Source organism: Streptomyces sp. NPDC026417, assembly GCF_055567695.1.
In genome coordinates this window covers 57,374-114,242 of the sequence record NZ_JBVHPY010000012.1, presented here as the reverse complement: position 1 = coordinate 114,242, position 56,869 = coordinate 57,374, and the positions used below count along the sequence as shown (strand labels likewise).

The 56,869-nt window shown below is 73.0% G+C and carries 46 protein-coding genes and 2 pseudogenes (2 of these 48 cut by a window edge); 25 read left to right on the top strand and 23 right to left on the bottom strand.

The features are described 5' to 3' along the window. From ACZ4NT_RS20350 to ACZ4NT_RS20340, 3 genes are all read right to left on the bottom strand, one after another. On the bottom strand, positions 1-301 hold the 5' end (the start) of the coding sequence (locus tag ACZ4NT_RS20350; protein ID WP_467726712.1) for a hypothetical protein. It extends 509 nt beyond the left edge of the window; 301 of the gene's 810 nt are visible here — the first part of the coding sequence; its start codon is at positions 299-301; its stop codon lies off the left edge, out of view. Positions 302-391: 90 nt separating this feature from the next. After that, the gene (locus ACZ4NT_RS20345) at positions 392-607 is read right to left on the bottom strand and encodes a type A2 lantipeptide (protein ID WP_121407520.1); all 216 of its coding nucleotides are present in this window, start codon (positions 605-607) and stop codon (positions 392-394) included. Positions 608-1,098: 491 nt separating this feature from the next. After that, positions 1,099-1,512 carry a PaaI family thioesterase gene (locus tag ACZ4NT_RS20340; RefSeq protein ID WP_121407521.1) on the bottom strand — a complete coding sequence of 138 codons (414 nt, stop codon included), beginning with the start codon at positions 1,510-1,512 and terminating at the stop codon, positions 1,099-1,101. A gap of 119 nt (positions 1,513-1,631) precedes the next feature. Between ACZ4NT_RS20340 and ACZ4NT_RS20335 the strand changes: the two are divergent. Then, positions 1,632-2,967, top strand: a pseudogene (locus tag ACZ4NT_RS20335) (S1 family peptidase). Between the two features lie 169 nt (positions 2,968-3,136). Here ACZ4NT_RS20335 and ACZ4NT_RS20330 read toward each other — a convergent pair. Continuing rightward, positions 3,137-5,278 (bottom strand): SpoIIE family protein phosphatase, encoded by a 2,142-nt coding sequence (locus ACZ4NT_RS20330; RefSeq protein ID WP_467726709.1) that lies wholly within the window; start codon positions 5,276-5,278, stop codon positions 3,137-3,139. A 303-nt stretch (positions 5,279-5,581) separates the two neighbouring features. On the opposite strand from ACZ4NT_RS20330, the gene ACZ4NT_RS20325 reads away from it, so the two are divergent. Both ACZ4NT_RS20325 and ACZ4NT_RS20320 read left to right on the top strand, forming a co-directional pair. After that, positions 5,582-8,023, top strand: a complete 2,442-nt coding sequence (locus tag ACZ4NT_RS20325; protein ID WP_467726707.1) for a SpoIIE family protein phosphatase — start codon at positions 5,582-5,584, stop codon at positions 8,021-8,023. A 34-nt stretch (positions 8,024-8,057) separates the two neighbouring features. Next, a complete protein-coding gene (locus ACZ4NT_RS20320; protein ID WP_467726706.1) occupies positions 8,058-8,561 on the top strand; it encodes a metallophosphoesterase family protein in 504 nt (167 codons plus the stop codon). A gap of 28 nt (positions 8,562-8,589) precedes the next feature. Here the strand turns inward: ACZ4NT_RS20320 and ACZ4NT_RS20315 are convergent, their stop codons facing one another. After that, positions 8,590-10,833: a glycoside hydrolase family 9 protein gene (locus ACZ4NT_RS20315; protein WP_467726704.1), complete on the bottom strand. Its 2,244-nt coding sequence runs from the start codon at positions 10,831-10,833 to the stop codon at positions 8,590-8,592. Between the two features lie 353 nt (positions 10,834-11,186). On the opposite strand from ACZ4NT_RS20315, the gene ACZ4NT_RS20310 reads away from it, so the two are divergent. Both ACZ4NT_RS20310 and ACZ4NT_RS20305 read left to right on the top strand, forming a co-directional pair. Beyond that, positions 11,187-12,407 (top strand): L,D-transpeptidase, encoded by a 1,221-nt coding sequence (locus tag ACZ4NT_RS20310; protein WP_467726703.1) that lies wholly within the window; start codon positions 11,187-11,189, stop codon positions 12,405-12,407. Positions 12,408-13,061: 654 nt separating this feature from the next. Then, the gene (locus ACZ4NT_RS20305; RefSeq protein WP_121409431.1) at positions 13,062-13,460 is read left to right on the top strand and encodes an SHOCT domain-containing protein; all 399 of its coding nucleotides are present in this window, start codon (positions 13,062-13,064) and stop codon (positions 13,458-13,460) included. A 19-nt stretch (positions 13,461-13,479) separates the two neighbouring features. On the opposite strand, the gene ACZ4NT_RS20300 is transcribed toward ACZ4NT_RS20305, so the two are convergent. After that, entirely contained in the window at positions 13,480-13,986 is a 507-nt protein-coding gene (locus tag ACZ4NT_RS20300) for a hypothetical protein (protein ID WP_121409430.1), read from the bottom strand. Positions 13,987-14,169: 183 nt separating this feature from the next. Here ACZ4NT_RS20300 and ACZ4NT_RS20295 point away from each other — a divergent pair, with 183 nt between their 5' ends. After that, positions 14,170-15,465, top strand: a complete 1,296-nt coding sequence (locus tag ACZ4NT_RS20295) for a hypothetical protein (protein ID WP_467726700.1) — start codon at positions 14,170-14,172, stop codon at positions 15,463-15,465. A gap of 319 nt (positions 15,466-15,784) precedes the next feature. Here ACZ4NT_RS20295 and ACZ4NT_RS20290 read toward each other — a convergent pair whose 3' ends face one another. Both ACZ4NT_RS20290 and ACZ4NT_RS20285 read right to left on the bottom strand, forming a co-directional pair. Then, complete coding sequence (locus tag ACZ4NT_RS20290; protein ID WP_121409428.1) at positions 15,785-16,918, bottom strand: XdhC/CoxI family protein; 1,134 nt, start codon at positions 16,916-16,918, stop codon at positions 15,785-15,787. 33 nt (positions 16,919-16,951) lie between these two features. Then, a complete protein-coding gene (locus ACZ4NT_RS20285) occupies positions 16,952-17,131 on the bottom strand; it encodes a hypothetical protein (RefSeq protein ID WP_121409427.1) in 180 nt (59 codons plus the stop codon). 388 nt (positions 17,132-17,519) lie between these two features. On the opposite strand from ACZ4NT_RS20285, the gene ACZ4NT_RS20280 reads away from it, so the two are divergent. Beyond that, positions 17,520-19,502, top strand: a complete 1,983-nt coding sequence (locus ACZ4NT_RS20280; RefSeq protein WP_467726697.1) for a GTP-binding protein — start codon at positions 17,520-17,522, stop codon at positions 19,500-19,502. A gap of 96 nt (positions 19,503-19,598) precedes the next feature. Then, positions 19,599-21,563 carry a cellulase family glycosylhydrolase gene (locus ACZ4NT_RS20275; RefSeq protein ID WP_467726695.1) on the top strand — a complete coding sequence of 655 codons (1,965 nt, stop codon included), beginning with the start codon at positions 19,599-19,601 and terminating at the stop codon, positions 21,561-21,563. On the opposite strand, the gene ACZ4NT_RS20270 is transcribed toward ACZ4NT_RS20275, so the two are convergent. Next, a complete protein-coding gene (locus ACZ4NT_RS20270) occupies positions 21,460-22,719 on the bottom strand; it encodes a YncE family protein (RefSeq protein WP_467726693.1) in 1,260 nt (419 codons plus the stop codon). The genes ACZ4NT_RS20275 and ACZ4NT_RS20270 overlap by 104 nt on opposite strands. A gap of 185 nt (positions 22,720-22,904) precedes the next feature. Here ACZ4NT_RS20270 and ACZ4NT_RS20265 point away from each other — a divergent pair, with 185 nt between their 5' ends. Next, complete coding sequence (locus ACZ4NT_RS20265) at positions 22,905-23,573, top strand: TetR/AcrR family transcriptional regulator (protein ID WP_121409423.1); 669 nt, start codon at positions 22,905-22,907, stop codon at positions 23,571-23,573. A gap of 49 nt (positions 23,574-23,622) precedes the next feature. Here ACZ4NT_RS20265 and ACZ4NT_RS20260 read toward each other — a convergent pair whose 3' ends face one another. Together ACZ4NT_RS20260 and ctaD are read right to left on the bottom strand one after the other, a co-directional pair. Further along, a complete protein-coding gene (locus ACZ4NT_RS20260) occupies positions 23,623-23,982 on the bottom strand; it encodes a hypothetical protein (RefSeq protein ID WP_467726691.1) in 360 nt (119 codons plus the stop codon). Further along, positions 23,979-25,691, bottom strand: a complete 1,713-nt coding sequence (ctaD, locus tag ACZ4NT_RS20255; protein WP_467726689.1) for an aa3-type cytochrome oxidase subunit I — start codon at positions 25,689-25,691, stop codon at positions 23,979-23,981. The genes ACZ4NT_RS20260 and ctaD overlap by 4 nt, the downstream gene beginning before the upstream one ends. Positions 25,692-25,796: 105 nt before the next feature. On the opposite strand from ctaD, the pseudogene ACZ4NT_RS20250 reads away from it, so the two are divergent. Further along, positions 25,797-26,291: pseudogene (locus ACZ4NT_RS20250) on the top strand (RNA polymerase sigma factor); the annotation flags it as partial. 310 nt (positions 26,292-26,601) lie between these two features. Beyond that, on the top strand, positions 26,602-27,597 hold the full coding sequence (locus tag ACZ4NT_RS20245) for a CU044_5270 family protein (protein ID WP_467726687.1): 996 nt from the start codon (positions 26,602-26,604) through the stop codon (positions 27,595-27,597). A 79-nt stretch (positions 27,598-27,676) separates the two neighbouring features. Here ACZ4NT_RS20245 and ACZ4NT_RS20240 read toward each other — a convergent pair whose 3' ends face one another. Then, a complete protein-coding gene (locus ACZ4NT_RS20240; protein WP_467726685.1) occupies positions 27,677-27,916 on the bottom strand; it encodes a hypothetical protein in 240 nt (79 codons plus the stop codon). After that, a complete protein-coding gene (locus tag ACZ4NT_RS20235; RefSeq protein ID WP_121409418.1) occupies positions 27,904-28,269 on the bottom strand; it encodes a nuclear transport factor 2 family protein in 366 nt (121 codons plus the stop codon). Before ACZ4NT_RS20235 ends, ACZ4NT_RS20240 begins: the two co-directional genes overlap by 13 nt. Positions 28,270-28,441: 172 nt before the next feature. Here ACZ4NT_RS20235 and ACZ4NT_RS20230 point away from each other — a divergent pair, with 172 nt between their 5' ends. Together ACZ4NT_RS20230 and ACZ4NT_RS20225 are read left to right on the top strand one after the other, a co-directional pair. Next, positions 28,442-28,732, top strand: a complete 291-nt coding sequence (locus tag ACZ4NT_RS20230; protein WP_121409417.1) for a hypothetical protein — start codon at positions 28,442-28,444, stop codon at positions 28,730-28,732. Between the two features lie 220 nt (positions 28,733-28,952). After that, on the top strand, positions 28,953-30,413 hold the full coding sequence (locus ACZ4NT_RS20225) for an aldehyde dehydrogenase family protein (protein ID WP_121409416.1): 1,461 nt from the start codon (positions 28,953-28,955) through the stop codon (positions 30,411-30,413). Between the two features lie 46 nt (positions 30,414-30,459). On the opposite strand, the gene ACZ4NT_RS20220 is transcribed toward ACZ4NT_RS20225, so the two are convergent. Next, on the bottom strand, positions 30,460-32,214 hold the full coding sequence (locus ACZ4NT_RS20220; protein ID WP_467726684.1) for an ABC transporter ATP-binding protein: 1,755 nt from the start codon (positions 32,212-32,214) through the stop codon (positions 30,460-30,462). Positions 32,215-32,418: 204 nt separating this feature from the next. Here ACZ4NT_RS20220 and ACZ4NT_RS20215 point away from each other — a divergent pair, with 204 nt between their 5' ends. Together ACZ4NT_RS20215 and ACZ4NT_RS20210 are read left to right on the top strand one after the other, a co-directional pair. Further along, entirely contained in the window at positions 32,419-33,504 is a 1,086-nt protein-coding gene (locus tag ACZ4NT_RS20215) for an S-(hydroxymethyl)mycothiol dehydrogenase (RefSeq protein WP_121409414.1), read from the top strand. Next, a complete protein-coding gene (locus ACZ4NT_RS20210; protein ID WP_121409413.1) occupies positions 33,504-34,136 on the top strand; it encodes an MBL fold metallo-hydrolase in 633 nt (210 codons plus the stop codon). Before ACZ4NT_RS20215 ends, ACZ4NT_RS20210 begins: the two co-directional genes overlap by 1 nt. Before the next feature lie 66 nt (positions 34,137-34,202). On the opposite strand, the gene ACZ4NT_RS20205 is transcribed toward ACZ4NT_RS20210, so the two are convergent. After that, entirely contained in the window at positions 34,203-35,576 is a 1,374-nt protein-coding gene (locus ACZ4NT_RS20205; RefSeq protein WP_467726838.1) for an NAD-dependent succinate-semialdehyde dehydrogenase, read from the bottom strand. Between the two features lie 223 nt (positions 35,577-35,799). Next, positions 35,800-37,053, bottom strand: a complete 1,254-nt coding sequence (locus ACZ4NT_RS20200; protein WP_467726682.1) for an aspartate aminotransferase family protein — start codon at positions 37,051-37,053, stop codon at positions 35,800-35,802. 225 nt (positions 37,054-37,278) lie between these two features. Here ACZ4NT_RS20200 and ACZ4NT_RS20195 point away from each other — a divergent pair, with 225 nt between their 5' ends. From ACZ4NT_RS20195 to ACZ4NT_RS20185, 3 genes are all read left to right on the top strand, one after another. Continuing rightward, positions 37,279-39,012 carry a PucR family transcriptional regulator gene (locus ACZ4NT_RS20195; protein ID WP_467726680.1) on the top strand — a complete coding sequence of 578 codons (1,734 nt, stop codon included), beginning with the start codon at positions 37,279-37,281 and terminating at the stop codon, positions 39,010-39,012. 128 nt (positions 39,013-39,140) lie between these two features. Continuing rightward, positions 39,141-40,055 carry an SDR family oxidoreductase gene (locus tag ACZ4NT_RS20190; protein ID WP_121409409.1) on the top strand — a complete coding sequence of 305 codons (915 nt, stop codon included), beginning with the start codon at positions 39,141-39,143 and terminating at the stop codon, positions 40,053-40,055. 63 nt (positions 40,056-40,118) lie between these two features. Further along, a complete protein-coding gene (locus ACZ4NT_RS20185; protein ID WP_467726677.1) occupies positions 40,119-40,916 on the top strand; it encodes an SDR family NAD(P)-dependent oxidoreductase in 798 nt (265 codons plus the stop codon). A 46-nt stretch (positions 40,917-40,962) separates the two neighbouring features. Here ACZ4NT_RS20185 and ACZ4NT_RS20180 read toward each other — a convergent pair whose 3' ends face one another. Further along, positions 40,963-42,363, bottom strand: coding sequence for a pyridoxal phosphate-dependent decarboxylase family protein (locus tag ACZ4NT_RS20180; protein WP_467726675.1), 1,401 nt, complete (start codon positions 42,361-42,363; stop codon positions 40,963-40,965). A gap of 191 nt (positions 42,364-42,554) precedes the next feature. Here ACZ4NT_RS20180 and ACZ4NT_RS20175 point away from each other — a divergent pair, with 191 nt between their 5' ends. Together ACZ4NT_RS20175 and ACZ4NT_RS20170 are read left to right on the top strand one after the other, a co-directional pair. Further along, positions 42,555-43,250, top strand: coding sequence for a L,D-transpeptidase (locus tag ACZ4NT_RS20175; protein ID WP_121409406.1), 696 nt, complete (start codon positions 42,555-42,557; stop codon positions 43,248-43,250). 123 nt (positions 43,251-43,373) lie between these two features. Further along, a complete protein-coding gene (locus tag ACZ4NT_RS20170; protein ID WP_121409405.1) occupies positions 43,374-43,559 on the top strand; it encodes a hypothetical protein in 186 nt (61 codons plus the stop codon). Positions 43,560-43,645: 86 nt separating this feature from the next. On the opposite strand, the gene ACZ4NT_RS20165 is transcribed toward ACZ4NT_RS20170, so the two are convergent. Then, on the bottom strand, positions 43,646-45,022 hold the full coding sequence (locus tag ACZ4NT_RS20165) for a trypsin-like serine protease (RefSeq protein ID WP_121409404.1): 1,377 nt from the start codon (positions 45,020-45,022) through the stop codon (positions 43,646-43,648). 133 nt (positions 45,023-45,155) lie between these two features. Further along, positions 45,156-45,986 (bottom strand): SAM-dependent methyltransferase, encoded by an 831-nt coding sequence (locus ACZ4NT_RS20160; protein ID WP_467726672.1) that lies wholly within the window; start codon positions 45,984-45,986, stop codon positions 45,156-45,158. Between the two features lie 257 nt (positions 45,987-46,243). On the opposite strand from ACZ4NT_RS20160, the gene ACZ4NT_RS20155 reads away from it, so the two are divergent. Then, positions 46,244-46,873 (top strand): HAD family acid phosphatase, encoded by a 630-nt coding sequence (locus tag ACZ4NT_RS20155; protein ID WP_121409402.1) that lies wholly within the window; start codon positions 46,244-46,246, stop codon positions 46,871-46,873. A gap of 87 nt (positions 46,874-46,960) precedes the next feature. Beyond that, entirely contained in the window at positions 46,961-47,347 is a 387-nt protein-coding gene (locus ACZ4NT_RS20150; RefSeq protein WP_121409401.1) for a PPOX class F420-dependent oxidoreductase, read from the top strand. 56 nt (positions 47,348-47,403) lie between these two features. Here ACZ4NT_RS20150 and ACZ4NT_RS20145 read toward each other — a convergent pair whose 3' ends face one another. Next, the gene (locus ACZ4NT_RS20145) at positions 47,404-49,449 is read right to left on the bottom strand and encodes a SpoIIE family protein phosphatase (protein ID WP_467726670.1); all 2,046 of its coding nucleotides are present in this window, start codon (positions 49,447-49,449) and stop codon (positions 47,404-47,406) included. Positions 49,450-49,734: 285 nt separating this feature from the next. Here ACZ4NT_RS20145 and ACZ4NT_RS20140 point away from each other — a divergent pair, with 285 nt between their 5' ends. Together ACZ4NT_RS20140 and ACZ4NT_RS20135 are read left to right on the top strand one after the other, a co-directional pair. Next, positions 49,735-51,084, top strand: a complete 1,350-nt coding sequence (locus ACZ4NT_RS20140; RefSeq protein WP_121409399.1) for a transaminase — start codon at positions 49,735-49,737, stop codon at positions 51,082-51,084. Between the two features lie 42 nt (positions 51,085-51,126). Further along, complete coding sequence (locus tag ACZ4NT_RS20135) at positions 51,127-51,567, top strand: Lrp/AsnC family transcriptional regulator (RefSeq protein ID WP_121409398.1); 441 nt, start codon at positions 51,127-51,129, stop codon at positions 51,565-51,567. 9 nt (positions 51,568-51,576) lie between these two features. On the opposite strand, the gene ACZ4NT_RS20130 is transcribed toward ACZ4NT_RS20135, so the two are convergent. The 3 genes from ACZ4NT_RS20130 to ACZ4NT_RS20120 are packed head-to-tail and all read right to left on the bottom strand — an operon-like array spanning position 51,577 to position 55,087. Further along, complete coding sequence (locus ACZ4NT_RS20130; RefSeq protein ID WP_467726667.1) at positions 51,577-53,130, bottom strand: FAD-dependent oxidoreductase; 1,554 nt, start codon at positions 53,128-53,130, stop codon at positions 51,577-51,579. Then, entirely contained in the window at positions 53,127-53,846 is a 720-nt protein-coding gene (locus ACZ4NT_RS20125; RefSeq protein WP_121409396.1) for a class I SAM-dependent methyltransferase, read from the bottom strand. The genes ACZ4NT_RS20130 and ACZ4NT_RS20125 overlap by 4 nt, the downstream gene beginning before the upstream one ends. Before the next feature lie 44 nt (positions 53,847-53,890). Beyond that, the gene (locus ACZ4NT_RS20120; RefSeq protein WP_121409395.1) at positions 53,891-55,087 is read right to left on the bottom strand and encodes a lycopene cyclase family protein; all 1,197 of its coding nucleotides are present in this window, start codon (positions 55,085-55,087) and stop codon (positions 53,891-53,893) included. A 720-nt stretch (positions 55,088-55,807) separates the two neighbouring features. Between ACZ4NT_RS20120 and ACZ4NT_RS20115 the strand changes: the two genes are divergently transcribed. Next, on the top strand, positions 55,808-56,869 hold the 5' portion of the coding sequence (locus ACZ4NT_RS20115) for a polyprenyl synthetase family protein (RefSeq protein ID WP_467726664.1). The gene runs 252 nt beyond the window's last position; only the first 1,062 of its 1,314 coding nucleotides appear in the window; the start codon lies at positions 55,808-55,810; its stop codon lies beyond the right edge, outside the window.

Here is a 56,869-nt window from a genome sequence, read left to right as displayed (position 1 = left end):
CCGTACGTACTTCGAGGACGGGGGCGTGGGCGGGGAGCCGTCGGCCCTCCTTGGCGAGGATCGCGGTGACCTGGCCCGCGACCGGGCTCTGCAGGAGGTAGCTGCCCTCCCCGTGCGTGAGGACGGCGGGCGCGCCGACCGTGGACGCCACGGTGCCCGTCACGGCCCAGACCGAGGCGGCCGCCATGACGATCACCGTCACGGACAGGACGAGCCAGCCCTGGGGACGGGCGAAACGCACCGGGAGGTCGAGTTCCTCCGGTGACTGCAGTTTGGCGAGGGCCTGTTGGCGGAACTGCACGGGTCTTCCCTCACCTGTCCGAGAGATTCAGGGCGCCCGAGAGCCCCGGAACCGGGGAGTGGTTCCGGGACTCGACGGCACGTGATGCGATCAGAGACCGGCGACCAGGCCGGTGACCGGGGCGGTGTTCAGGCCGGTCACGCCCTCGACGGTGCCGACGACGGTGCCCACGAGGCCGGAGACCGGAGCAACCGAGTCCACGAGGTCCGTGACGGTGCCGACGGCCTGGACGGAGAGGCCGCCCGCAACGTTGTCGAGCTCGGCGTCGGAGATCTCGACGGTCGCAACCTGGGGGGTGGAGTTCATGATGGAACTTCCCTTCGTATGGGTATTCATAAGGGGGGAGCGGCCCCCTCTGGGGACAGATGGTCGGCCGCGACCGCGGGCTTGCGGCACCCGTTTCCGGGAACCACCGTGCGAACCGCGGTGCCACGGATCAAAGCACGGTGGCGCGCGGGGCTTCCAATCAATCCATGCTCCGACCAGGGCACTTGAGCCCCGCGGCGACGCAACCGTGCAGGAGTGGGCACGGTCCGGCAGCGACTTCTTCACAGACTGCGCGGCATCGGTTCACGCGACCCCCGGCCGTCCGGGACCCGAAAGGGACAGTCCGGACCCGACGGCGCGGGGCACGGCGGCCGCATGTGCAGATCCGCCGTGCCCGGTGCCCTCGTTGCGCAGTCGATGTGCAGATTCGCTGAAGCCGGGATTCCGCTCCCGGTTTCGGACGGAGCGTCACCATTCGACTCCGTACGGTGCGGGACGGGGTGCCGCCGCCCGGCTCCGGACGGGCCGGGTCAGCCGAGGAGTGCGTACACCGTGCTCGCCCGCGCCACGACGTCGTCCGACCCCTCGGCCGTCATGACGATGTCGGCGAAGGCGGTCCGGCGGCCCAGTTTGGTGAGGACCGCCGCCACCGACACGTTCGCGTCCGTGACGGCCCGTTGGAAACTCGTGGACTGCTGCACGGTCGTCATCGGAACGAAGCCGCCGCGCGCCGCCGACACCGCGATCACCGTCGCCGTGTCGGCGGCGGCCATCAGCGCCTGACCGGACAGGGAGCCGCCCGTGCGGGCCAGCCGGGCGGACCACGGAAGCCGCAGAACGGCCCGGTCCGCGCCCAACTCCCGTACGGACAAGCCCAGGTCGAGGACCCAGGGGGCGAAGTTGTCGGCGAGGATCCGGTCGGCTTCGGCGAGTGTCAGCGTCATGCGGTGATTCTTCCCCGTGTTGAACGCCCCCGTCGGCTCATCCGTACCAACTGCCAGCCAGGCGCCCCCAGTCAGCTGCCGGACGGCGGCTCGGACCCCGCCCCTCAGGAGGTCGAGAGTTGAGTCACAAACGCATACCCAAGCGCAAGGCCGCGATCGCGGCAGGAAGCGTGGTGGCGCTCGGAGCGGCGGCCCTCGTGCTGCCCAACGCCATGGCATCCCAGACGGACACGCCGGACGCCGCCCCCCCGGACGTTCAAGGCGGCCGACGCCTCCGAGGTGGCCTCGCAGCTCGCCTCCCGACTGGGTGAGGCCTTCGCCGGGTCGTACTACGACGTGGGCAAGCAGCAGATCATCATCAACGTCGTCGGCAACGACAGCGACGTCGTCAACGAGATCCGCAAGGCGGGTGCCGTCCCGAACGAGGTGGACAACAGCACCGCCACGCTCAAGGCCGCGGCCAGAACGCTGCGCACGGACGCGACGATCCCGGGCACCGCCTGGTCCGTCGACCCGAAGACCAACGAGATCCGGGTCACCGCGGACAGCACCGTCACCGGCGCCAAGTGGAACCGGCTGACGTCGACCGTCAAGTCCCTCGGCTCGGACGTGGCCACCGTCAAGAGGTCCTCCGGCACCTTCAAGACCTTCGTGGAGGGCGGCGACGCCATCTTCGGCGGCGGGGCCCGCTGCTCCCTGGGCTTCAACGTCACCGCGGGGGACGGCAGTCCGGCGTTCCTGACGGCGGGGCACTGCGGGGTCGCGGCCGCCGAGTGGTCGGACGCGCAGGACGGTGCCCCGATCGCCACCGTCGACCAGGCCACCTTCCCCGGCGCGGGCGACTTCGCGCTCGTCAAGTACAACGACGCCGCCACCCAGGCCGCCAGCACTGTCGACGTCGGCGACGGCCAGACCGTCGAGATCACCCAGGCGGCCGAGGCGGCCGTCGGCCAGCAGGTCCTCCGCATGGGCAGCACGACGGGCCTGAACGACGGCAGTGTCACCGGACTCGACGCCACCGTGAACTACCCGGAGGGCACGGTCACCGGTCTCATCCAGACCGACGTCTGCGCCGAGCCGGGGGACAGCGGCGGTTCCCTGTTCACCCAGGACGGCAGCGCGATCGGTCTGACCTCGGGCGGCAGCGGCGACTGCACCAACGGCGGTGAGACGTTCTTCCAGCCGGTGACCACCGCGCTGGAGGCGGTCGGCGCGACGCTCGGCGCCGGGGACGCGGGTGCCGGGGACGGCGGCGCCGGAGCGGGCGACGAGGCCGGAGCGGGCGACGAGGCCGGGGCCGGCGACCAGGCCGGCGAGGAGGGCCAGGCCGGCGGCGGCGAGGAAGCGGCCGGCGGCGCCGAGGACGAGCAGGGCGGCGCCGGCGAGGCAGCCGACCCCTCGGACCCGGCCGACGGCGGAGTGGACGACGGCTCCGGACTGACCGGGGGTCACTGACCCCGGCCGACCCCGGCCGGTGACCCACGGGTGAGGAAGCCGCCCCGGTCAGCGGTCCCGCGGGGACACAAGCCCGCCGTACCGGACGCAAAAGCGGTTCGTCCGGGCGGTGGAACGGTCCGGCTCTCCGGCGGGAGGGCCGGACCGCCCCGCGTTCCGGTCCGGCCCGTCAGGCGAGCGACCGCAGAAGCAGCAACGCGACGTCGTCCGGCCGTTCCCGCGCCGTCTCGTTGTGCCGGACGAGGGCGTCGGCCAGCGCGTCCAGCGGCTGGTCCCCGAGCTCGGCGAGCCGCCCGCCCAGCTCGGTCAGGGCGTCCTCGATGTCCACGCCGGGCGACTCCACGAGCCCGTCGGTGTAGAGGGCGAGCACGGAGCCGGCGGGCAGGTCCACCTCGGTCGTCGGGTACGTCGCGGCCGCGTCGACCCCGAGCAGCGGGCCCCCGGCCAGGTCCAGGACCCTGACCCGGCCGTCGGGGGTGCGCAGCAGCGGCGGAGGGTGTCCCGCCCGTGCCATCACCGCCCGCCCGCGAGCCGGGTCGAGGCGCAGGTAGAGACAGCTGGCGAGCAGTTCGGTGCCGAGATCCATCAGCAGCCGGTTCGTGCTCCGCATGACCTCGCCGGGCGGCTGCCCCACGGTCGTGTAGGCCCGTACGGCGGTACGGATCTGTCCCATCAGGCCGGCCGCCGTCACGTTGTGGCCCTGGACGTCCCCCATCACCGCGGCGGCCCGCCTGCCGGTCGGCACCAGGTCGTAGAAGTCCCCGCCGATGTCCATGCCCAGGGTGGCGGGCAGATAGCGGGCCGCCGCCTCGATCCCGGGCAGGGCGGGCAGGGAGTGCGGGAGCAGCGCCGCCTGCAGGCCGTGGGCCAGCTGGTGCTTGGCGTCGTAGAGCAGGGCCCGCTCCAGCGCCTGCGCGACGAGCCCGCCCAGGCTGGTCAGCACGGCCCGCTCGTCGGCCGGGAAGAGGTGGGGCTCCGCGTAGGCCAGCACGCAGGTGCCGACGGGGCGTCCGGAGGCGACCAGCGGCAGATACGCCCACGCGGCCATGCCGTCGGGCGTGGTGTTCCGGGACGGGTAGATGTGCTCGAGCTGCGCCTGGGACTCGAAGAACGCCGGCACCCCGCTGGTGAGCGCCTGGGTCCCGGGGGTGTGCGCGCTCAGCGGCAGCCCGTCGAAGCGTGAGACGACACCGGCCTGCGCGTACCCGTGATGGCCGAGCACGTGCATGCGCCCGCCCCGGGTTCCCAGGACGACCAGTGCCTTGCTGCCGACGGCGGGCGCGATCTCCTCGGCGACCAGCTGGACCACGTCCTGGACGCTCACCGCCTCGGTGAGCGCGCTGGCCAGGCTCAGGATGTGGGAGATGGTGACCAGCCGGGGGCTGCCGTCCGTGCGCCGGGGCTGCACCCGGTTCATCTCGGACACCGCCCGCGCCCGCGCGATGCGGACACTCAGCCCGCTGGTGCTCGGATAGAGGCGGAACGACAGCCACTCGCCGGGCGGGCGCAGCGCCACGAACGACGTGACGTCCTGGCTCATCAGGGCCGCGCGGTAGCGGTCCTCGTAGACGGGGTCGTTGAGCCAGGGCACGGACACCCACGGCTGGGCGCCCATCAGGTCCTTGACGGCGACGCCCAGCAGATCGGCCGTCGCCTGGTTCGCGAAGCTGACACGCCCGTGCAGGTCCAGCGCGCACAGCCCGTACGGCAGCCGCTCCACCATCCGTGCCGCCTCGACCGTGCCGAGGCTGCCGGTCAGCTCGGCCGCCGGTGCGGGCAGATCGGGCTCCGAGGAGACGGGCCGGTTCTGTTTCACCGCCCGTTCCAGCCGCAGCGCGAGCCGGTCGCCGGCCGCGATGAGATGGGACCGCTCCCGGTCGGACAGCTCCGGCGGGTGCGTACCCGGCCAGGTCACGAACATCGCGCCGTAGGCGGTGTTCGGGGTCGCCACGGGGACCGCAGCCAGCGCGAAGGGGTAGGGCAGCACCACGGCGATACGGGGATAGCAGCGCGCCATCTCCTCCTCGCCGCTGACCCAGATCAGCCGCCGTCGCCGCAGGGCGTCGGCGACCGGGATCGGCGCGTTGACGCCCACCCGCTCCCAGGGCGCGGCGAACGCCCGGGGCAGCCCGGCCATCACGGCCATCTCCAGAACCGGTTCGTCGGGAGCGAGGAGGTACACCGCGCCCGAATGGGCCTGCACGTCGTCCATGATCGTGGCCAGCGTGAGGGAGAGCAGCGGCCGGCCGACCGGTGCCCGGGGGGCGGCCGGTGCCTGGCCGGACGCCTGCCAGTCGGACACGCCGACCACCTCCTCGCATGGCCGCGACGGGTCCCAGGGGTCAAGGCTCTCTCGCGCGGACGTATCGCGCACGGCGAGCGGAACCCGTGCCCCGTCCGGCGGACCCGTGACGGCCCTCGGTGGACACCCCGGAGCGGACCGGAGCGGCCGGGAGGCCCGTGTGCGCCCGACGGGAACGCACGCCTGTACGAGGGCGGCGGGCACCGCCGCGCGACGTCGTGTCCGGACGCGGTCCGAACGGCGGTGCCGACCCCGGGTCCGGCGGCTCCGGAACCGTCGCAGGGGCTGCGCGAGCGTCCCGGAAGCGCTGTAATGACGGACGTGGTCAGTGAGGGCGCTGCGGGACGCAGAACGAGATCGTCGCGCGCCGAACTTGCCCTCAAGACGCTCACCGCGGACCTCGACTCCCGCGAACGGCTGCGCCGGATCCTCGAACAGGCGCTCGTCTTCGCAGGCGTCACCCTGGCCGCCGTGTACGTACCGGGCGAGGGCGGCGCCGAGCTGTGCCTGATCGAGTCCGCCGGGGTGCCCCGGACCCTGTACGGGCTGCGCGACAGCTATCCCGTCACCGGCACCACCCCCGCCGCGGACGTGCACCGCTCCGGACGACCCCGCTGGCTGACCCCGGAGGATCTCGGCCGCTGCGCCGACGCCCGCCGGCTGCCGTCCCAGGAGTTCTCCCTGGCCGTCCTCCCGCTGCGCGACGGCGGCTGCCTGGCCGCGGTCAGCGAGCACGAGGGCGGATTCGACAGCGAGGACCGCGAGTGCCTCTCCCTGCTCGCCGACGCCGTCACCTCCCCGGTCCTCGCCCCGGCCGGCGGGTCCGACGACCTGCCCGCCAGCTCCTTCAGCCTGGCCATGGACAGCGGACGCGTCGAGATCGACGACGAGATGCTGGAACTGTTCGGCATCAGCCGCGACGACTTCGACGGCAACGTCGACACCCTGCTGGCCCTGACCGTGCCCGAGGACCTGCCCTCGCTGATGTCGGTCGTGGAGGCCGACCACATGTCCATCGGAGACCGCGAGCTGGAGTTCCGCATCCTCCAGCCCTCCGGCGTACCCAAATGGCTGCGCCTGCGCGGGCGGCTCCTGCCGGGCGGCGACGGCCGGCCGGCCCGCCTGCTCGGCACGGTCGCGGACGCCTCGAAACTGCGCTCCGGGGTCAACGACGTGGCTCGCGTGCAGCGCCTCGCCGCGGCCCTGGCCACCGCCGGCACGGTCCGCGACGTCAGCCACGCCGTGGTGACCGCCCTGCGCAAGCCCCTCCAGGCCGACCGGATCGCCCTCGCCGAACTGGAGGGGGACCGGCTCGTCGTCACCGTCCTGGATCCGCCCGAGCCGGACGCCTGGCCCGAACTGTGGCGCAGCGAATGGCGCTCGGAGTGGCCGGACGCGCCGGTGCGCACCATGCCGACCCTGGCCTCGGCCCTGCGCGAGGGACGCGCCGCGATCTGGCCCGCCGGGACCGCTCTGGAGCCCGCGCTCGCCGACGTCGGGCCCGGTGGCCTCGCCGTCCTGCCGCTGGCCGCCGGCGGACGCATGGGCGGCGCCTGCCTGATCGGCTGGGACGCCCCGCACGACTTCGGCCCCGACGAACGCGCCCTGCTCACGGCCGCGGCGGGACTCGCCGGGCAGGCCCTCATGCGCGCCCACGCCTTCGACGCCGAACACGAACTCGTCGGCATGCTCCAGCGCACCCTGCTGCCCCGCAGACTGCCCCGGCTGCCGGGCGCGGTGGCCGTCGCCCGCTATCTGCCCACCACGGCGGGCCTGGAGGTGGGCGGCGACTGGTACGACGTGATCCCGCTGCCCGACAACCACGTCGCCCTGGTCATCGGCGACGTCCAGGGGCACAACGCCGGCGCCGCCACACTCATGGGCCAGATGCGCACCGCCCTGCGCGCGTACGCCGTCGAGGGGCACCCCCCGGACGTCGTGGTCTCCCTCGCCAACCGCCTCCTCATGGACATGGAGACCGACCTCTTCGCCACCTGCTGCTACGTCGACGTCGACATGGAGGAGGGGTCCGCCTGGTTCGTCCGCGCCGGACACCTGCCACCCGTACTGCGGCACCCCGACGGCGGCACGGAGATCGCCGAGTCCGAGGGCGGTCCGCCGCTCGGCGTCGTCCGGCAGGCCGACTTCCCCATGAGCCCGCTGCGTCTGCAGCCCGGCACCCTGGTGGCCCTGACCACGGACGGCCTGGTCGAGTCCGCCGAGCTCGACATCGAGGACGGCATCGCCCGGCTCGCCGCCCAGCTCGCCGAGTCCGACCCCGAGCACCTCGGACTCGTCGCCGACGCCCTGCTCGCGGACGCCAACCGCAGCGACGACGTGGCCCTGCTCCTGCTGCGCTACGACGGCATGTCGGTGCGCCCGCTGCGGGAGAGCTGGACGGTCTGGCGCGTTCCCGAGGCCGTCCGGCACGCCCGCCGGTTCACCCGGCGCGCCCTGCGCGCGTGGCGCGTCGGCGTCGACGCGGACGCGGTCCTCCTGGTCGTGTCCGAACTGGTCACCAACGCGCTCGTCCACACCGACGGGCCGGTACGGCTCGACCTGATGCTGATCAACAACCGGCTCCGCATCACCGTCGCCGACAACTCGCCGCGCACACCCGTCAAGCCGACGAGCATCGGCTGGGAGGCCACCGGAGGCCGCGGCATGCTCCTCGTCGAGGCCATGTCCGCGTCCTGGGGGACGGTCCCGGTCAGCGGCGGCAAGCAGGTGTGGAGCGAGATCGTCCTGGAGTGAGGCGGCCCCGCCCCCGGGGTGACACCCTGGACGGGTGCGCCTGCTGCTGATGTCCGACACCCACCTGCCCAAGCGGGCCAAGGAACTTCCCGCCCCGCTGCTGGCCGAGATCCCCCGCGCCGACGTGGTGATCCACGCGGGGGACTGGGTGGACGTCGCCACCCTCGACCTGCTGGAGGCCCGCTCGCGGGCACTGGTCGGCGTGTACGGCAACAACGACGGCCCGGAGCTGCGCGCCCGCCTCCCCGAGGTCGCCCGCGTCGAACTGGGCGGCCTGCGCTTCGGAGTCGTCCACGAGACCGGCGCCGCCCAGGGGCGCGAGCGCCGGTGCGCGGACCGCTTCCCCGGACTCGACGTCCTCGTCTTCGGCCACAGCCACATCCCCTGGGACACGACGGCGGGGACCGGGCTGCGCCTGCTCAACCCGGGCTCCCCGACCGACCGCCGCCGTCAGCCGTACTGCACGTACATGACCGCGCAGGTGGCCGACGGGGTCCTGTCGGACGTCGCTCTCCACCGGCTGCCGCCCCGGCGATGACGGGCCGGGGCGGCGGTGCGGACGCTCCCTAACCCTGGTCCGCCACGAACGACGCCATCCAGGCCAGCGCCGCGTTCCAGTTCACCGCCGTCTCGTTGGTCGACCAGGACTGGATGTCGTCGATGTAGCAGAACTGGCCGACGCAGCCCCTGAGCTTCTCCTGCGCATAGGGGTCCTGGAGGCTGGAGTTGGGACCTCCGGCGAGGGTGCCCTTCGGCGGGTTCGGCAGACCGGGGTCGAGCTCGTGCGCGTACCAGCGACTGTGCTGGTTGCGTGCGGCGACCTCGCCGTATCCCGTGACGTACGACTGGTTCAGGGCGTTCCGGCCGAGGAGGTAGTCCATGCTCTGCACCGCGCCGTCGCGGTACCTGCCGCGTCCGGTGATGTCGTACGCCGTGGCGACGACCACCGCATTGTTCAGCACCTGGCTGCTGGAGCCCCAGTCGTACCTGTTGCCCTCGGGGGCGTACGGCATCCCGTACGGCTGGGCGTCCAGCGTGGCCAGGTAGCCGTCGGCCGCCTCGGTCACGGACCGCCTGACCCGGTCGCGGCCGGGCAGCCTGCTCGGCACGGTCGCGAGGTCGAGCCGGGCGGGGACCGCCGTCCTCGACCAGTCGAAGCCGAGGGGGCCGAAGACGTCGGCCGTGTGGAGCGGCGAGCCGAGGACGTGGTCGGCGAACTCCTTGCCACCCGTGGTGAGATACAGCTCGGCCGCCGCCCAGTAGAACTCGTCGCTCGCGTCGGCGTCGTAGTAGGCGCCGCCGCCGGTGCCGTCCGTCTCGGACGGATACACCTCGGGGTGGGCCAGCGCGGCAGCCCAGGCGGTCCGGGCGGCCTTGAGCGCCTCGGCCGCGAATGCGCGGTCGTAGGGCCGGTAGAGGCGGGCCGCCTGCGCGGCCGTGGCGGCGAGGTTCAGCGTGGCCTGCGTGGTGGGCCGGTGCAGTTCGCGCTTCTGCGGGTCCTGGCTCGGCAGCAGCGGCAGTCCCGTCCACTGCTCGTCGTGGATCTTGCCGTGCGCCATGCCTGCGAGCGGCTCACCCGCGGGGACCTGCATCTTCAGCAGGAACTCCAGCTCCCAGCGCGCCTCGTCGAGGATGTCGGGCACCCGGTTGCCGCTCTCGGGGATGTCCAGTGTGCCGTCACCCAGCCCGGCGGGGCTTCCGGTGCGGGCCAGCAGCGAGCGCTCGTACGTGCTGAGCAGCTCCCAGGTGGCGATGCCGCCGTTGATGACGTACTTGCCGTGGTCGCCCGCGTCGTACCAGCCGCCGGTGACGTCGAGCGTGTAGTCGCACAGCCCCGGCTGGCACGGCACGTGTGCGTCGCCCCGGTTGGGCGCGACGTCGACGTGGCCGGCCGGGCGGGCGTAACCGGGTCGCAGCGAGCCGAGGATCTCGATGCCGCTGCGCTGGGTGTAGTAGTACTTCAGCGCGTCGGCGCGCAGGTCCTCGTAGGCGCCCGCGCCGATGTCGAAGGGACGGCTGGTCTCCCCGTCGGCGACCAGGGTGAAGTCGGCGCCCCGCTTGCGGTACGCGCCGAAGTCGATGGACTGGACGTTCTGGCCGGAGGACGCGTCGGTGCCCCGCGGCACCGTACGGCCCCGGGCCACCGTCCGGCCGTCGGCGTTCTTGAGCTGCCAGGGCATCCGTTCGGTGGACTCGGTGACCAGCGTGGCGTTCTTCGGGCCCGCGGGCAGGTAGGCGACCTGGTTGACCCGCACGCGCGGCCCGGTGTCGGGCTCGTAGACCTCCGGCGGGACTCCGCCCAGGAGCGACACGTCGTCCATGCAGAAGTGCCAGGGGTCGGCGCCGCCCCCGAGCTGGAAGCCGACCTGGCCCTGCGTGGTGTCGACCGGGGCGGTGAACGTGTAGGTGTAGGTGTCGCCCGCGACGCTCATCGCCGGAGAGGCCTCGAAGTAGGTGTCGTACGGGGAGACCGACAGTCCCACGACGGCCCGCAGCGGATGCCCCCCGGGCGAACCGGACGCGGCGAAACGGAGCCGGTACGTCTCGCCCTTCACCAGCGTGATGTCGTTCTGGCCGATCGCCGCGTCCCAGCGGTTGGCCGTGCCACCGGGCACGTCCGCGCACAACCGCCCCTCGGACAGCGCCGCCGTGACGTTGTTCGTGGTCCACCACGGAGCACTGGAGGTGTCGAAGGTGCCGTTCTTCACCTGCTCGATCTCGTCGGCTCCGGCTGGTCCGGCGGGCACGGTGACGAGGGCCGCCGCGACGAGTGCCGCCACGGCGAGCAGAGTGGTTCTGCGTCGTTTCACGTCCGGGCTCCTTGGGGGAGTGGGAGGTGCGGATGCCGACGCCCGCGGCCGTACTCGGGGCCCGTGTCGGACCGCGGACGCCCGTGTCGGGCTCAAGTGGCGTGGGAGCGCTCCCAGTTGCCGCTGCGAGGGACTGTAGGGGCGCGGGGGAGTGCGGGACAAGACGGGCGACACGGGTTCGCCGTCCCGGGTGAACGACCGTGCCGGATCCGGACGTTCTCCGGCTGGACGCCCGCTCCGGCGCTCCGGCAGCTCTGAACGGGCGATCGAGGGGTAGGCGGTGGGCGAGCCGGAACCGTACGACGGCGGGCCGGCCGCGCGTCCGCCCGCCGGCACTGCCGATGGAGGTGGTCATGGACCAAGCACCCGCACAGCGAAGGCCCGCCGGAAGGCCGACCCGGCATCGAACGGCCATGTGCGCGGCGGCGTTGGCGACCGCGGGGTCCATGGTCCTCGCCGCGTGCAGCGGGTCGCCGGGCGACGACGACGGCAAGCCGGGTGCGGCTGCGGACCGCCTCCGCATCGCCCCCGCCGCCGACGCCTCGTCCGTGCCGGTGACCCGGAAGGTGACCGTGCGCGCGGGCAGCGGAACGCTCACGTCCGTGAAGGTGCGCGCCCCCGGCCCCGGCGCCCTCGACGGTTCCTACTCCGAGGACAGGAACTCCTGGACGTCGCGTGCCCGGTTGGCGCCCGGCGTGACCTACACCGTCGAGGTGAGGGGAAAGGCGTCCGACGGCCGGAAACTGACCGAGCACCGCACCTTCACCACCGCCGAGCCCCCGAAGGCGCGGACCTTCGTCGGTGAGTACAACGTCGAGCAGGGGTCCACCGTCGGGACCGCGCTGCCCGTGTCGATCGTCTTCAACAAGCCGATCCGCGACAAGGCCGCCGTGGAGCGCCGCCTCCGGGTCACCTCGTCCCCCGCCGCGGCAGGCGCGTGGAGCTGGATGAAGGACCGCAATGGCAAGGACCGGATCGACTACCGCCCCCGGACGTACTGGAAGCCGGGCACCGAGGTCACCCTGCGGATGAACCTCGACGGGGTCGGCGCCGGGGGAGGGCTCTACGGCACCCAGACCCGGAAGATCGGCTTCACCGTCGGCAAGTCGGTCGTCAGCACGGTCGACGTGGCGAAGAAGCGCATGACGGTCACCGAGAACGGCGAGAAACTGCGGTCCCTGCCCGTGTCCACCGGGAAGAAGGGATTCGAGACCTGGGACGGCACGATGGTGGTGCTGAGCAAGGTCCCGTCCATCCGGATGGACTCCTCCACCGTGGGCATATTCGGCCGCGAGGCCTACGACCTCGGCAAGGTCAAGTGGGACGTGCAGCTGACCATTTCGGGCACCTACGCCCACGCGGCGCCGTGGAACGAGGGCAAGTTCGGCCGGGTGAACGGCAGTCACGGCTGCATCGGCATGAGCACCGAGGACGCCGAGTGGTTCTTCCGGCACGTCCACTACGGCGACCCGGTCACCGTCCTCAACTCCAAGGACACCGTTCCCCTCAACAACGGCTACGGGGACTGGAATGTCGACTGGAGCCGATGGCAGGCCGGCAGCGCCCTCAAGTGACCCGCGGGAGCGGCCCGGACCGGACCCGGCCGGGCACCCGGGCCCGGTCCGGCGGCATTCGCGGAAGGCCGCGTCGGGGCCGTTCGGCGGCCCCGCGGTCCGTCCGCGCACCCATCGGAAACGCCTCGGGCATCGCGCCCTGTCGTCGTGGCGCCGCCGATAGGATCTAATGGGCAGCCGCACGCGAGACGGACAGATTCCGAACGGCCTGTTCGACAGCCCCGTCTTCGATCCGTGCGACCCTCGACTCCGGATGGTTTTGGATGCCCGCCTCGCCTCAGCACGACTCCGCCTCTCCCGCGGAGACTCCGGCAGGATCACCGGCTGCGCCGCAGCACCACGGTCTGTTCCTCCAGCCGTGCTACACCGTCGAACTGCCCCCGCTGGACGAGGAGGAAGAGGCTTCCTACCCGGCGCCGTCGCGTCCGGTGAACCGGCAGCGCGGAGCGGCCCGCGGGCGCTGACCGCCGCTCCCGGGGCCGGCCCGTGACCGCCCGTCGGGCCGGTCCGGCCGGCCCCGGGGCGCGCCGGTTCCCGTGTCCACCGCACCGCCGGTCGCCGGAGGCCACAACGAGCGTTGCCCGTTTTGTGGTGATAACAATGTAGGGCGTCCGGCCATTCGGGCCGGCGGCCCAGGGATCGGCGGTATCGAAGATGGACGACTACCCCCTCCTCAACGTCTTCTGGACCATGTTCTGGTTCTTCCTCTGGATCATGTGGCTGTTCCTGCTGTTCAAGGTCATCACGGACATCTTCCGCAGCCATGACCTCAGCGGCTGGGCGAAGGCCGGATGGCTGATCCCGACGCTGCTGCTCCCCTACCTCGGTGTCCTGATCTACGTGATCGTCCGGGGCAAGTCGATGAGCAAGCGCGACGTCCAGGAGGCCCAGGACCGAGAGGCGGCCTTCAAGTCGTACGTCCGTCAAGCCGCCGCGGCCGACGGGAGCGGCGGCTCGGTGGACGAACTCGCCCGGCTCGCGGAGCTCCGGGACAAGGGAGCCCTCACCGAGGAGGAGTTCCAGCGGGCCAAGACGAAGCTGCTGACGACCTGAAGCGCCGGGCCCCGCGGGCTCAGTAGCGCACGGCCGTGCCGACCTCGGTCCGCACCTCCCCGGAGAGCTTGTGGGTACTGCGGGCGGTGGCGTCCCCGCTCCTGCCGGCCGGCACGTCGGCCACCGTCACCACGACGGTGTCCAGCGGGTTCCCGTCCGGGTCCTTGAAGTTGACCTGCACGGCGAAGGACTTCTGGGAGTCCGCGGTGTTGTCGGCCGTCACCGCGACCGTCGTACGCCCCTCGCCGTCCGTCCCGGGGTCGCCGAGCTGCACGTCGTTCTTCACGTCGACACCGCCCTTGATGTCGTCCAGCTTCCGGCCCGCCTCGGCGGTCGCGGACGCCAGGGCCTCGGACGCCTCCGAGGCGAGGGACGACGCCTTCGCCGTCGCCTCGGCGCCGATCGAGGCCGCCTTGCTCACGGCGTCCGAGGGGCTGCCCCCGTCGTCCGAACAACCGGCCGCGCCGCCGGCGACGAGCGCCGTCAGTACCGCCGCCGTCAGGCCCCGCGTCCAGTGACCAGCCATGCCGCCTCCATCGCTCGTTCCGGTCGGTCGTCCGTCCAGTGAACGGCCGTCGCGCCACCGCCGCGTGCCCCGCGGCACGCCTCGCGCGCGGCTTCACCCGTACGGACCCGCCCGGCTCGCCGCGGCCCCGGGCCCGGGGTCTGCTGGCACCGTTCGTTCGCCCGGACCAGCCCAGGGAGAACCATGTCGGACAGCGAGGCTCCGGCCCCCGACGCCGCGTCGGCCGAGCTGGCCAGGCTGCGGGCGCGGGTGGCCGCACTGGAGGTCGACCGGGAGGCGCGTGCGCCCCGGCACCGGGCGCGTTCCTTTCTCGCCGCCCTGCTCATCGTCGTCGGCTGCGTCCTGGCCCCGCTCAGCGTCGTCGCCTCGTGGGCCTCCGAAGAGGTGGGAGACACCGACCGGTACGTGGCCACGGTCGCGCCGCTCGCCTCCGATCCGGACGTCCAGAACGCCGTGGCGAACCGGGTGACGAACGCCGTCATGGACAAGATCGACATCGACGCGCTGCTCGCGGACGTGGCACCCGCCGACCGGCCCCGCCTGGAGAAGGCGCTCGGGAAGCTGGGCGGCGCACTGGACAACGCGGTCCGCGGGTTCGTCCACGACAAGGCGCGGGCGATCGTCGCCTCCGACGCCTTCGCGACCTTCTGGAAGGCCGCCAACCGGGACATCCACAGCGCCGTCGACAAGGCGCTCACCGGAAGCGGCGGCGGTGCCGTGAAGCTCGAGGGCGACAAGGTCACCCTCGACCTCGCCCCCGTCATCGACCGCGTCAAGCAGCGGCTCGTGGACGACGGAATGACCGTCGCCGGGCGGATCCCCGAGATCCACACCGACTTCACGGTGGTCGAGGCCGAGAACCTCGACAAGGTCAAGTCCGGTTTCCGGCTGCTCCAGATCGTCGGCAACTGGCTTCCGGTTCTCGCCGTCCTGCTCATCGCGGCGGGGGTCCTACTGTCCGCGCGCAGGCACCGTGCGCTGGTCGCGGGAGCGCTGGGCGCCGCGCTCGCCACGGCGCTGCTCGGTGTCGTCCTGACGGTCTTCCGGGACTTCTACCTGGACGCCCTGCCCTCCGGCGTCTCGCAGCCGGCCGCCGGATCCGTGTACGACACGATGACGCGTTTCCTGAGGGGAACCGTGCGCACCGTGGTGGTCCTGGGCGTGCTGATCGCCGTGGCGGCCTGGCTGAGCGGCCCCGGCCCGCACGCCGGGCGCGTCCGCGGGGCGTGGCTCTCGGGCATCGCCGCCACGCGCGCCGCGGCGGACCGCACGGGAATGCGCACCGGTCCGGTCGGCCCCTGGCTCCGCCGGCACCGGACGACGGTCACCTGGCTGCTCGTCGCGGTGGCCGCCGTGGTGTTCGTCCTGTGGAGCTACCCCACCGCCTGGGTCGTCGTGGGCATCGCGCTCGTCCTCCTCCTGGCGCTGGCCGTGGTCCACTTCCTGGCCGACGAGCCGGGACCGGCGGACTCCGCCTGACGCGAGCACCACTCGGCCGGCTGCGCGTCCCTCGATGCGGAGGCGTCCGCCACCGGGCGGGGGTGCCCGTCCCTCGGTGTGAGGGCGTCCGCCACCGGTCCCGGTGCCCGTCCCTCGATGCGGAGGCGTCCGGCACCGGGCCGGGGTGCCCCGCGGTCCTGTCGGTGATCGGCGGGCGAGCCCGCCGAGGGGCGGCCGCGGCCGCCGAAGCCCTCCGCCACCGGGCCACCCGTACCTTCAGCCGAAGCCCTCGGCCATCGGGCCGGGCGCCCCGGCGTCCGCGCGTCCGAAAAGACGGCGGCGCGAGCGGTGCCGGCGCTCAGTGGGGCCCCGGTCCGGCCGGGTGGATCGCGCCCGCGGTCGCCGTGAGCGGCCTGCCGCTGCCACCCCACCGCAGCGCGACGATCTCGGCGGCCACCGAAACGGCCACCTCCTCCGGCGTACGGGCCCCGAGGTCGAGCCCCACCGGTGAGCGCAGCCGGGCCAGCTCGGCCTCGCCGAGGCCGGCCTCCCGCAACCGGGCCGTCCGGTCGTCGTGGGTACGGCGGCTGCCCATCGCGCCGATGTACGCGGCCGGGCGGCGCAGCGCTTCCTGCAGCAGCGGTACGTCGAACTTCGGGTCGTGGGTGAGCACGCAGATCACCGTGCGCTCGTCGGTCGGTGTCCCGCTCAGGTACCGGTGCGGCCAGGCGACGACGACCTCCACGCCGCTCGGGAAGCGCGCGGGTGTGGCGAACACCGGACGGGCGTCGCACACCGTGACGCGGTAGCCGAGGAAGCGGCCGATGCGGGCGACCGCGGCCGCGTAGTCGATGGCGCCGAAGACGAGCATGCGCGGCGGCGGCGCGAAGGAGTGCAGGAAGACACTCACGGCGTCCTCGCGGCGCTCCCCGTGCGGCCCGTAGTGACGCAGCTCCGAGGTTCCCTGGGCCAGTTCGCCCCGGGCGTCGGCGGTGACGGCGACGTCCAGGCCCGCCGAACCCAGCGTGCCCCGGATCCCGCCGTCCGGCCCGTGCTCCGCGTCCGGCCACACGGCGAGCGAGGCACCCCGGCGCACCGGCCCGTCGGTGACCGTGGCGACGGTCACCGGCCGGCCCGCCGCCACCGACTCGGCGACCGCCCCGAAGCCGGGGTCCTCGGCGGGGCAGACGCGGCGCACCAGCACCGTGATCTCCCCGCCGCAGGTCAGCCCGACGGCGAAGGCGTCCTCGTCGCTGTAGCCGAACGTCTCCAGGCGCGCCTCGCCGCTCGCCGCGACCTCCTGCGCCAGCTCGAAGACCGCGCCCTCCACGCAGCCGCCGGACACGCTGCCCACCACCTCGTCGCCGGGACCCACCGCCATCGCGGCGCCCGGGTCGCGCGGCGCGCTGCGGCTGACGCCGACCACCGTGGCCAGGCCGAAGGGTGTTCCCTGCGTGTACCAACGGCTCAGCGCCGGGAGGATGTCACGCATCTCCCGCTCCTCTCCGGCCCGCCGGAGTCCCGCTCAAGGGGCTCCGGTCTCCGCGTCGCCCTCCTCGTCACGCTCGCCCTCGGCCTGCGAGGGCGTGGTGAGGCCCGGGTCCGTGTGCCCGGTGTCGTGGGTGCCGTGGGAGGAGTCGGCGGACGGCGTGTCCGTGCCCGTGCCGGGCTCGCCCTCGGCCTGTGACGGGGTGTGGTCGTTCATGGTCAGCCTCCCGGGTCGGCCGGTCGCCGCGCCGGCGCGTGTAGCGGGATCCCGCGCGCTCGGCGCGCCGGAGTCCGCGTGGCGTGTCGCCGGACGGGTGGTGGGGCCGGGGGACACCGAGCCGCTCCGGGGGCTCGGCGGGCCGCCTCTCCGTCCGCGACCGTCGGCATCACCCGTCACATCCGTGCGCCGGTGCGGGTACCCCGGGGGCGGCGGATCACCCGCGCCCGGAGCGGACACCTCGGGCTCCCTAATTCCGTTGCCCCCACCCCCCGCCGCCTGCTGCACTGTGGGGGACCGGTCGTCAGGACTCCAGGAGCACCCATGCGCGAAGCGTTCATGTCCCCCCGCGAAGGAATGATCACCTCTTCTAAGGACATGACGCTCTGTGCCCACCCTGAATCTGGGAATCCTCGCGCACGTAGACGCCGGTAAGACCAGCCTGACCGAGCGGCTGCTGCACGCCGTCGGGGTCATCGACGAGATCGGCAGCGTCGACGACGGCAGCACCCTCACCGACTCCCTCGCCCTGGAACGGCAGCGCGGCATCACGATCAAGTCCGCCGTCGTGTCGTTCGCGGTCGACGACCTCACCGTCAACCTCATCGACACCCCCGGCCACCCGGACTTCATCGCCGAGGTCGAGCGGGTGCTGAGCGTGCTCGACGGGGCCGTCCTGGTCGTCTCGGCGGTGGAGGGCGTCCAGGCGCAGACCCGCGTGCTGATGCGGACCCTGCAGCGGCTGCGGATCCCGACGCTCGTCTTCGTCAACAAGATCGACCGCGGTGGAGCCCGGTACGGGCCGCTGCTGGAGGGCATCGCCGCCCGGCTCACCCCCGCGATCGTCCCCATGGGCGAGGTCGGCGCCGCCGGAACCCGGGACGCGTACGTCACCCCGCTCCCGGCGCCACGGCTGCGGGCCCCGCTGCTCGACCTGCTCGCCGGACACGACGACGCACTGCTGGCCGCGTACCTCGAGGGCGGCGTGCCGGACGACCGGCTCCGCGCCTCCCTCGTGCGCCAGACGGGGCAGGCCCTGGTGCACCCCGTGTACTTCGGCTCGGCCATCACGGGGGCCGGCGTTCCGGAGCTGATCGCCGGGATCAGGGAGCTGCTGCCCGGCGCCGGGGGTGCCGCCGACGACCCGGTCGACGGCACGGTCTTCAAGGTCGAGCGCGGCCCCGCCGGCGAGAAGATCGCGTACGCGCGGATGTTCTCGGGCACCCTGCACACCCGTGACCTGCTGTCCTACGGGGACGGCGCGGCGGGCAAGGTCACCGCGATCAGCGTGTTCGAACAGGGCGCGGCGGTCCGCGGCCAGAGCGTCGGGGCGGGACGCATCGGCAAGCTCTGGGGGCTGGCGGACGTGCGGATCGGGGACAGGTTCGGCCAGTCACCGAAGTCGGGGGCGGACCACCATTTCGCCCCGCCGACCCTGGAGACGGTCGTCGTCCCCCGCCGGCCCGGCGACAAGGGCGCCCTGCACCTGGCGCTCACCCGGCTGGCCGAGCAGGACCCGCTGATCGGCCTGCGCCACGACGAGCTGCGCCAGGAGACCTCGGTCTCGCTGTACGGGGAGGTGCAGAAGGAGGTGGTCCAGGCGACGCTGGCCGACGAGTTCGGGCTCGACGTCGGGTTCCGGGAGACGACCACCATCTGTGTCGAGCGGCCCGTGGGAAGCGGGGCGGCGGTCGAGTTCAACGGCAAGGCGCCGAACCCGTTCCTGGCGACCGTCGGACTGCGCGTCGATCCGGCCCCGGCCGGTTCCGGTGTCGCGTTCCGGATCGGGGTCGAACTCGGCTCGATGCCGTACGCCTTCTTCAAAGCGGTGGAGGACACCGTGCGGGAGACCCTGCGCCAGGGGGTCCACGGCTGGGAGGTCCCCGACTGCACGGTGACGATGACGCACTCGGGCTACTCGCCGCGTCAGAGCCACGCGCACCAGGGCTTCGACAAGAGCATGTCGAGCACGGGGGCGGACTTCCGGGGACTGACCCCGCTGGTTCTGATGAGCGCGCTGCGGCGGGCCGGCTCCCAGGTGTACGAGCCCATGCACCGCTTCCGCCTGGAGACGCCGGCGGACACGCTGGCGGCGGTACTCGCCCTCCTGGCGAAGCTGCGGGCCGTGCCGGAGTCGACCGGGACGCACGGATCGACGAGCGTGCTGCGGGGCCGGGTCCCGGCCGCCGCCGTGCACGAACTGGAGCTGCAACTGCCCGGGGCGACCCGGGGCGAGGGCGAACTGGAGGCGGCGTTCGACCACTACGCGCCGCTCGCCGGGGGAGCCGTCCCGGAGCGTCCGCGCACGGATCACAACCCGCTCGACCGCAAGGCGTATCTGCTCAACGTGACGCGCCGGACGGTGAGTTGAGGGGAGGGCGGGCCGCCGGCCCGATGGTGACACGAGAACCTTACCGATGGGTCAGGGGTGTTGACGTGCCTCGGGTCCGCCCCGACTGTTGTGGGCATGGCGAAGTCACGCGCATCTCTGCTCGGCGTCCTCGTCCTCCTCACCGGCCTCCTCATGGCGGCGGGCGTGCGGCCCGCCGCGGCGCGGAGCCTGCCCGGCTCCCTGTGGTTCGACGAACCCGCGGCGGCCGTCCTCACCGTCGACCACGGCCGTTTCACCGACGGGCTGGGCCGCGAGGTGGTGCTGCGCGGCTACAACGTCTCCGGTGAGACCAAGCTCGAGGAGAACGGCGGACTGCCCTTCGCCTCGGTCGCCGACGCCCGGAAGTCCGCGGTGGCCCTGCGTGCCCTGGGCGGCGGCAACGCGGTCCGCCTGCTGCTCTCCTGGGCACACGCCGAGCCCGTGCGCGGCCGGGTGGACCCGGCGTATCTCGGGGCCGTCACCGACCAGTTGCGGGCCTTCCTCGACGCGGGGATCCGGGTGTTCCCCGACTTCCACCAGGACCTGTACTCCCGCCATCTCTTCGACGAGGACAGCTGGTACAGCGGCGACGGCGCGCCCCGCTGGGCCGTGGACGCCGGCGACTACCCCGACGAGTCCTGCGGCATCTGCCTCTTCTGGGGCCAGAACATCACCCAGAACCGGGCCGTCCAGGAGGCCTCGTACGACTTCTGGCACAACGCGAACGGCGTGCAGGACGCCTTCCTCGTCACGGCGCAGAGCACGATGACGCACATCCGGCAGCACCTGACCGCGGCGCAGTTCGCGGGCGTCGTCGGCTTCGACCCGTTCAACGAGCCGTACGCGGGCAGCTACGACCCGGGGCAGACCAGCCGCGCCTGGGAGCGTGACGTGCTCTGGCCCTTCTACGAGAGATTCCGGGCCCGGATGGACGCGGCGGGCTGGCAGGCCAAGCCCGCCTTCGTCGAGCCGCAGCTCTTCTGGAACGCCAATCTCGACTTCCAGCGGCAGGAGGGCGGGCTGCTGGACGCCGGCCGACTCGGTCCGCGGTACGTCCTCAACACCCATTTCTACGACCAGAAGGCGATCTCCGGCGTCTTCATGTGGGGCAAGGCCCGCGACGGTCGGTACGCGGCGGACTTCGGGGCGGTGCGCGACCGGGCCGCGGCCGCCGGCACGGCGGCGGTCGTCAGCGAGTTCGGCCACCCGTTGTCCGGCCCCGTCGCCGACAAGGCTCCGACGGTCCTCAAGGCCATGTACCAGGCACTCGACTCCCGCCGGCCGGGGGCCGCATGGTGGTCCGACCCGGCCGCCTCGGGCCCGGTCCTGTCCGGTACGCAGTGGCAGTGGGACCTCTACAGCGGACGTCACCACGAGCCGATGAACGGCAATCCCGACAAGGTCCTCACCTCCGGCGACGCCTGGAACGACGAGGACCTCTCCGCCGTGGCGCTCGACGGCACGGGCCGAGCCGTCCTGCGCCAGGACGGCCGCCTGCTGGACCGTCTCTACCCGAGCGCCACCGCCGGCACGACGGTCGCCTTCACCTACGAGGACCGCTCCCGGGACGGCACGGCCACCCTGACCTGGAATCCCGTCCCCGGCTCGCTGCCGAAGGTCGCGCAGCTGGTCGGCCAGGGCCGGTACGGCCTGCTCGTCTGGCGTTCCGACGGCACGGACGCCCCGACGGAACTGCACCTGCCGGCGTCGTTCCCGGCGTCCGCCACCACGGTGGTCTCCGACGTCGGGACGACGACCGCGCCGCCCGCCTACACGCGGACGACGCCCGTCGCCGCGGCTCCCGAGCCGGGCGGCACGGGAGCCCGCCGGCTCCTGCTCACCGCGCCCGGTCCGGGAACCGTGCACTACGCCCTCGTCACGGACGGCGCGGCGGCGCCGTCCGCCGCCCTGCTGGACGCGGCCCGGTCGGAGCTGGCGTCCTGGGTGGCCGAGAGGGTCAACCAGCGGACGGCCCGGTCCAGTTCGCCGGCACCCGGGCCAGGCGCACCCGCTGGGGATGGTCGCCGACCGCCACGGACGCCGTCCGGCGGCCGGTGGTGAAGTCGATCGACGTGACCCGGTCGGCTCCGCTCTCCGAGACGACGCAGGACCGGCCGTCGCCGCTGACCGTCGCCCAGTACGGCTTGGAGGCGGTGACGAGCGGGCCCTCCTGCAGGGTCGCCCGGTCGACGACGGTCGCGTAGTCGTCCATCGTCCCGGCGACGCACAGCTTGGTGCCGTCGGGGCTCGTCGAGAGGCCGTGGTGGCGGGAGTCGTTGACCCAGGTGGTGCGGTCGCCGCTGGTGGCGGGGTTCTTCGGGAGGGTCTTCACCCGGGTGATCCGGTCGCTCGTGACGTCGTACTCCAGGAAGCCGTTGAAGAACGACACCTGGAAGTACAGCGTGGACTCGTCGGGGCTGAAGACGGCGGGCCGGACCGCGTCGGAGTAGTCCCTCAACCCGGCGGCGTCGAGGCGCTGCCGCATGTCGATCACCTTGACCTGCTTGAAGGTGCCCGCGTCGACGACGGTGATGCGGCGGTCGCCCTTCGTCCAGTCCAGCCACGGTTCGTCCAGCGCGGTGTTGACCTCGCCGATGGACATGTTCCAGAGGTACCTGCCGTCGCGGCTGAAGACGTTCTCGTGCGGCTTGTCGCCGGTGGCGAAGGACCCCAGCTGCTTGCCGGTGACGATGTCCAGGACGTGCACGGTGTTCGCGGTCGAGGCGGAGACGGCGACCCGGGTGCCGTCGGGGGAGACCGCCATGTGGTCGGCGCGGTAACCCGACACGCGGAACCGCCAGTTGATCCTGCCGGTGGCGAGGTCGATCGAGACCACGTCGGCGAAGCTCGGGCGCGAGACGACCATCGACGTCCCGTCCGGCGTGGCGTACATGTCGTCGACGAGCTGGTCGTGCCCCTCCCCGACGCCGGCGCGGATGCCCTGGTAGTAGGCCCACTTGATCGGGTCGGCGTTGATCTCCGCCAGGCGTGCCGCCTTGTCGGGCACGACGTCGATCCGGCCTATCTTCGCGAGGTCACCGGTGGACTCGATGACGTCGGCGGTGCCGTCCCAGTTGTTCCCGACGAACATCACCTCGCGCAGCCCGGCCGAGGAGTCCCGGGGAGCGGCTGCCGTGGTGGCGGTGGCCGTCCCGCACAGAACGAGGGCCAATGCGCTGGCGAGGGTGCAGAGGCGGCGTGAGCGAGGAGCGGGCATGGTGGGTCCTTGTCGTAGGCGGGAGGTTCTGATGGCAAGGGCATGACAAGGTGAGATCTGAACACGCCTGCGTTCAGAGTTGACTTACTGGAAAGTAAGGAGAGGGGTGCCCTCTCCACAAGACTCCGTACGCGACAAAATCGAGAGGGGACGGTGACCAGGCGGGGCGACCGGGAGGAGGCACGGTGGCGGGCAGGCTGAAGCAGCCGACCGGGCGGTACGGGGGCAGGTCCGCCGAGGAGCGGCAGGCCGAACGGCGTCGCCGCTTCCTGGACGCCGCACTGCAGGTCTTCGGCGGCACGCCGGGCTTCCGGTCGGCCACCGTCGCGGCGCTCAGCGAGGCGGCGGGCCTGTCCACACGTCAGTTCTACGAAGAGTTCCGCACCCTGGAGGACGTGCTGGCCGTCCTGCACCTCCAGGTCAACGACTGGGCCGAGGAGGCCGCGCTGGCGGCGCTCGCCGAAGCCCGGGAGCTGCCGCTCGCCGAGCGTGCCGCCGCGGTGTTCCGGGCCTACGCCGCCGACGTCACCGCCGATCCGCGCCGCATCCGCATCGCTTTCGTCGAGATCATCGGCGTCAGCCCCGCGCTGGAGGAGCAGCGGCTCGCCCGCCGGGCCCGCTGGGTCGACTTCATCTGCGCCGAGGCCGACGCGGCCGCGGCCCGCGGTGAGGCGGCACGCCGCGACTACCGGATAGCGGCCACGGCGTTCATCGGCAGCGTCAACGGCCTCCTGCACGACTGGAGCGCCGGCCGGGTCGACGCCACGCTCGACCAGGTCGTCGAGGAACTCGTCCGGCAACTGCTGGGCATCCTGCGCCCGCCCGGCTGGTCGCCGGACGCCCACCGGGCCTGACACCGGACGGTCCGCGCGCGCCCGCTCCGGCCTGGGCCGTCCGTCGCGGTCACCCGTGACGGACGGCGCAGGCCAGTGTGCTCAGCAGGATCACGGCGAAGGTCGTGACCAGCGCGGCCTCCGAGTACAGGCGGCGTCGCAGTGCGCGGTACAACGCCTCGTACTCGGCGCGCAGTTGGGTGCTCCGCCGCGCCGTGCGTTCCCACGACCGGCGGGTGAGCGCGAGATGGTGGTCGGCGTAGCGGGTCCGCAGCACCTCCCGCTCGGCCTCCGTGAGCCAGTCGAGCGGGCGGATGAAGCGGGCGGCCTCGGCGCGGCCCTCGGCACGAGCGGCCTCGATGAGGAGATGCCCTTCCACCTCCCTGATCAGCGCCCCGGTGTCCGCAAGGCGGTCGTCTCCGGCGGTCATCGGGGCACCCTCCGCTCGGCGCGCGCGTCACCCGCCGCCGTCGCGGACAACGCCTGCGCGGACGCCCCGCCGGGGTGGTGCAGGTCGAACGCCGGGGATTCGGAGCGGATCCGCGGCAGGGTGAGGAAGTTGTGCCGCGGGGGCGGGCAGGAGGTCGCCCACTCGAGCGAACGGCCGTGGCCCCACGGGTCGTCGACCTCGATCTTCTTGCCGTACTTGGCCGTCTTCCAGACGTTGTAGAAGAACGGCAGGAACGAGATGCCGAGGACGAAGGAGAAGATGCTCGACACCGTGTTGAGGGTCGTCAGACCCTCCACCGCCAGATAGTCGGGGATGCGGCGCTGCATTCCGTTGACGCCCAGCCAGTGCTGGACCAGGAAGGTGCCGTGGAAGCCGATGAACAGCGTCCAGAAGGTGATCTTGCCGAGGCGCTCGTCGAGCATCTTGCCGGTCATCTTCGGCCACCAGAAGTGGAAGCCGGAGAACATCGCGAACACCACGGTGCCGAAGACCACGTAGTGGAAGTGCGCCACCACGAAGTAGGAGTCGGACACGTGGAAGTCCATCGGCGGCGAGGCCAGGATGACGCCGGTCAGACCACCGAAGGTGAAGGTGATCAGGAAGCCGACCGCCCACAGCATCGGTGTCTCGAAGGACAGCGAGCCCTTCCACATCGTGCCGATCCAGTTGAAGAACTTCACACCGGTCGGTACGGCGATGAGGAACGTCATGAAGGAGAAGAACGGCAGGAGCACACCGCCGGTGACGTACATGTGGTGCGCCCACACGGTCACGGACAGGCCGGCGATCGCGATGGTCGCGCCGATCAGGCCCATGTAGCCGAACATCGGCTTGCGGGAGAACACCGGGATGACTTCGGAGATGATCCCGAAGAACGGCAGGGCGATGATGTACACCTCTGGATGGCCGAAGAACCAGAAGAGGTGTTGCCAGAGCAGGGCTCCGCCGTTCGCCGCGTCGAAGACGTGCGCACCGAATTTACGGTCCGCCTCCAGGGCGAACAGTGCCGCCGCCAGGACGGGGAAGGCCAGCAGCACCAGCACCGCGGTGAGCAGCACGTTCCATACGAAGATCGGCATGCGGAACATCGTCATGCCGGGCGCGCGCATGCAGATGATCGTGGTGATGAAGTTGACCGCGCCCAGGATGGTGCCGAAGCCGGAGAACGCCAGGCCCATGATCCACATGTCGGCGCCGATGCCCGGCGAGCGGACCGCGTCCGAGAGCGGGCTGTAGGCGAACCAGCCGAAGTCGGCCGCGCCCTGCGGGGTGAGGAAGCCACCGACCGCGATGAGCGAGCCGAACAGGTACAGCCAGTAGGCGAACATGTTCAGCCGCGGGAACGCCACGTCGGGCGCACCGATCTGCAGCGGCATGATCCAGTTCGTGAAACCGGCGAACAGCGGCGTCGCGAACATCAGCAGCATGATCGTGCCGTGCATCGTGAACGCCTGGTTGAACTGCTCGTTCGACATGATCTGCAGACCCGGGCGCGCCAGCTCGGCGCGCATCAGCAGCGCCATGACGCCACCGATGCAGAAGAACGCGAACGACGTGATCAGATACAGCGAGCCGATCGTCTTGTGGTCGGTGGTCGTCAGCCACTTCACCACGGCTCCTCCGGTGCGGTGCGCGCGTACGGGGGCGGGCGGTGCGGACCGCGTCGCCGGCACAGTGTTGCTCTCCATGCCCCGCCTGTGTCCGCACGCCGGGCCGCCGTCACACTCGTGGGGAGCGACGAGCGTCACACCGGCGGGTGTGACGATCACGGACCTGCCGGACACCTACGGAGCATGAGCGACGACGAAATCTTCGCCGCTGCCTATCGCGAGCACTACTGGGCGGTCAGCCGCTACGTCGCGCGGCGACTGGACGGCCGGACGAACGACGTGGAGGAAGTGGTGGCGGAGGTGTTCACCGTCGCCTGGCGCCGACGTGCCGAGCTCCCGCCCGTCCCGCTGCCGTGGCTGTACGGCGTCGCCCGCAACTGCCTGGCCAACGCCGTCCGCGGATACGGACGGCGGCGGCGGCTCGTCGACCGGCTCGCCGGTCACGAGAGCGCGCAGGGGCGGCAGACCGTGGACAGCCCCGACGCCGAGGCCCCCGGTGCCTGGGTGCACGACGCGCTCGCCCGTCTCGGCCCCGCCGACCAGGAGGTGCTGCGCCTCACGGCATGGGAGGAGCTCGGCATCGACGAGGTCGCCGTCGTCCTCGGCTGCGGCAGCCGGGCGGCGGCGATGCGGCTGCACCGGGCACGGCGCCGCCTGAGAGCCGAGATCGCCCGCCTCCCGAGCGCCGACCGTCCCCGCGACCCCGGTACTCCCGGCCGGGAACCGTCCCGCGACGCAGGTACTCCCGATCAGGACCCGCCCCGCCCTGCCGGTTCGCCCGGCCCGGACTCGCCGCGTCACAACGGGAATCGGGGCTCGGACGCGTCCGCGCGCGCCGAGGTTCCCGGGTACGAACCGGTACGCCTTCCGGTGGTCCCCGGTTCGGGGCAGGCCCGTCACGCCGGGCCTCCCACCGCCCCGAGCCCCCGTGCCGCCGAGCCGTGCGGCGTTCGGGCGGCCCGTCACGACTGCACGGAGGAGCGCGGCCATGGCTGACGAACTCGATCTGCTGCGCCGGGCCGACCCGGTGCCGCCCGGCGACCCCCGCTTCCGGGACCGGCCGCTCGACCACCACGCCGAACGCCGCCTGAACCGGCTCCTCCACGGTGTGCCGGGGGCCGGGCGCCTCGGGCGCACGCGCCGCCCGCGGCGCCGGGCCCTGAGCCTCGCCGCGGCCGCTGCCGTCGCGGCCCTCGCGCTCACCCTGCTGCTGTCCGGGCCGACGACCGCTCCGGCCGTCGCGGCGCCCCGCCCCCTGGTTGTCGAGGCCGGGTCCGCCGCGGTCCCCCTGGACCGGGTCGCCGACCGGGCGGCCACCGCGGACGACCCGTCCCGTCTGCGCCAGGGAACCCACGTCCAGACGTGGAGCCTGGCCATGACGAGCGGCTCCGGCGCCCCGCCGCCGATCACCCTCCCCGAGGAACGCGTCGTCCGCTGGAGGCCCGACGGCAGCCACACGGAGCTCGTCGTGGCGACCGACCCGCGCCACCCGGGCAGGCCGGTCCTCACCGACGGCGACGACACCCCGCGCACCGTGGCGGACGGCCACGTCCTCAGTGCGCGGTCGTACCCCCCGAGCTGGAGCGACGCCCCTCCCCGGGGCCGACCGCCGCACGACGTCGGCGGGCTGCGCGCCTACCTGGAGGAGATCGACACCACCTCGACGGCGGACACGCCCGGACTCCTCGACGCGACCGCAGAGTTGCTGGACCACTGGACCCTGGGCGGCCGCGAGTCGGCCGCGCTGGCGCGGGTCCTGGCCGACGCCGGGGGACTGCGGCCGGCCGGTGCGGTCACCGACCGGCTGGGACGCTCGGGGCAGGCGTACGTCTACGACGACACGGCGCACTCCGTACGCCGGATGCTGATCCTGGACCCGGCGACCGGCGCGGTGCTGGGGCTGGAGGACACCGTCACCGAGGACGGTTCCGAGTACGGCGTGAAGGCCGGTGACGTGATGTCGTACAGCGCGTGGATGCGGTGATCCCACGGCGGTCCGCAGCGGGTTCGGGTCCGGGGGCCGGCGGGGCGACCCGTACCCGCCCCACCGGCCCCCGGACGGCTCACCGGGAAGGCAGGCGCCGCCTGCGCGTGGCCCGCGCGACCGGACGCGGACGGGAGCGGGCCGCGCGCAGGACCGAGCGCAGCAGGGACAGGGCGGCCAGCCGGCCGGCCGAGGAGACCGGCCCGGGCCGCCGTGCCGGGGCCGGACGTGACCGGCCCATGGTCGCCCGCGCCGACATGGTCCAGGTCACGCGGGACGTGAACTGGACCCTCGGCCACTCCCTGATCACTCGTCCCATGCCTGCAGCAACGTGTGATCGACGATCTTGCCGTCCCGGAGCGCCACCATCGACTGCGACAGCACCTTCACACCGTCCGGGTACACGCAGGACTCCGTGAAGGCGACGTGGTCGCCCTGGACGACGCACTGCTCCAGCTTGTGGGTCATGTCCCGGCTGTAGACGTCGGTCAGCATCTCGCCGATCTTGTCCCGTCCGTGCATGACCATGGGGTGGCTGGGCTGGGTGTTGCGGTCGACGACGCGTACCTCCGCGTCGTCCGCGTAGAGCGACAGAAGCGTCGCCGCACTGTGTCCTTCGATGCCCCGGCGCAGCGCTTCGGTGTCGAAGGCGGGACCTGCTGCGGTGCCCATGATGACCTCCTTGCAAGGCCGCGGCCCGGCGATGAGCGAGCCGCGAAGGGCCTCTCCTTCGAGGCTCCTCCGCCGTGGAGAGGTCGGCAAGCGCAGCCGGTTCTCTGCGCCTCTCGGGTGAGGAGCAGAGCACGGCCGTGTCCGGCCGGGGGCCGTCGGCGTTGCTGTAGGCATGATCTCAACACGACGCATCGTTGCCGCCGTTGGTCTCGCCGTCAGTGCCACGGGGCTCGCCGCCCCGGCCGCGAACGCGCTCGGTGCCGACACCTTGGGCGTGGCGCCGATCAGCCCGGTAGCCCAGCTCGACGCGCTCGCCCAGAGCAATGTCCCGGCGGAGCACCGGGAGCAGCTCCCGCACGTCTCCAGCCAGCTGGCCGGACTCAACCGACTGCACGACCTCAACCAGCTCCACCAGGCCACCGACCTCGTCGCCCCGGTCGTCGGTCTGCTTCCGGTCGGCTAGCACCGGGCACGCCGGACGCTCAGGCCGAGTCCGTGCACATCGCTCCAAGGGCCCCCGCCCCGGCGGGGGCCCTTGACATTCCCGGGACGGGGTCGGAGCATCCGGAGTAGTTGAATGAATGAAATTTCACCCTGCGAACAAGCGGGGCGGTGCGGCGCCCGGGCCGCTCCGAGCGCCGCCGTCGCGACCGCCGAACCGACGCACCGAAGGAATCCGCGCCATGTCCCTCACCCGTGACCTGCTGATCGGCGGCAAGGACGTTCCCGCCGCCTCGGGCCGTACCGCCGAGGACGTCGACCCCTACACCGGCGAGGTGTACGCGACGGTGGCGGCCGCCGGACCGGAGGACGTCACCCGGGCCGTGGACGCGGCCGACGCCGCCTTCGACGCGTGGGCGGCGCTCGATCCCTTCACCCGCCGCGCGATCTTCCTCCGGGCCGCCGACCTCCTCGACGGCAGGGGCGAGGAGGTGGCCGAGCTGATGGCACGGGAGGCGGGCGGCACCCGGCCGTGGGCCCACTTCAACGTGGCGCTCGCCGCGAACATCCTGCGCGAGGCGGCCGCCGCGGTCACCGCTCCGCGCGGCGAGGTGCTCAGCGCGCAGGAGCAGGGCGTACTGGGCCTCGCCGTGCGCGAACCCCTGGGCGTCGTCGCCGCCTTCGCGCCCTGGAACGCGCCCGTCATCCTCGGCGTGCGGGCCGTCGCGGCGCCACTGGCCGCCGGCAACACCGTCGTCGTGAAGGCGAGCGAGGACGCTCCGATCGCCTGTGCGCTGCTCGTGGCGGACGTGCTGAGGGAGGCGGGGCTGCCCGACGGGGTGCTGAACGTGATCACCAACGCCCGCGAGGACGCCGCCTCGATCGCCGAGACGCTGATCGCGGATCCCCGGGTGCGTGCCGTCAACTTCACCGGTTCCACCGGCGTCGGCCGCATCATCGGTACGCACGCCGCCACCCACCTCAAGCCCGCGGTGCTGGAGTTGGGCGGCAAGAACGCGATCGTCGTCCTCGACGACGCGGACGTGGACTACGCGGTCGACGCCGTCACCTTCAGCGTGTTCATGAACGCGGGCCAGATCTGCATGTCCGGCGACCGCGTCCTCGTCCACGAGTCCCTCGCCGAGGAGTTCACGCGCAAGTTCACCGCGAAGGTCGCCGCGCTGCGGGCCGGCGATCCACGCCACCCGCACACCGTCGTCGGCCCGCTGGTCGACGCGTCCGCCGCCCGGCGCGTCGCCGCACTGGTCGAGGACGCCGTGGCCCAGGGCGCCAGGGTCCTCACCGGGGCCGGTGCCCCGGAGGGCGCGGTGCACCCGGCGACCGTGCTGACCGACGTCCCGAGGGCCGCCGAGCTGCACTACGCCGAGGCGTTCGGACCGGTCTGCGTCGTCGAGACCTTCGCCGACGACGACGCGGCCGTCGCCGCGGCCAACGACACCGACCACGGCCTCACATGCGGCGTGATCACCGAGAACGCCACCCACGGGCTCGCCGTCGCCCGACGGATCCGTACGGGCATAGTGCACATCAACGACCAGTCGGTCGCCGACGAGCCGCACGCCCCGTTCGGCGGGGTCAAGGCCTCCGGGCACGGCCGCTTCGGCGGACGCTGGGGGATCGAGGCCTTCTCCAGCACCCGCTGGGTGACCATCGCCACCCAGCAGGCGCACTTCCCCTTCTGACGGCCCGTCACTGCGCACGCTCGCCACATTGGGGGAGGCCGGCCCGTCAGGCCGCCGTCGCGAGGAACTGCGTGGCGGCCAGTTCGGCGTAGAGCGGGTCCCTCGCCACGAGATCGCGGTGGGTGCCCACCGCGCGGACACGGCCCGCGTCCATCACGACGATGCGGTCCGCCATCGTCACCGTCGACAGCCGGTGGGCCACCACGAGAACCGTCGTCGTACGGGAGACATCGGCGACCGTGTCGCGCAGCGCGGCCTCGTTCACCGCGTCCAGCTGCGAGGTGGCCTCGTCGAGGAGCAGCAGCCGGGGACGGCGCAGCAGGGCGCGGGCGATCGCCACGCGCTGGCGTTCACCCCCGGACAGCCTCGTGCCCCGGTGGCCGACGAGGGTGTCCATACCGCTCGGCAGTCTGCCGATCAGTCCGTCGAGCCGGGTCGTCCTCACGACCCGGTCCAGCTCGGCCCCGTCCGCGTCCGGATTGCCCAGCAGCAGATTGTCGCGCAGGGAACCCGACAGGACCGGCGCGTCCTGCTCGACATAGCCGATGGCGGCGCGCAGCCGCGGCAGCTCCCAGTCCTCCACAGCCCGTCCGTCGATGCTGATGACACCCGCCTCGGGGTCGTAGAACCGCTCGATGAGGGAGAACACGGTCGTCTTGCCCGCCCCGGACGGGCCGACGAACGCGGTCATGCCCCGGGCCGGGACGGCGAACGTCACGCCGTGGTGGACGTACGGCAGGTCGTCGGCGTACCGGAAGCGGACGTCCTCGAAGGCCAGCGCGGCCGGTTCGGCGCCGGGGGAGGGCAGCGGCGCGGGGCGGGAGACGGGTTCGGCCGGCAGGCTCAGGGCCTCCTGGATCCTGGCCAGTGCCGCGGCTCCGGTCTGGTACTGGGTGACGGCGCCGACGACCTGCTGGATCGGCGACATCAGATAGAAGACGTACAGGAGGAACGCGACCAGCGTGCCGACGTCGATGGCCCCCGTCGCGACCCGGGCACCGCCCACCGCGAGCACGGTGATGAACGCGATCTGCATCGCCAGGCCCGCCGTGTTGCCCGCGGCGGCCGACCACTTGGCCGCGCTCACGCTCTGCCGCCACGACTCCTCGGCCGCGGCGTGGACGGTCCGCTCCTCCCGGTGCTCGGCTCCGGACGCCTTCACAGTGCGCAGGGCGCCGAGGATCCGCTCCAGCGAGGCGCCCATCACCCCGACCGCGTCCTGCGCCCGGCGGCTCGCCCGGTTGATGCGCGGCACGATCACGCCGAGGACGGTGCCCGCCCCGACGATCACCGCGAACGTGACGCCCAGCAGCACCGGGTCGACGAAGCCCATCATCGCCACCGTCGCGACCAGGGTCAGTCCGCCGGTGCCCAGTCCGACGAGCGAGTCGGTGGTGACCTCCCGCAGCAGCGTGGTGTCCGAGGTGATGCGGGCCATCAGGTCGCCGGGCTCGCTGCGGTCCACCGCGGGTATGCGCAGGCGCAGCAGATACGAGGAGAGGGTGCGCCGAGCGCCGAGCACCACGGACTCGGCGGTGCGCCGGAGGACGTACGAACCCAGCCCGCCCACCGCCGCGTTGGTGACCACCAGCACCGACATGCCCAGCAGGGCACCGGTGATGGAGCGGTCGTCGGAGAGGTCGTCGATGAGACCGCGTGCCACCAGGGGCAGCAGCAGCCCGGTGGCCCCGGTGCCGAGGGCCAGCAGTGCGCCTGCCAACAGGGCCCGGCGATGCGGTCGTACGTACCCGAGGAGCAACCGCCAGGCGGGGGGTGCGGCTTCGGACTCTGCGATGCTCACGGGGCTCCTCGTGGGAGTCGGGGCGGACCCTTCAGGCTACGTCGCCGCGGGGACGGGACGGGGCGGGATCGTGCGAGGGCCGGCGTCCGTGCACTGCCGTGGGAGGCGTTCCGCCCCCGGCGGCCGAGCGGGTTGCGGCGGCTCGGCCCGGTCACACCGTAGGGTCGGGCGAGAGGACGTCGACCGAAGGGAAGGGTTCATCACATGGCGCAGGAAGTACGCGGCGTGATCGCACCGGGCAAGGACGAGCCGGTGCGCGTCGAGACCATCGTCGTGCCTGATCCGGGGCCGGGCGAGGCCGTGGTGCGGATCCAGGCCTGCGGGGTGTGCCACACCGACCTGCACTACAAGCAGGGCGGCATCAACGACGACTTCCCGTTCCTGCTCGGCCACGAGGCCGCGGGCGTCGTCGAGTCGGTCGGCCCGGACGTCACGGACGTCGCACCCGGCGACTTCGTGATCCTCAACTGGCGCGCCGTGTGCGGGCAGTGCCGCGCATGTCTGCGCGGGCGGCCCTGGTACTGCTTCGACACGCACAACGCCCGGCAGAAGATGACTCTCACGGACGGCACGGAGCTGTCGGCCGCCCTCGGTATCGGTGCCTTCGCCGAGAAGACGCTGGTCGCCGCAGGACAGTGCACCAAGGTCGACCCCGCGGTGTCCCCCGCCGTGGCCGGGCTGCTCGGCTGCGGAGTCATGGCGGGCATCGGAGCCGCCATCAACACCGGCAACGTCGGACGCGGCGACACGGTCGCCGTCATCGGCTGCGGCGGAGTCGGCGACGCGGCCGTCGCCGGGTCCCGGCTGGCCGGCGCGGCGAAGATCATCGCCGTCGACATCGACGACCGGAAGCTGACCACCGCCCGCGAACTCGGCGCGACGCACACGGTCAACTCCCGGGAGAACGATCCCGTCGAGGCGATCCGCGAACTCACCGGCGGCTTCGGGGCCGACGTCGTCATCGAGGCCGTCGGCCGCCCGGAGACGTACCGGCAGGCCTTCTACGCCCGCGACCTCGCCGGGACCGTCGTGCTCGTCGGCGTGCCCACCCCGGAGATGAAGCTGGAACTGCCGCTCCTGGACGTCTTCGGCCGCGGTGGTTCCCTCAAGTCCTCCTGGTACGGCGACTGCCTGCCGTCCCGCGACTTCCCCATGCTGATCGACCTGCATCTGCAAGGACGCCTGGATCTCGGGGCGTTCGTGTCCGAGACCATCGCGCTCGACGAGGTGGAGAAGGCCTTCGAGCGGATGCACCAGGGCGACGTCCTGCGTTCGGTGGTGGTGTTCTGATGACGCACGCCCGCATCGACCACCTCGTCACCTCCGGCACGTTCTCGCTCGACGGCGGCACCTGGGACGTCGACAACAACGTGTGGATCATCGGCGACGACCACGAGGCGATCGTCGTCGACGCCGCGCACGACGCCGACGCCATCGCCGACGCGGTGGGCGACCGCCGGCTGCGGGCCATCGTGTGCACCCACGCGCACGACGACCACATCGACGCGGCGCCCGCCCTCGCGGAGCGGACCGGCGCCACGATCTGGCTGCACCCCGACGACCTGCCGCTGTGGAAGCTGACCCACCCCGACCGGCTGCCCGACGCCTGGCTGGCCGACGGGCAGGTCATGGAGGTGGCCGGCACCGACCTGACCGTCCTGCACACCCCGGGCCACGCCCCGGGCGCGGTGTGTCTGTACGCCCCCGGTCTGAACAGCGTCTTCACCGGCGACACCCTCTTCCAGGGCGGTCCCGGGGCCACCGGCCGCTCCTACTCGCACTTCCCGACGATCGTCGCGTCGATCCGCGAGCGTCTGCTCGGGCTCCCGCCGGAGACGGTGGTGCGCACCGGACACGGGGACACGACCACCGTCGGGGCCGAGGCACCGCACCTGGACGAGTGGATCAAGCGCGGACACTGACGCCTTCCGCGTCGGCCGCGGTCGCCGGTCCCGTACGCCCGGGGCCCACGACCGCGGCCGGCCGGGTCAACGCACGGGCAGCGCCAGGTACTTGTACTCCAGGAACTCCTCGATCCCGACCCGGCCGCCCTCCCGGCCCAGCCCGGACTGCTTGATCCCGCCGAACGGTGCCGCGGGATTGGACACCAGTCCGGTGTTGATGCCGACCATGCCCACCTCCAGTCGCTCACCGAGACGCAGGGCGCGGTCCAGACCCTCCGTGAAGACGTAGCCGACCAGGCCCCAGGGAGTGTCGTTGGCCCGCCGTACGACCTCGTCCTCGTCGTCGAACACCAGGAGCGCCGCCACCGGTCCGAAGATCTCCGCCTCCGTCATCCGGCTGCCGGGATCGACGTCGGCGAGAACGGTCGGCGGATAGAAGTACCCGGGCCCCTCCGGCGCGACGCCGCCGACCAGCACCCGGGCGCCCCGCCGCACCGCGTCGGCGACCAGGTCCTCGACCTTGGCGCGTCCCGCGGCGTCGATCAGCGGGCCCACGTCGACGCCTTCCGCCGTACCGGGTCCGACGACCAGTGCTCCCATCCGCCGGGCGAGACGCCGACCGAACTCGTCCGCCACCGAGCGGTGCACGAAGAAGCGGTTGGCGGCGGTGCACGCCTCACCCATGTTGCGCATCTTCGCGGTCATCGCGCCGTCCACGGCCGCGTCCAGATCGGCGTCGTCGAAGACGAGGAACGGGGCGTTGCCGCCCAGCTCCATCGACGTGCGGACGACCGCGCCGGCGCACTGCGCGAGCAGCAGCCGGCCGACCCGCGTGGAGCCGGTGAACGACAGCTTGCGGATGCGGCCGCCGCGCAGCAGCGGTTCGACGACCTCGCCGGCCCGTGAGGTGGTGACGACGTTCAGCACACCGTCGGGCAGCCCGGCCTCCCGCAGGATCCCCGCCAGCGCCAGGCTGGACAGGGGCGTCTGCGGGGCCGGCTTGAGCACCGCCGTACAGCCCGCGGCGATCGCCGGGCCGATCTTGCGCGTGCCCATCGCCAGCGGGAAGTTCCACGGCGTGACGAGCAGGCAGGGCCCGACGGGGCGGCGCATGAGCAGCATGCGGTGCCGTCCGTCGGGCAGCGTGCCGAACCCGCCGTCGACGCGTACGGCCTCCTCCGAGAACCAGCGGAGGAACTCGGCGGCGTACGCCACCTCGCCCCGTGCCTCGGCCAGCGGCTTGCCCATCTCGGTCGTCATGAGCAGCGCCAGCTCGTCGGTGCGCGAGACGGCGATCTCGTAGGCGCGGCGCAGGATCTCGCTGCGCGCCCGCGGTGCCGTCCGGGCCCATTCCTCCTGTGCCTCGACGGCCGCTTCCTCGGCGGCGAGGGCGTCCTCCAGGCCCGCGTCGGCGACCCGGGCGACGGTCTCGCCGGTCGCCGGGTCGTGGACGGGCATCGTGGCTCCGTCGGCGGCGTCCCGCCAGACGCCGCCGACGAACAGCCGGGTGGGAACGTCCTTCGGGATGCTCACGGTGTCTCTCCTGGCTGGTCGGCGGAGCCCGGTGGGGGAGTGCCGCGGGGATCGGGACGCGGTCGGACCCGTACGCGATCCGCCCTCGACTCGTCCACGCGCATGTCGACTTGTGGCCTCGCGGGTGCGGCCGGCCGCGGGGCCCGCCTCACCGCGCGGCGGCTTCCACGGCAGCGGCCCAGGCCCGCAGCCCTTCGTCGACCGCCTCCTCGTCGATCACCAGCGCGGGAATCATCCGAACCACTTGGTTGTGCGCCCCGCAGAGCAGCAGGAGCAGGCCCTCGGCGACCGCGGCCCGCTGGACCCGGGCGGCGGTCTCCGGATCGGGGTCGCCGTCGGCCGTGACGAACTCGCTGCCGAGCATCAATCCGAGGCCGCGTACGTCCCCGATGCCCTCGGTCTTCGCGGCGACGGCCTCCAGCCCCGCCCGCAGCCGCGCGCCCATCGAGGCGGCGTTCGCCACGAGCTTCTCGTCGCGGACCACGTCGAGCGTGGCGCAGGCCGCGGCGCAGGCCACGGCGTTGGCACCGTACGTACCGCCCTGCGAGCCGGGCCAGGCCCTGCGCATCAGTTCCTCGGGGGCCGCGATGCCCGACAGGGGGAAGCCGCTGGCCAGGCCCTTGGCGGTGACGAGGATGTCCGGCGTGACGCCGAAGTGGTCGTGGCCCCAGAACCGGCCGGTGCGGCCGACGCCGGTCTGCACCTCGTCCAGGATCAGCAGGAAGCCGTGCTCGTCCGCGCGTTCGCGCAGGCCCTGCAGGAAACCGGCCGTCGCCGGCACGTATCCGCCCTCGCCGAGCACCGGTTCGACGACGACGGCGGCGGTGTCGTCCGGCGAGGTGATCGTCCGGAGCGTGTAGTCCAGCTCCCGCAGGGCGAACCGCGTCGCCGTCTCCTCGTCCCAGCCGTAGCGGAAGGCCGTCGGGAACGGCGTGACGACCACCCCGCTCATCAGCGGGGAGAAACCGGAGCGGAAGCGGGTGCCTGAGGTGGTCATCGACGCCGCGGCCACGGTCCGGCCGTGGAAACCGCCGTGGCAGACCAGGACGTTGGGCCGTCCCGTGGCCTGCCGAGCCAGTCGCAGCGCCGACTCCACCGCCTCGCTGCCGGAGTTGCTGAAGAACAGACTGTCCAGGCCGGCCGGAAGCACCTCGCCGAGCCGCTCCACCAGCTGCCGCAGCGGCCGGTGCATGACCGTCGTGTACTGGCCGTGGACGAGCATGCCGACCTGCTCCCGGGCGGCGGCCACGACCCTCGGATGGCAGTGTCCGGTGCTGGTGACGCCGATGCCGGCGGTGAAGTCGAGATAGCGGCGGCCGTCCTCGCCGTACAGGTGGACGCCCTCGCCCCGGACCGCGACCACGGGCGTGGCCTGGCGGAGGTGCGGCGACAGTGCGGTCATGTTCGTCTCCCAGCGCTACGGGGGCCTGCTTCGTGCGTCGGTTCCGCACCCCGAGCATCTCCGTGCGGTCCGGTCGCGGACACGCGCGAACTGTCCGCCGTACGCCCGGGGTTTGGACGGAGTGTCAACCCGCGCCGGCCCGGGGCCCGGTGCCCCGGGCCCCGAGGGGGCTCTTGCACGGGTCAGGGACGCTTGCCAGAGTGGCCGGGCAGCCAGGGAGGCACCGTGACCGAGGACCACCCGGCGGGCCGGCCGCCGCACCGGCAGGCGCGCGCACCCGACCGGGCCGGACCGCTGACGGTGGCCGACGTCCTGGCCCTGCCCGTGCTGGCAGCGGGACTGCCGCGCGTCGTCGCCGGGGAGTCCCGGCTCGACCGGCCGGTGCGCTGGGTCCACATCACCGAACTGACGGACCCCGCCTCCTTCCTCAAGGGCGGCGAACTCGTCCTCACCACCGGCATGCCGCTGCCGGACGAGCCGGCCCGGGTGCGCCGGTACGTCGACGAACTCGCCGGTGTCGGGGCCGCGGCGCTGGTCATCGAGCTCGTCCGGCGCTACCACCGTCCGCCCGAGGCACTCGTCCGCGCCTGCCGGGCCCACGACCTGCCGCTCGTCACCCTCGCGCAGGACGTCAACTTCCTGGAGGTCACGCAGGTCGTGCACACCCTCGTCCTCGGCAGTCAGGCGGAGGCGATGCTGAAAACCCAGCGGATCCACGAGGCGTTCACCGCGCTGACCCTGCGCGGCGCCGCCGCCGAGGATGTGGTGCGGGCGGCGGCGGAGATGAGCGGCCACACCGTCGTGCTGGAGAACCTGGTGCACCAGGCGGTGCTCTGCGAACCGTCCGGCGGGACCGTGGAGGAAGCCCTCACCGACTGGGAGCGGCACTCGCGTGCGACGCCCGCCGGCGACCGTACGGCCGTGCGGGGGCCCGGGGGCTGGCTGGTGGCGCCGGTCGAGTTCCGGGGCGAGCGATGGGGCCGCGCCGTCATGCTGCCCGCCCCCGGCGCGGAGCCCCCCTTCCGGCCGGAGGACGTGACCGTCCTGGAGCGGACCGCGATGACGCTCACCATCGCGCGTCTCGTGCACGCCACGACCTGGGAACGCGGGGCGCACCGCAACGCGCTGCGGGACATCGCCGGACGGCGGCACCGCTCGCCGGGCGAGGCCGTGGCACGCGTCGCCGCGCTCGGGCTGCCGACGGGGGACTGCCGCTACCTCGCCGTCGTGGCCGACGTCCGGGGCGGGCCGGAAGCGGAGGCCCGGCTCGCCGAGGAGCTGAGCGCCGCCGGCATCCCCGCGCTCACGGGCGAACTCGCCCCGGGACGGATCGGCAGCCTGCTCGCCCTGCGTCCCGCCCAGCCGCCCTGGCGGACCGGCGTCGAACGGCTGGCCCGCGCAGCGCGGCACCTGGACCCGCACGCCGTCGTCGGTGTCGGCTCCGAGGTCCCACACCTCTGCGAGGCGGCACGTTCCTTCCGGGAGGCGGCGCACGTGGCCGAGGCGGTCCTCCCCGGCGCCGCTCCGGCGTCGTCCGCCGCCCCGCACGGGCCACCACGGCGGCCCGCCCCGGCGGACCACGAGCCGCCCGCGGAGAAGTCCTTCCACGAACTGTCCGACATCGGACTCCGCCAACTCCTCTACGCGCTGCGCGAGGACATCCGGATCCAGGAGTACGCCGAACGCACCCTCGGCCGGCTCGCCGACCACGACACCCGCCACGGGACCGACCTGCTCACGACCCTGCGCCACTACCTGGACGCGGCCGGCAACAAGACGGTCGCCGCCCGCCGCGGGGAGCTGTCCCGCCAGACGCTCTACCAGCGGCTGCACGCCATCGAGCGGCTGCTCGGCTGCGACCTCGCCTCCGGGGAGCGGCGCAGCGAACTCCACGTGGCGCTCATGGCGTACGACGTCCTGCGGCTCCGCCGTCCCGCCGACGGCCGAGGCAGCGGGTGATCCGAACGCACCACCGGACCGGCGGAAAAAGACGACAGTAGGTGTCCGGCTTCCACGACACCCTCGTGGCGACGCCGGCCGGAGCGCCGCGTCCGTCAAGGTGGGCACGGAGATCGGGAGGTCCGACGATGGCAGGAGCACTGGACGGCAAGGTCGCGCTGGTCGCGGGTGCGACCCGGGGTGCGGGCCGCGGCATCGCCGTCGAACTGGGCGCGGCCGGAGCCGTCGTCTACGTCACCGGCCGCACGACGCGTGAGCGGCGTTCGGAGTACGACCGTCCGGAGACCGTCGAGGACACCGCGGATCTGGTGACCGCGGCGGGCGGCCGGGGCATCGCCGTCCCCACCGACCACCTGGTCCCGTCCGAGGTGCGGGCGCTCGTGGACCGGATCGCCGACGAGCAGGGGCGCCTCGACGTGCTCGTCAACGACGTGTGGGGCGGTGAACTGCTCTTCGAGTGGGACAGCACCGTCTGGGAGCACGACCTCGACAAGGGGCTCCGGCTGCTGCGGCTCGCGGTCGAGACGCACGCGATCACCAGCCACCACGCCCTCCCCCTGATGCTGCGCCGGCCCGGCGGACTCGTCGTGGAGATGACCGACGGCACCGCCGAGTACAACCGCACGCGCTACCGCGTCTCCTTCTTCTACGACCTCGCCAAGTCGTCCGTGCTGCGCATGGCGTTCGCCCTCGGCCACGAGCTCGGACCGCGTGGGGCCACCGCCGTCGCCCTGACACCCGGCTGGCTGCGGTCCGAGATGATGCTGGAGCACTTCGGGGTGACCGAGGACACCTGGCGCGACGCCCTGGAGAGGGTGCCGCATTTCTGTATCTCCGAGACGCCGTTCTACGTGGGACGCGCGGTGGCCGCGCTGGCCGCGGACCCCGAACGGGCCCGCTGGAACGGCGAGTCGCTCTCCAGCGGCGGGCTCGCCCGGACCTACGGCTTCACCGATCTCGACGGCAGCCGCCCCGACGCCTGGCGCTACATGGTCGAGGTCCAGGACCCGGGCGAGCGGGCCGACGCGACCGGCTACCGCTGACGGCCGCCGGAACCGGCGGCACGGAGCTGTCGCGGTGATCGCCGGGCCAGTACGGTCGCCGGTATGACTGCGACGACACGTTTCGAGGGGTACGGGGTCCTGATCACGGGCGCCGCGCGGGGGATCGGCGCGGCCACCGCCCGGCGGCTGGCCGCGGAGGGGGCCGGGGTCCTCGTCACCGACATCGACCGGGCGGAGGCGGAGAAGACCGCCGGGGCCGTGCGGGAAGCGGGGGGACGGGCCGAGGCCTTCCCGTGCGACGTGGCCGAACGGGAGTCCGTGGAGCGGGCCGTGGCCCACGCGGTGGAGACCTTCGGCTCGCTGGACGTGCTCGTGAACAACGCGTACGGGTGCACCCCGGACGAGCCGCTCTTCGAGGACGAGCCGGACGAGGTGTGGGCGCGCGACCTCGACCTCACCCTGACCGGCGCCTACCGCTGCTGCCGGGCCGCGCTGCCCCACCTGGTGGCCTCCGGCCGGGGTGCCGTCGTCAGCATCGGCTCCGTCAACGGCCTCCAGGACTTCGGCAACCACGCCTACAGCGCGGCCAAGGCGGGTCTCGCCTCGCTGACCCGCACCCTCGCCGGGCACGCGGCCGCCCGCGGAGTCCGCGTGAACCTGGTGGCGCCGGGGACCGTCCGGACCACGGCCTGGGAGGGCCGCGACGCCGATCTCGCCACGGCGGCCGAGCTGTACCCGCTGGGCCGGGTGGGGGAGCCGGAGGACATCGCCGCCGCCGTGGCCTTCCTCGCCTCGCGGGACGCCGCCTGGATCACCGGTATCACCCTCTGCGTGGACGGCGGCCTGACGGCGGTCAACACCGGCTTCCGGCAGGCCGTTCGGCGGCCCCGGGAACCCTGAGGGACCGGGGCCCGGGGCCCGGTCGCGGACCGCGGGGCGGGGGGTGTCACGTCTCCGGGGAGTCCACGCCCCGCACCAGCGCGTCGAGCACCCGCTCGATGTCGGCCTCCGACGTGCGCCAGTTGCTGACCGCCGCCCGCAGCGCGTGCGTCCCGCCGTACACGGTCGGCGTCAGGAAGGCCTCGCCCGAAGCGGCGACCGAGCGGGCCAGGGCGTGCACCCGCTCCTGCGTGGGGTCGTCCGCCGGGGCGAAGCAGACGACGTTGAGCCGGACGGGTGCGAGAAGCCGCAACTGCGGGAGCCGTTCGATGCGTTCGCCGAGCCGGCGGGCGAGCGCGACGTTCCGCTCGACGATCTCCCGGTGTCCGGTCCGCCCGTACGCCATCAGCGAGAACCAGGACGGCAGTGCCCGCAGCCGCCGTGAGTTCTCCGGCGTCAGGTGCAGGAAGTCGGGGTCCTCGGTGGGCATGCCCAGGTAAGGGGAGGCGTTGTGGAAGACCCGGACCTGGAGGTCCTGGCGGCGGGTGAACTGGACGGCCGCGTCGTAGGGCACGTTCAGCCACTTGTGCAGGTCCACGCAGACCGAGTCGGCCGCGTCGAGCCCGTCCGTGAGGTGCGCGTGGGCGGGGGAGAGCGCGGCGAAACCGCCGAAGGCGGCGTCCACGTGGAGCCAGAAGTCGTAGCGCTCCTTCAACGCGGCGATCGCCCGGAGGTCGTCGAAGTCGACCGTGTTCACCGTCCCCGCGTTGGCCACCACCACGGCCGGCCGTCCGTCGAGGGCGTCGAGCGCCTCGGCGAGCCGCCCCACGTCGACGGCCTCCCGGTTTCCGGCGAGCACGGGGACACGGCGCAGCCGGTCGCGCCCGATGCCGAGTACGGACAGCGCCTTGGCGATGCTGGAGTGGGGACTGCCCGACAGCACGTCGACCGGCCCGAGCGCGGCCGCGCCCTCGCGCGACACGGACACCCCGAGCCGCTCGCCGAGCCACTCCCGGGCGACCGCAAGACCGACCGTGTTGGAGACGGTGGCGCCGGTCACGAAGGCCCCGCCGTGCTCCTCCCCCAGCCCGAACAGCTCGCGCAGCCAGCCCAGCGTCTCCCGCTCCAGTGCGGTGGCCGAGGAGTCGCCGGCGCCGGACACGTTCTGGTCGTACGTGCTCGTCAGCCAGTCCCCGGTGAGGCCCGCCGGTGTGGTGCCCCCGGTGACGAAACCGAGGTAGCGGGGGCCGGCCGAGCCGGAGAACCCGGGTGCCCACCGCTCGGTGAAGCGTGCCAGGGCGCCCTCGGCCCCGGCGCCGTCGGCGGGCAGGGGTTCGGCGTCGGGCGTCCCGCCCGGCCGGGCGACCGGCCGGTCTCCCAGGCGGCTCACCTCGCGGGCGGCGACATCGCGGGCGGACTGCAGCAGTGCGGGGAACCGGGCCAGGTCCTCGGCCAAGGTGGGATGCATGACGGTTAGCGTAAGCAGGCCACTGCGCCGGATTCCGGGGCCAATCCGAGAAAAGTGGCCCTTTGCTCCGGGCGGCGGCGAGGCGTAATGTCACCGTTCGGTCGCAGCGTGCGGGGACCTACAACCGAATCCCCCGGCCGTCGGTCTACGTGTCAGAGATCGCCAGACCGTGAGAAGGGGAAGGGCCTGCCATGGGGGACATCCGCAGACGGGGAGCCGTCGCGCTCGGGATCACCGGACTGATCGCGCCGCTGTCGCTCGCACTCGGCACCACGCCCGCGCACGCCGCGAGCTGCACCACAGAGACCGGCCCCTACCAGAAGCAGGTCGAGAAGTTCCTCGGCCGCCCGGTCGACGGCCGGCAGTCCAGCGCCGACTGCAAGGCCACCCAGGCCTTCCAGACCAAGCACGGCATCAGCCCGAACATCGGCTACGCGGGACCCGTCACCTGGGGCGTGATGGATCTCATGAACAAGCAGAAGGCCGTCGGGAACAACCCCAACAAGGCCGGTACGTGCCCCGTGAACAAGGGCCGCATCGCCTGCGTGAACCTGACGCTCCAGCTGAGCTGGATCCAGGACGGCAGCACTCTCGTCTACGGCCCGGTGCCGGTGCGCACGGGGCGGGACGGGTACGAGACCCGCACCGGCCTCAAGAAGATCTACTGGCGGGACATCGACCACGTCTCCAGCATCTACGACGTCCCGATGCCCTACAGCCAGTTCTTCGACGGCGGGCAGGCCTTCCACTCGGTGGGCCTGAGCATGTGGAATCCGCCGGGCTCGCACGGCTGCGTCAACATGACCACGACCACCGCCAAGAAGTACTGGTCGCTGCTGAAGAACGGCGACGACGTGTTCGTGTACGGCCGCAAGCCCGGCACCTGATCCGACACCCTGCGCGCGGCGGACCCGCCTGTTCGCCCGGTTTTGAACAGGAGTGATCAGCTTCACGGTCCGAGATGCCCGAAGATGCGTCTTTACTCACATCGTCTTCACGGTCGGCGCCGTATGCTTCACATCATGTCCACTACTCCTGAATCCACTTCGGCACGCTCCGCGGCCGAGGTCAACGAGGAGATCCGGGCTCTTTGGTTCCGGACGGGCGGGACGCTGACCATGGACGAGCGGCGGGAGTACCAGCGGCTCGTCCTCGAGTGGGCAGCGGCCTCCCCGCGCCCCACGCAGGTTGCGTAGGCGCGCCTCCCCACCGACCGTTCCCCACCCTCCGCCGTACTGGGCGGCCGCGGTGCCTGCGCACCGGCCCGGCCGCCCGGCGGAGCTCAACTCCAACTCTGCGCGTAATGGCGGCGATAGCGGCTGCGGTCCTGTTCCGTCCGGATGTAGCGGGTCGCGACCAACGCGATGATGCTCCCCGCGATGACCAGCAGGCCCGGACCGATGTTCCGGGGATCCGTGAGCCGTGACACGAGCGTCTGCGAGCTGTCCGGCGTACCGACCGGCTCCACGGCCCCCGGCGCCGCGGAGCCCGGGGCGACGGCCGCGCCCTGCGTGGCGGAGGGCGCCGCGGAGGCCTGACCGCCCGGAGCCGTCGAGGCCTTCGGCTGTCCCGCCAGCTGCACCCCCAGCGCGGTGAGCGCCTTGGTCACCGGCTGGAAGAACGTCGTACCGCCCGACGCGCAGTCGCCGTTGCCGCCCGACGTCACGCCGAGGGCCACGCCTTCCGAGAACAACGGCCCGCCGCTGTCCCCGGGTTCGGCACACACCGTGGTCTCGATGAGGCCGGTGACCGTGCCCTCCGGGTAGTTGACCGTCGCGTTGAGCGCGGTCACCTCGCCGTCGTGGAGTCCGCTGGTGCTGCCGCTGCGGAACACCCGCTGCCCCACCGCCGGATCGGCGGCCGCCGTGATCCGCACCCCGCGCCCCTCGCCGATGGCGACGACGTTGCCGTCCGCGTCGGCCTCGCCGTCCGCGTACTGCACGAGCGAGAAGTCACCGCCCGGGAACGACCGTGACGTCGTCCGGCCGATCTGCCGGGTGGCGGTGGTGTCGGCGAACCACACGGAGCCGGCCGGACCGCAGTGCCCGGCCGTCAGAATGAACTTGTTCCGGCCGTCGGTCACGTTGAACCCGGCGGAGCAGCGCCCCCCGTTCGAGAAGATCGGCTGGGCGCCGTTCAGCCGCGTGGTGAACGTGCCCTGGGTGCGCTCCATGCGGACCTGGTCACCGATACCGTCGGCCAGCTTCGTCATGCGGGACCAGTCCGAGGTGGAGACGGTGCTGTCGCCGCGCACCACCACCTCGTTGTGCGCGTAGTCCACGGCCCAGGCGGTGCCGGGCACCCGGGGTGCCGAAGCCAGGCTCTCCGTCGCGGACTTGAGCTCCCGCAGGCTGTGGTCGACGACCTTGGGGCGGGCTCCGGCCTCCTTCACCTCCGCCGCCGCGTCCGCGTCCGTCACGGCGACGACCGGGCGGCCGTCGGAGCCGAGCCAGCTGCCCGCGGTGCGCTCCGCGCCGAGGCGCGTGACCAGTCCGGATCCCGTGTCGGCGGCGGAGGCGGCGGAACTCCCCTGGGCACGCGCGGTGTCGGACGGTTCGCTCGCCATGGCGTGCGTGACCATCAGCCCACCGCAGAGAAGTCCGCCGACGGCCGCGAAGCGCGCCCCCCGTCGGACGATCCGTCGTCGTGCGTGCCTCATCCATGGCTCCCGAAGCCGAGCTGCACGGCGTCACCACCGCCGGGGCGCCGGTCGAACGCCCTCCCCCCATACGTGCGCGGGCGGCCCGGTGTTCACCGTCCGGCGCCGGCCGGTCCCGGCGCCGGACGGGTCGTCAGAGCTTGCGTCCGACTCCGCCGAACATCGCCACCTCTTCCGGCTCCTCGCCCGACGTGGTCTCCGGGCGCCAGCGCGAGCAGGAGACCACCCCGGGTTCGAGCAGCTCCAGGCCGTCGAAGAACCGGGTGACCGCCTCCGGGGTGCGCTGGGTCAGCTTCGGGGTGCCGTGCTCGTTCCAGAACGCCACGGCCGCGTCCACATCGGGCATCGCGGGGCTGGTGACGGTGTGCGACAGGACCAGGTGGCTGCCGGACGGCAGGGCGTCCAGGAGGCGGCGCACGAGGCCGTACGCCTCCTCGTCGTCGTTGACGAAGATGACCACGCCGAGCAGCATCAGTCCGACCGGCCGGCTCAAGTCCAGCGTCTTGGAGGCGTGTTCGAGGATCGCGTCCACGTTGCGCAGGTCCTCGTCGAGGTAGTCCGTGCTGCCCTCCGGGGTGCTCGTGAGGAGCGCGCGGGCATGGGCGAGGACGAGCGGGTCGTTGTCGACGTACACGATCCGCGCTTCCGGGGCGAGGCGTTGCGCGACCTCGTGGGTGTTGTCGGCGGTCGGCAGGCCCGTACCGATGTCGAGGAACTGCGTGATCCCGCGGTCGGCGACCAGGTGGCGCACGGCCCGTCCCAGGAACAGGCGGTCGGCCTGGGCGTAGTCGCCTATGCCGGGGTGCAGTTGGCGGATCTGGTCACCGGCCGCGCGGTCGACCTCGTAGTTGTCCTTGCCGCCGAGCCAGTAGTTCCAGATCCGCGCCGTGTGCGGCTGCGTGGTGACGATGCGGCTGCGCACCGACTCGGAGGGGTGTTCCGCGGCTGCCTGGTTCTCGGGCACGGTCAGCTCCTGGTCTTCTGGGAATGCAGTGTCAACAGGCAATCTAGACCGCCGAGTTGCCTCTCGCGTCCGAAGGACCACCGGTAGCCCTACCCGAGCGGATCCCCGGCGCGGCGGGCCCGTCGGACGCCCGCGATGGCGTCAACTTTCTACCGTCCGGTAACTCCCGCTTCGCCTTCCCGCCATTTATTGTCGTGACCATGACTGACGCGGCCTGGGGGTTCTCCTCGTCGCTCCGAACGACGAAGGGAACGGGAATGGCGGCACGCGGTACGGGGCGTCGGATCGGCGCCGTGTCGGTGGTCGTGGCCATGGCTCTCGGGGCGACGGGAACGGCCGCCGCGGCGCCGCCCCGGGCGGCGGTGGCAGCGGCGTCGGTGCAGGCCGCCGACATCGACTACGCCACCTGGCAGCGGGACGTGCAGGTCGTGATCGACCAGGCGCTGCCGTACCTCCAGCAGCGCACCGAGCATGCCGAGGGGCAGAAGCTCGCGGTCGTCTTCGACATCGACAACACCACCCTGGAGACGGACTTCCACCCCTGGTACGAGCTGCCCACCCCGGCGCTCAAGGCCTCGCTGGCACTGGCCCGTTACGCCCACGCCCGAGGGGTCGCCGTCTTCTTCGTCACCGCACGGCCGGGCATCATCGCGAGCGAGACGAAGTGGAACCTCAAGACCGTCGGGTACCCCGTCGACGGACTCCACGTGCGCAGCCTGCCGGACCTGTTCGGCGAGGTCAGCGCCTACAAGACGGGCAGGCGCGCACAGATCGAGGCCCAGGGCTACACGATCGTCGCGAACATCGGCAACAACACGTCCGACCTGGTGGGCGGCCACGCCGAACGGACCTTCAAACTGCCGGACTACGACGGACAGTTGTCCTGACGGAACCGCGGGAGCGACCGGCCGCGTTCGAGAGGGCGCAGCCCGCCGCCCCGCGAAGATCCGCCGGGCAGGGCCTAGAATTCCGGTATGGATGATTCCCCGCTGGACGTGCTCGCCGCAGGCAAGTACCTGCTCGTGACCAGCTACCGCAAGAACGGCACGGGAGTCTCGACGCCGGTCTGGGTGGTGCGCGACGGCGACGCCCTCGGCATCTGGACGGCCGCGGACACCGGCAAGGTGAAGCGCATCCGCAACCGCCCCGACGTCCTGGCGGGCCCCTGTGACCTGCGAGGCCACCCGACCGGCGCCCAGCTCCCCGCCACGGCCGAGATCCTGGACAGTGCCGGGACCGCCCGCATCAGGCAGCTCATCGCCCGCAAGTACGGCCTGGTCGGGCGCCTCACCCTGTTCGGCAGCCGGCTGCGCCGCGGCCGGGACGGCACCCTCGGGATCCGTATCTCTCCGAGCGCCTGAGGGCCGCGCGGGGCACCGGCGGCGGCCGGGCCCGCGCCGCCTCGGCGTGCGCCGGCTCAGGCGCGCCGGCGCACCAGCAGCAGGGCGACGTCGTCGTCGGGCTCCGGACGCAGTGCGCTGAGCAGCATGTCGCTGGTCGTCTCCAACGGGCGCTGCGGGCCCCGGAGCAGCCGCGTCAGGGTCGTCAGCCCGGTGTCGATGGGGTCGTTGCGGTTCTCCACCAGTCCGTCGGTGTAGAGGGCCAGCAGGGAGCCCGGAGCCATGGCGAGTTCCACCGTGCCGAAGTCCACGCCGCCCACGCCGAGGGGCACCCCGCCCGGGATCTCCAAGAGCTCCGCGCTGCCGTCGGGCCGGATGAGGACGGGCGGCAGGTGGCCGGCGCTGGAGAGTTCGCAACTGCCCCGCCCGAGATCGCAGACGGCGTAGACGCAGGTGGCGATCGTGTCGCCGAGCGACCCCGTGATGTCGTCGAGATGGCGCAGCAGCTCGGCCGGCGGCAGGTCGAGCCGGGCCAGTGCGCGGGTCGCCGTGCTCAACTGGCCCATCACCGCGGCGGACTGCACGCCCTTGCCCATCACGTCGCCCACGATGAGTCCGGTCCTGCCGGGGCCCAGGTCGAACACGTCGTACCAGTCCCCGCCGACCTCGCTCAGCGCCGGGAGGTAGCGGGCGGCGATGTCGAGGTCCGCGTGCTCGGCGGGCGCAGGCGGCAGCAGACTGCGCTGCAGGGTCAGCGCCGCCGCGCGTTCCCGCCCGTAGAGCCGGGCGTTGTCGACGCAGATCGCGGCACGTGCGGCGAGTTCCGAGGCGAGGATGCGGTCCTGCTCGTCGAAGGGGCGCAGGTTGATCGAGCGGTACAGGCTGAGCGTGCCGAGGACCTCGCCCCGGGCCACCAGGGGGACGGCCAGATACGAGTGGACGCCCGCGGTGTGCAGGGCCTGGGCGGCGTGCGAGTCCCTGGCGATGCGCCGCATCATCGCCGTGTCCACGTGTTCCACCAGGACCGGCCGGGCCTCGCGGACACACTGGGTGATGATCCTCGACGAGCTGTAGGTGGCCAGTTCCCCCACCGGGTCCGCCGCGTGGATCGCGTCGGTGAGATAGCCGGCCGCGACCGCCAGCGCCCGGAACTCGGCGTAGGAGTCGCCCGTGACCGCCGAGGTGGTGCCGTGCGTGACCACCGATTCGAGCACGTCGACGGCGGCGAGGTCGGCCAGTTGCGGCACCGCGACGTCGGCGAGCTCGCGGGCCGTCTGCTGGAGGTCGAGCGTCGTGCCGATGCGCGCGCCCGCGTCCGCGATGACCGACAGCCGTTCGCGGGCCTCGGACACCTCCGTCGCCGCGTTCTGCCGCTCGGTGACGTCGATGATCGCCATCGCCAGCCCGAGGACGCGGCCGTGGGTGTCCTCGATCCGGTGGTACGACTCCGAGAACGCCCGTGCGTCCGGGTGCCCCGGGGTGCGGCCGATGGTCATCTGGTCGAGCAGGGGTTTGCCCGTCACCAGCACGTGCCGCATCCGCGACTCGATGTCCTCGACCTCCAGGTCGGGCAGGACCTCCCCGATGCGGTGTCCCAGGAGCGCTTCCTCGGGCAGCCCGTTGATCTGCTCCAGCGCGGAATTGACGCTCACCCACCGCAGGTCGGTGTCGAAGACGGCGATGCCCACCGGGGTCTGCCGGACCAGACTGTGCGACAGGGCCAGATCGCGCTCCACACCGCGCACGGTGGTGGCGTCCGCCGCGAGGCCGAGCAGATGCATCTCCCCCTCGCGGTCGCGCAGCCGCATGGTGCGGAACTCGACCGGAACCTCCGTGCCGTCCCGGTGGCGGAGCGGGAAGACGCCCGCCCACCCGGAGCCCGACCGCACCTGGGCGAACAGGTCCCGGGCGCGCTGCCGGTTCTCGGACGACACCAGCAGTTTGTCGGCCCGCTGGTCCAGGGCCTCGTCCGCCAGGTACCCGAGCAGCTGCTCCGCCTCGGGGCTCCACAGCACCACCCGGCCGTCGCCGTCGAGGACCACGGCCGCCACCTGCAGCAGATCGAGGAGGCCTCCCGGCGCCGCCGTGACCCGGTCGCCCGATCCGGATGCGTACCCGTGCATTCCAGCCGCTCCTTCCGGCGCGGCTCCGACACCGCCAGGATCCGCACCGCGGATTCTTCGATTACGGCACAGCATGACCGGCCGGGCAACCCCGGCACCCTCCGTCCCCGGAACCTCGGCGGCGGTCCGGCGCCCCGCGCCGCACCGTCCTTTCCGCTGGCCCTTCCTCTCGAGCGGGCATCGAATCGTCTGTCGTGGCCATCGAATCGATTGCGTGTCCTTGTTCAAGCACCGTTTTCAATCGTACGCTCCAGGTATTCGGTCACCGTCTGAACTGGGGTACCCATGGATCGCACCCGTCTGCAGCACCTCCTGGCCCGCGAGAGCGCGGCGGCCGAACGCCGCAATCCGCGGTCCAGAGCTGCCTACGAGCGCGCCGACCACCTCTTCGGCCGGGTGCCGATGACCTGGATGAACAAGACCGCCGGCGCCTTCCCCCGCTACCTGGGCACCGCGCAGGGCGCCCGGGTCGTCGACGTCGACGGGCACGAGTACATCGACTTCTGCCTGGGTGACACCGGGGCGATGGCCGGGCATTCGCCCGCTCCGGTGGCCCGCGCGGTGCAGCGGCGGTTCACCGAGCTGGGCGGGGCGACGGCGATGCTGCCGACCGAGGACGCCGAGTGGGTGGGAGCCGAGCTGACCCGCCGCTTCGGGCTCGCCCGCTGGAGCTTCTCGCTGACCGCGACCGACGCCAACCGCTGGGCGATCCGGCTGGCGCGCGCGGTCACCGGCCGCCCCAAGATCCTCGTGAACAGCTACAGCTACCACGGCAGCGTCGACGAGTCGCTCATCGTCGTCGGCCCGGACGGACACGGCACCGCACGCCCCGGCAACGTCGGAGCGCCGTGCGACGTCACGCTGACCAGCCGCGTCGCGGAGTTCAACGACCTGGCCCAGCTGGAGCGGGAGCTCGCCCACGGCGACGTCGCCGCCGTGCTGATGGAGCCGGCCCTCACCAACATCGGCATCGTGCTCCCCGAACCCGGCTATCTGACCGGTGTCCGCGCCCTGACCCGGCAGTACGGCACTCTCCTCGTCAACGACGAGACCCACACCTTCTCGGCCGGCCCCGGCGGCTGCACCGCCGCGTGGGCTCTGGAGCCGGACATGCTCACCATCGGCAAGGCGATCGGAGGAGGCGTCCCGGTCGGCGCGTACGGGCTCTCGGCCGATCTCGCCGAACGGCTGCTGCGCCGGGACGATCTGGACCTGGTCGACATGGGCGGCGTCGGCGGCACCCTCGCGGGCAGCGCGCTGTCGATCGCCGCGGCCCGCGCCACCCTGGAACACGTGCTCACCGACGCCGCGTTCGCGCACATGGCGAGGCTCTCAAAGCGGTTCGAGGCCGGAGTGCGGGCGGGCATCGCGGCGCGCGCCCTGCCGTGGTCGGTGAGCCGGCTCGGGGCGCGCACCGAATACCGGTTCGCCGACCCCGCGCCGCGCACCGGTACGGAGTCGGCGGCCGCCGCCGACCCGGAGCTGGAGGACTACCTCCACCTCTACCTGGCCAACCGCGGCATCCTGCTGACCCCGTTCCACAACATGGCGCTGATGTGCCCGGACACCACGGAGCAGGACGTGGACACGCACACGGACGTCTTCGCCGCCGCCCTCGACGAACTGGTGGGCTGAACCGCGCCGTTAATCTGGGGCCACCGAGCCGGAAGGAAGAGCGTGGACGAGATCGACCGGGCCATCCTGCGCGAACTGCAGACCGACGGGCGTATCGCGTACGCGGACCTGGGCCCCCGGGTCGGTCTGTCCGCGTCGGCGGCGCGGCAGCGGCTGCAGAGACTGCTCGACGCCAAGGCGGTCCAGGTGGTCGGGGTCACCGACCCGATGGGCATGGGCGGACAGTCCATGGCGCTGCTGGGCATCTCCGTGGACGGCGACCCGCGCGCCGTCGCCGACGAGCTGGCCCGGCGCGCCGAGGTCGTCTACGCGGTGCTGACCTCGGGCGGCTTCGACCTGTTTGCCGAGGTGGTGTGCCCGGGACCCAGGGATCTGCTGGACTTCGTCAACGACGTCGTGCGGCCGATCGACGGGGTCGCGCAGGTGCAGTCGTTCCCGTACTTCGGTATCCACACCCACCGGTTCCTCTGGGACGTGGGCTGACCGGACGCCTCACCCGCGTCCCCGGCCGGCCAGCGCCCTCAGCACGGCCGAGCGCCCGCGGTCGGGCACGGTCCACAGCGTCTGCCCCCGCACGCCCCAGCCCTCCAGGAGGGCGTTCGCGGCCAGGAACCCGGAGGTCGCCGCTCGTTCCATGAGCGCCACGGGAAGGTCCGTACGGACCAGGTCGCCCGCGACGGTCAGGCCCGGGTCGGGGGTCCGGACGGTGGGCCGGTCGGCGTACCCGCCCACCGGGAACAGGGGACAGTCGGCGCGCCACTCGTGCCGTACGTCGACGACGCGGGCCGTGCGCGTCTCCGGGTAGACGCGGTGCAACTGCTCGACGAGCCGCTTCTCCTCCACGTCGCGCGCGCAGCCGTCCGGCAGCGCATAGGCGTGCAGTTCGACCACGGACCCGCCGGTGCGCGCGGCCCAGCGGGCGGCCTCTCCCTCCCAGTCGGAGAGCACGCTGACGTTGTCCAGGGAACCGAAGCCGCTCGTCCCGAGGAAGCCGGGACGTCCGGCGGAGACCGGGCGGTCCAGCCACAGCCGGGAGACGAGGAACGGCGGAGCGGTACGCAGCCCCGCCACCCGCTCGCGCCACCGGGCGTCCCCCAGCTCCGGCGAGCGGGCCACGACCGTGCGCAGCCCCTCCGTGTCCAGGGCGAGCACGATCGTGTCGTGATGCTCCGCGCCCGCCGAGTGCGCGACCCGGAAACCGCCCTGCGGGGCGGGCGCCACGCTCTCCACGGGAGTGGCGGTGCGCAGGTGGGCGCCGAGCGCCACGAGACGGCGGGCCAGCGGCTCCCACAGCGCGGCCGGGAAGGGCTCGTCGGGGACGTCGAAGAGCAGGCCCTCGGAGGACCCGAGGAAGTAGATGTGGAACATCAGCACCATCTCCGCGGCGGACAGGGTCCGGGGATCGGCGAAGAAGCTGCGGGAGAAGACCTCGAAGGCCAGGTGGTGGGCGGCCTCGGGAAACCGGATCGAGGCCAGGAAGTCGTGGGCGCTGGTGCCGTCCAGCTGCTCGTAGACGTCGGGAACCCGCACGTCGAGCAGCGGAAGCGCCGCCGACGGGTTCATCCGCAGCAGGTCGCGCGCACCGAACGTGGGACTCAGGGCCGCGAATCCCAGGGCGCTCCAGGGCGGAGTGCGCGGCACGCGACGGAAGCTGTCGTGCAGTCCGCTGCTGTGCCGCAGGGGGTAGTCCGGCAGGCCGGTGAGCATGCCGAGGTCGGGATCCGCCCGGCGCAACAGCCCCCGAAGGTTGTAGTACTGGCGGAAGAAGGCGTGGAAGCCCCGGCTCATGGTCGCCGGGCTTCCGTCGGCGAGCGTGACGGGCCAGCCGGCGACCCGGCCACCGAGCATCCGCTCCCGTTCGTACAGCGTGACCCGCACCCCGCGTTCGGCGAGCGCGGTGGCGGCGGCGAGCCCGGCGATGCCGCCGCCGATCACGGCCGTCGAGGCCTCTCCGGCCACCCGCGGGCGCCCCGGCCGCGGGAGAAGCACGCGGGCGCGCCGGTCGCGGCCCCGCCGCCGCGCGTTGCCCGCCGCACCCCCGCTCATGCCGCACCACCCTGGCGCCGTCCCACCACGGTGTGCACGATGCCGGTCTGCCAGCCGGGTACCGGCAGCACCCTGACCTGCCCGAAGCCCGCTCGCCGCACCCGGTCGCCGAAGGCCCCCGCGGTGTCGAACTCGACGACGCTGTGCCACAGATGGCGGTAGAGCGGGCCGTCCCCGGCCGCGGTGCCGACCGGCATCACGACGCCGCGGCACACCGCGTGCCACACGGCGCGGTGGGCGGGCCGGCCGCTGAGCGTGTACTCGTGCACCGCGAGCCTGCCGCCCGGGACGAGCAACTCGTGCACGGCCTTCAGAATCCCGTCGGGATCGGCGACGTTGCGGAACAGGTAGGCAGCCAGCACCGCGTCGAAGGGGCCCTCCACGCCTTCCTCGGCCAGCCGTTCGGCCGAGGAGTGCCGGAACGTCACGTGCCGCGGCCAGCTCTTGGCCGCCGCCTGCTCCAGCATGCCCGCCGACGCGTCCACCGCCACGATCTCGGCCCTGGGCAGTACGGCGGCGAGGGCCGCGGTGGACGCCCCGGTGCCGCAGCCGAGGTCCAGCACCCGCCGCCCGGCGCCGCCGTCCGGAAGACCCAGGCGGCGTACGGAGCGCCGCAGATGGGCGTGGTAGCCGGGGTTGAAGGCGACCAGGCGGTCGTAGGTGCGGGAGGCGCGGTCGAACGCCGTCGCCAGTTCCGCGTCGCGCAGCAGGGGCATGCAGTCTCCTCGATTTCCGGAAGGGGTTGCCGCTTCGGCGGTCGTCACAGGTCCGCGGGCGGACGGCGGGGCAGCCAGGGCAGCTCGGCCGCCGTCCGCAGCATCGGCCCGACGGGGGTGTGCAGCCCGACGGCGATGTCCTCGTGCAGCCGAGTGCGCCCGTCGAGGAAGCGCAGCAGACGCTCGGCGGGGACGCGGGAGAACAGGCGGGAGAAGAAGTCCGCGCCGTCGATCCGGCCGGTGGCCAGCGCGCGCAGCAGCACGGCGTCCATGGCACGTGACCTGGCCGAGTGGGCCGGTGGGGGAGCGGGCCGCCGGCCGGCCCGGAACGCCGCCGCGATGGCGCGTGTCTGGCGCTGCACGGCCGCGAAGGTGTACCCGGTCGACGGCCGGGTCGCACCTCCCGCGGTGCCGATCCGGAAGATGGCCTGGCCGGTCTGCCGGGCGAACGAGCCGTCCGTCATGGGAATCGCGCCCGTCTCCCGCGCGGTCACCTCGAAGCCGTCCAGCCCGAGGACATGGCGCGTGTAGTGCCGCAGGGCCGCGTGGTACTCCGGCGCGCTCAGGGGCGCCGACGAGAACTCGGTGTACTCGACCAGCGCGGTGCGGCGCCCCGTGGGCAGCACATAGCCGAACGACAGTCCCCGGGCCGGCTGCGGAGTACGGAAGTCCATCAGGTCCACGACGTCCCGGTCGAAGGCGGGACGGTCGGTGCGCACGAACCAGCCGTGGAAGTGCTGCAGCAGAGTGGTGCGGGCCGCGGGCAGGGCCCCCAGCGGCCGCGAGTCGAAGACCCAGCGGGCCCGTACCCCCAGCCGGTCGCCGGTCGCGGTGGACGCCCGGACCTGGGCCCCGCCGCCGGACAGGCCTTCCACGGTTTCGACGACCGCCTCGATCCGGCGCACCGAGTCCCGGGCGGCGAGATCGTGGTGGACGAGCTCCTCGAAGTCGTCCGAGCCCAGCATCTTGTAGCGGAGCGGGGCGATCCGGCTCTCGGTCGACGAACCCTGCCCGCCCCGGACCCTGAGGCGCTGCCAGGAAGCGGTCAGCGCACGGTCGTAGGCACCCGGGCCCGCCTCCCAGAAGCACCAGGTGCGGGGCGGCGGGCGCAGGGGTCCGGGCGGCGCCGAGACCAGGACGACGGACGGCGGGCGGCGGCCCGCGGCACCGGACGAGAGCCGGTGCGCCAGGGACAGGCCCGCGGCTCCCGCGCCGATGATGGCGACGTCCGCGTCGAGCACAGGTTCCCCTCCTCGGGTACGGCCGGGTGGCGGGTACAGGGATGCGCCCGCCGAAGCATTCCGCGTGCGGCACCCGTTCGGATGCGCGGCGCACCGAATCCTCCGGCGGGGTAGGCCGGTCGGCGCATCGCCACGCCGGAGGATCCGGGCGGGCCGTGGTCCGCCCGCGCGGCCGTACGACGCGCCCGGGGCTGCCGGTGAACCGTTCGGTGACGCCCGGCCGTCACATCGACACCGAGTCCGGCCCCCGGCCCGTCGCTTCGGCCGGCGCGACGCCCGCGGCAGCCGGGCCCCGGCCGACCGGACGAGAGACCGCCGAAGGAACGACCGCGGCACCCGGCCGAGTCCGGCTCCGGCCGAGTCCGGCTCCGGCCGTGCCCGCCCCGACGTGGGCGGGGGCGCGGGGATCCGGCGCCCGCCGCGCGGCTCGGCGCCGCCGCACCACCCGGCGTCCGCCGCCCCGTCGGCCCGGGCGCCGCCAGGTGGTCCCGTGGCCTCACCCGAACAGCGTCCGATTCGCGGCGTCCTCGTGTGTCGCGGCCCTCCCGGCCCGCCGTCCGCAGTAGCTTCACCGCTCGCGGCCGCCACGATCCGGATCGGCTCCGGCACCCCCGACCACCCGGCGGACGGCAAAAAACAGGACGTCGTCGCATCCGCCACGCCCACCCCGGCCGAATCACTTCCGGCAAACCCGCGTCCGCAACGACGAGAGGAACCGGGATGCGTCGTACGAGGGCCGGGGAGCACCCCGCGATCGGCCCGGCATCCGTGCCCCCGCACAACGCCCGTGAGGCCTACGCCACTTCGGGCCCGCGCGGCGGTACGGACACGGAGACCGCGGCGTCCGCCGCCTGGCACCCGGACGCGGTGGACGCGGACGTGCCCGGCGCCGTCGGACGGGTGCTGGACGTCGTGCTGCGCGAGCGGGTCGGCCAGGCGTCCGTGCTGGACGCCGCCTTCGGGGCCGACGTGGCCGAGCGGGTCGCCCGCTTCACCCGGCACGGCGGCAAGCGCATGCGCCCTCAGTTCCTGTGGTGGGCCCTGCGCGCCTGCGGCGGCGGCCGGCACGCCGAACAGGCCGAGTGGGCCCTGCGGATCGGGGCGGCGCTGGAACTCATCCAGACCTGCGCGCTCGTCCACGACGACCTCATGGACGCGTCCGAACTGCGCCGCGGCCGCCCCGCCCTGCACGTCGACCTCTCCGCGCAGTACGCCGAACTGGGCGCCCGGCGGGCGGGTTCCCTGGGCGAGGCCGGGGCGATCCTCGCCGGCGACCTGGCCCTCGCCTGGGCCGACGACGTCGTCGCCGACCTGGGGACCGAGCCCGGGATGCCGCCCGCGGTGCAGCGCATCTGGCGGGCCATGCGCACCGAGATGGTGGCGGGCCAGTACCTGGACGTGCTCGACCAGAGCACCGTCTCCGGTTCACCGGCCAGGGCGATCCGCGCCGCCTGCCTCAAGAGCGCCCGCTACTCGGTGGAGCGGCCCCTGGCCCTCGGCGCCTCGCTCGCCGGCGCGGACGCGGCCACGACCGACGCCCTGTGCGCCGCGGGCCGCTGCGCCGGGGTCGCCTTCCAGCTCCGCGACGACCTGCTGGGCGTCTTCGGCGACCCGCGCGGCACGGGCAAACCGTCCGGCGACGACATCCGCGAGGGCAAGCGCACCTACCTGGTCGCGGTGGCCCGGGCACGCGCCACGCAGGCCCGGGACCTCGCGAGCCTCGAAGTCCTCGACCGGTGCCTCGGGGCGGAGGACCTGACACCCGGTCAACTCGCCCAGGTG

Coding starts and splice junctions, on each gene's coding strand:
- ACZ4NT_RS20345 (WP_121407520.1), bottom strand. CDS start 607: ATGAACTCCACCCCCCAGGTTGCGACCGTCGAGATCTCCGACGCCGAG.
- ACZ4NT_RS20340 (WP_121407521.1), bottom strand. CDS start 1,512: ATGACGCTGACACTCGCCGAAGCCGACCGGATCCTCGCCGACAACTTC.
- ACZ4NT_RS20325 (WP_467726707.1), top strand. CDS start 5,582: ATGACGGACGTGGTCAGTGAGGGCGCTGCGGGACGCAGAACGAGATCG.
- ACZ4NT_RS20310 (WP_467726703.1), top strand. CDS start 11,187: ATGGACCAAGCACCCGCACAGCGAAGGCCCGCCGGAAGGCCGACCCGG.
- ACZ4NT_RS20305 (WP_121409431.1), top strand. CDS start 13,062: ATGGACGACTACCCCCTCCTCAACGTCTTCTGGACCATGTTCTGGTTC.
- ACZ4NT_RS20300 (WP_121409430.1), bottom strand. CDS start 13,986: ATGGCTGGTCACTGGACGCGGGGCCTGACGGCGGCGGTACTGACGGCG.
- ACZ4NT_RS20295 (WP_467726700.1), top strand. CDS start 14,170: ATGTCGGACAGCGAGGCTCCGGCCCCCGACGCCGCGTCGGCCGAGCTG.
- ACZ4NT_RS20290 (WP_121409428.1), bottom strand. CDS start 16,918: ATGCGTGACATCCTCCCGGCGCTGAGCCGTTGGTACACGCAGGGAACA.
- ACZ4NT_RS20285 (WP_121409427.1), bottom strand. CDS start 17,131: ATGAACGACCACACCCCGTCACAGGCCGAGGGCGAGCCCGGCACGGGC.
- ACZ4NT_RS20275 (WP_467726695.1), top strand. CDS start 19,599: ATGGCGAAGTCACGCGCATCTCTGCTCGGCGTCCTCGTCCTCCTCACC.
- ACZ4NT_RS20270 (WP_467726693.1), bottom strand. CDS start 22,719: ATGCCCGCTCCTCGCTCACGCCGCCTCTGCACCCTCGCCAGCGCATTG.
- ACZ4NT_RS20260 (WP_467726691.1), bottom strand. CDS start 23,982: ATGACCGCCGGAGACGACCGCCTTGCGGACACCGGGGCGCTGATCAGG.
- ctaD (WP_467726689.1), bottom strand. CDS start 25,691: ATGGAGAGCAACACTGTGCCGGCGACGCGGTCCGCACCGCCCGCCCCC.
- ACZ4NT_RS20245 (WP_467726687.1), top strand. CDS start 26,602: ATGGCTGACGAACTCGATCTGCTGCGCCGGGCCGACCCGGTGCCGCCC.
- ACZ4NT_RS20240 (WP_467726685.1), bottom strand. CDS start 27,916: ATGGGACGAGTGATCAGGGAGTGGCCGAGGGTCCAGTTCACGTCCCGC.
- ACZ4NT_RS20235 (WP_121409418.1), bottom strand. CDS start 28,269: ATGGGCACCGCAGCAGGTCCCGCCTTCGACACCGAAGCGCTGCGCCGG.
- ACZ4NT_RS20230 (WP_121409417.1), top strand. CDS start 28,442: ATGATCTCAACACGACGCATCGTTGCCGCCGTTGGTCTCGCCGTCAGT.
- ACZ4NT_RS20225 (WP_121409416.1), top strand. CDS start 28,953: ATGTCCCTCACCCGTGACCTGCTGATCGGCGGCAAGGACGTTCCCGCC.
- ACZ4NT_RS20215 (WP_121409414.1), top strand. CDS start 32,419: ATGGCGCAGGAAGTACGCGGCGTGATCGCACCGGGCAAGGACGAGCCG.
- ACZ4NT_RS20210 (WP_121409413.1), top strand. CDS start 33,504: ATGACGCACGCCCGCATCGACCACCTCGTCACCTCCGGCACGTTCTCG.
- ACZ4NT_RS20205 (WP_467726838.1), bottom strand. CDS start 35,576: ATGCCCGTCCACGACCCGGCGACCGGCGAGACCGTCGCCCGGGTCGCC.
- ACZ4NT_RS20200 (WP_467726682.1), bottom strand. CDS start 37,053: ATGACCGCACTGTCGCCGCACCTCCGCCAGGCCACGCCCGTGGTCGCG.
- ACZ4NT_RS20190 (WP_121409409.1), top strand. CDS start 39,141: ATGGCAGGAGCACTGGACGGCAAGGTCGCGCTGGTCGCGGGTGCGACC.
- ACZ4NT_RS20185 (WP_467726677.1), top strand. CDS start 40,119: ATGACTGCGACGACACGTTTCGAGGGGTACGGGGTCCTGATCACGGGC.
- ACZ4NT_RS20180 (WP_467726675.1), bottom strand. CDS start 42,363: ATGCATCCCACCTTGGCCGAGGACCTGGCCCGGTTCCCCGCACTGCTG.
- ACZ4NT_RS20175 (WP_121409406.1), top strand. CDS start 42,555: ATGGGGGACATCCGCAGACGGGGAGCCGTCGCGCTCGGGATCACCGGA.
- ACZ4NT_RS20170 (WP_121409405.1), top strand. CDS start 43,374: ATGCTTCACATCATGTCCACTACTCCTGAATCCACTTCGGCACGCTCC.
- ACZ4NT_RS20165 (WP_121409404.1), bottom strand. CDS start 45,022: ATGAGGCACGCACGACGACGGATCGTCCGACGGGGGGCGCGCTTCGCG.
- ACZ4NT_RS20155 (WP_121409402.1), top strand. CDS start 46,244: ATGGCGGCACGCGGTACGGGGCGTCGGATCGGCGCCGTGTCGGTGGTC.
- ACZ4NT_RS20150 (WP_121409401.1), top strand. CDS start 46,961: ATGGATGATTCCCCGCTGGACGTGCTCGCCGCAGGCAAGTACCTGCTC.
- ACZ4NT_RS20145 (WP_467726670.1), bottom strand. CDS start 49,449: ATGCACGGGTACGCATCCGGATCGGGCGACCGGGTCACGGCGGCGCCG.
- ACZ4NT_RS20140 (WP_121409399.1), top strand. CDS start 49,735: ATGGATCGCACCCGTCTGCAGCACCTCCTGGCCCGCGAGAGCGCGGCG.
- ACZ4NT_RS20130 (WP_467726667.1), bottom strand. CDS start 53,130: ATGAGCGGGGGTGCGGCGGGCAACGCGCGGCGGCGGGGCCGCGACCGG.
- ACZ4NT_RS20125 (WP_121409396.1), bottom strand. CDS start 53,846: ATGCCCCTGCTGCGCGACGCGGAACTGGCGACGGCGTTCGACCGCGCC.